Raw genomic sequence first — 57,502 nt, 5'->3', positions numbered from 1 at the left:
TAGGCAGAAACCAATCATTTATACAAACAGATGCTGCGGTAAACCCTGGAAATTCTGGTGGTGCTCTTGTGAATACTAATGGTGATTTAATAGGTATTAATACTGCTATAACCTCACAAACAGGCTCTTATGTTGGCTATTCTTTTGCAGTGCCAAGTAATATTGCTAAAAAAGTTGTGGATGATTTACTAGAGTATGGTAATGTTCAAAAAGGAATACTAGGCGTTTCAACCATTCCAAAAAATACTAGATATGCAGAGGAAATGGGCATTAATGAAATTGAAGGGGTATATGTAAATACTATTGAAGAAGATTCTGGAGCAGAACAAGCTGGTATTAAAGAAGGAGATATTATTAAAAAAGTTGATAACGTTAAGGTGACCAAATTTTCTGAATTAACAGGGTATCTAAATTCAAAAAGACCTAATGATGTTGTTGAAGTTACTGTGGATAGAGATGGTGATGTAATTAACGTTCCGGTTACCTTGATGAAAAATCAAACAACACAAGTTCCAAACATGGGTTTTGTAGTAAAAAATCTAAGTGACAACGATAAAAAGAACTATAAACTTAAAAACGGAGTAAAAATTACTGCAGTACCTGAACAATATTCTAGATACGGATTAGTAGGTAAAGTTATCGTTCAAGTTGACGAAGATGATATTGATGATATTACAGACGCCGACGAAGCATTTTCAAAAGTTTCTAAATATAGAAGAACAAGTATAACTTTAATAGATGAAGACGGTGAAAAGGAACGTCTTATATTTCAATAGTAAAAAGCCTCTTAAGAAAAACGCCCCTCTATGGGGCGTTTTTTATTGCCCAATACTTTTACGAAAACGATTGAAATAATTACTTTTGCGCGAAATTTTACTAACTAAACTATAAATGAGCACAAGTAAATCTTACGAAAAGGAGCTAGCATTCCAAGCCGATAGAAGAAAAGCTACCACAGAATTCATTAAAATCATAAGTGATTTATGGTATGATAAGTCTATTGAGGTGGTGCTTTTTAAGAATCAGGTTATCGATAAAAATGTAAGTGATATTATAAACTTGCACGAGTATGCTGGTCAATTTGTACAAAAACCTATTTCAATTTTTGATAGTGTTGAATTATTGCGTGCTATTAACGATATAAGTTTACCACCCGCCAAATTAGATATAGGTAAACTTACTTACGAATACCATTCTCAAGAAGAACATGCCGCCAATCCTAAAGCATTTATAATTGATAAATTAAAAGATGCCCAAAACACAAAAGAAATAAAACCAAAAGATGTTGTTCTATACGGGTTTGGTAGAATTGGAAGATTACTGGCTAGAGAATTAATGGCAAAAACAGGTAAAGGCAATCAATTACGTCTACGTGCCATTGTAACCAGAGGTGAACTTACCCCAGAAGTCTTAGAAAAACGTGCAGCACTATTACGAACAGATTCTGTACATGGAGAGTTTAGCGGAACTGTAGAAACAGATTTAGAACGACAGGCTCTTGTAATAAATGGCACTACCGTATATATAATTTCGGCTAATCAACCTGAAGATATAGATTATACCAAGTATGGTATTAGTAACGCCCTTGTAATAGATAACACAGGTGCATTTAGAGATAAAAAGGCATTAGCAAGACATTTAGAAGCCAAAGGAGCTAATAGAGTTTTACTTACTGCACCAGGTAAGGAAGTACCAAACATTGTACATGGAGTAAACCACGCTGAATATGACCCAGACAAAGTAAAAATTTTCTCAGCAGCTTCTTGTACAACAAATGCTATTACTCCAATTCTAAAGGTTATCGAAGATTCTTTAGGCATTGAAAGTGGTCACCTAGAAACCATTCATGCATATACAAATGACCAAAATTTGGTTGATAATATGCATAATAAATACCGTAGAGGTCGTGCAGCAGCTCTTAACATGGTAATTACAGAAACTGGTGCTGGTAAAGCGGTTTCAAAAGCACTGCCTGCACTAGAAGGTAAACTAACTTCTAATGCAATTAGAGTTCCTGTACCAAATGGTTCATTGGCTATTTTAAATTTAAGAATCAATAACAAGATTTCTAAAGAAGCGTTAAACACCATTCTTAAGAAATATGCTTTAGAAGGTAATTTAGTGGAACAAATAAAATATTCGTTAAGCAATGAACTTGTATCTTCTGACATTGTGGGCACCTCTGCACCGTCTATTTATGACAGTACGGCTACTATAGTTAGCCCAGATGGTATGAATGTTATATTATATGTATGGTATGATAATGAATACGGGTATTCTCATCAAGTTATTAGATTGGCAAAATATATTGCTAAGGTAAGACGCTATACCTATTATTAATAGGTTTAGTTTAAGGAATAGTAGTTTAATCATTTTTGGAAATATTAACTAAAGCACTACCTTGGTCGATTCTTAAGAATTATTGATTTATTGGTTTGATTATTATGCGAAGAATAGTAGTATGTCTAGCTCTTTTTAGTTACATAGGAATTGTTTCTGCACAAGAAGAAACAGAAATGCCAGATTTAACTAATGGTAATATTGATGAACAATTTCAATATTTACTTAAAGAAAGTGGTAATTATAATGCCAGAGGAATTCGGTACGAAGTTGTCAAAATAAACGACTTAACTAAGTTCAATACTAACTTAAAAGACACTATTAATTCAAGTAAGAAAACAATTGTAGAATTACGTAACACAATTGCTGAAAATACTGATGAGATTGCGGCTTTAAAATCACAATTAGGAGAAACTACAGAAAATTTAACAAAGGTTACAGAAGATAAAGATTCAGTTTCATTTTTCGGAAGTTCTGTTTCTAAAAAAGCCTATAAAGGTATAGTTTGGGGTATAATTGTTGTTTTGTTATTTCTGTTAGCTGTCTTTATATACAAGTTTAGAAATAGTAATCAATTAACGCAACACGCTAAATCTGCTTTGGCTAGTTTAGAAGAAGAGTTTGAGCAACACAGACGCAGAGCCTTAGAAAGAGAGCAAAAAATAAGCCGAAAATTACAAGACGAAATCAATAAAAGTCGAGGGAAATAAATTTTGATAAAAGTTTATAAAGCATCAATTGAATCAATTGATAAAATTGTACCTCTATTTGACGCCTACAGAGTTTTTTACGAACAGGATTCTAATTTAGAGTCCTGTCGTAATTTTATAACCAACCGTTTGCGCCAAAATGAAAGCGTTATTTTTTTGGCAGAAATCAATAAGGAAGTTGTTGGTTTTTGTCAATTGTATACCACATTTTCTTCAGTAAGTCTTGAACCCTTCTATATTTTAAACGATTTATATGTAGCTAAAGCTCATCGCAATAAAGGGGTTGCTCATAGTTTACTGCAAGCTGCAAAAGAATTATGTATAGCAAAAAATTATAAAGGTCTAGCATTAGAGACAGCATTAAATAATCCTGCGCAAAAGCTTTATGAAAAGTTAGAGTGGAAAAAAGACCTAGAATACCTGCATTATTTTTGGTCTAATTCAGATAACTAACTTTACAGTTCAATTATTATAGTAGATGCGGATTGATATTATCACAGTTTTACCAGAATTACTCAAAAGTCCTTTTGAAGCTTCAATACTTAAAAGAGCAATAGAAAAAGAACTTGTAGAAGTACATTTTCATAATATAAGAGATTACACAACAACTAAGTACAAACAAGTTGATGATTATCAATTTGGTGGTGGTGCAGGCATGGTTTTAATGATAGAGCCCATAGATAAATGTATTTCTAAATTAAAAGAGGAAAGAGACTACGATGAAGTAATTTACTTAACACCAGATGGTCAAACGCTTAATCAGTCTATTTCAAACGAAATTTCTTTGAAAGAAAACATTATTCTCCTATGCGGTCATTATAAAGGCGTTGACCAAAGAGTACGAGATTTGTTAATAACAAAAGAAATATCTATTGGAGATTATGTCTTATCAGGTGGTGAATTAGCCGCAGCTGTTCTAGCCGATTCCGTAATTAGGTTGTTACCCGGTGTTTTAAATGATGAAACCTCTGCCCTTACAGATACCTTTCAAGACAACTTATTAGCTCCTCCTGTATATACCAGACCAGCAGAATATAAAGGGCATAAAGTTCCCGAAATCTTGTTAAGTGGTAATTTTGGAAAAATTGAAGAATGGCGTGAAGCTGAGGCACTTAAGCGAACTGAAATTCGTAGACCAGACCTTTTAAAATAATTCTTTAAAAATAACGGCTAAACTATTGTTAGTTCTAAAATAAGAAGTACTTTTGCAGACCATTAGACCCAACCTCTGGCGAAAATCGTAAATGTTGCGTTTAAAAAATTCATAAAAACATTAAAATGGATTCTTTAATAAACTTTGTTGAAAACGAATTTGTAGCTAAAAAAGATTTTCCAAAATTCTCAGCTGGTGATACTATTACTGTGTATTACGAAATTAAAGAAGGTGAAAAAACACGTACGCAGTTCTTTAAAGGAGTAGTAATTCAAAGAAGAGGTAGCGGTGCTACTGAGACTTTTACCATTAGAAAAATGTCTGGTACTGTTGGGGTAGAACGTATATTCCCTTGTAATATGCCAGCTTTACAAAAGGTTGAAGTAAATAAGAGAGGTAAAGTTAGAAGATCAAGAATCTTTTACTTTAGAGGTCTTACTGGCAAAAAAGCTAGAATTAAAGAGATTCGTAAATAATTATTTACTTAAGAAAATAGATAAAAAGGCACTCTTAAAAGGGTGCCTTTTTTAATTAACAATTGTTGATAAGTTTGGTTTATAACATGTTGATTTTTAAAATCTTAAAAAATTGCTCGATTAATCAAATTATTATATTTTTAAGTATCAATTAGTGAAAACTAAGCGATAATAAAGTTCTTGAAAACGTTATGTGTTGATTTGTGAACCTAGTTCAAAATCAAATTTTGTGTCGATAAAACGAACAAAAACCTTTTGTGTGCGAATTACTGTCGTGTAGTAATTTTGACAACTGGCAAATAATAAATTTTGTTACAATTGTTACAGCGTGATTGTTTCAAGATAATTCAAGAGCTAGAACCAATTCTTGTTAAGTTTTAATAAATTGTTTTTATAATTGATTAAAATTCAATAAGATAAAGTTCTTCAAGCCATATTCTAACAGTAATGTAAGAATATGGCTTTTCTTTTTACTATTCTACATTTATGGTTAAAATCAATTTAGAACCGTTAGCTAAGTTGTATATTTGCTCCGCAAAAAAATAACCGTTCTTAATGGCAAAAATATCCTACACCAAAACCGATGAAGCTCCCGCTTTAGCAACCTATTCTTTTTTACCAATAGTCAAAGCATTTGCAAAAACCGCAGCAATAGAAATTGAAACCAAAGATATTTCTCTCGCGGGTAGAATAATTGCAACTTTTCCTGATTTCTTAACTGAAGACCAAAGAATTTCTGATGACTTAAAGGTTCTTGGTGAAATGGCAAAAACTCCAGAAGCCAATATTATTAAATTACCTAACATTAGCGCCTCTGTACCGCAACTTACAGAAGCTATTGAAGAATTACAACAAAAGGGATACGCATTACCAGATTACCCTGCAGAACCAAAAACAGATGCAGAAAAAGAAATTAAAGCCCGGTATGACAAAATTAAAGGTAGTGCTGTTAACCCCGTTCTAAGAGAAGGCAACTCTGACCGTAGAGCACCAAAACCCATAAAAAATTATGCTAAAAAGAATCCGCATAAAATGGGAGCTTGGTCCTCAGATTCACAAACACATGTAGCCACGATGAGTTCTGGTGATTTTCGTTCCAACGAAAAATCAGTTACGTTGTCGTCGCCAACTACAGTAGATATCGTTCAAATTAGCAACGGTCAAAAACATATTTTAAAAGCTGGATTATCACTTTTAGAAGGCGAAATTATTGATGCTACTGTAATGAAAAAAGAGGCCTTAGTAAGCTTCCTTGCTAAGGAAATTGCAGATGCTAAAGAAAAAGGATTATTACTTTCAGTGCATTTAAAAGCAACAATGATGAAAGTTTCTGATCCAATCATTTTTGGCCACGTGGTAGAAACCTATTTTAGAGAAGTATTTAATACTTATGGTGACTTTTTTAATGAAAATGGTATAAATCCAAGGAACGGTCTTGAAAGTTTGTTTGATAAACTTGAAGACCTACCAACAGAAAAAGCTAGCGCTGTAAAAAGTGCTATTGATAACGCCATAGCAAATGGACCTGCCTTAGCCATGGTGAACTCTGATAAAGGTATAACCAATTTACATGTGCCAAGTGATATTATCATTGATGCATCTATGCCCGCTATGATAAGAACTTCTGGCCAAATGTGGAATGCTGAAGGGCAAACTCAAGATACAAAAGCAATTATTCCAGATAGTAGTTATGCCGGCATATATCAAGCTACTATTGATTTCTGTAAAGAACACGGTGCTTTTGACCCAACTACAATGGGAACTGTTCCGAACGTAGGGTTAATGGCTCAAAAAGCTGAAGAATATGGTTCTCACGATAAGACTTTTGAAATTGCTGTTGAGGGTACTGTTCAGGTAATTAATTCAGAAAACGGAGAAGTTTTATTAGCTCACGATGTCGCTAAAGGTGATATTTGGAGAATGTGCCAAACTAAAGATGCTCCAATTAAAGATTGGATTAAACTTGCCGTTACCAGAGCCCGCGCTACAAATACTCCAGCAGTTTTTTGGTTAGATGAAAATCGAGCTCATGATGCTGAAATTATCAAAAAAGTTAATCAATATTTACCTTCTCACGATACTACAGGGTTAGATATTAGAATTTTAGCTCCAATTGAAGCCACTAAATTCACTTTAGAAAGAATCAAAGATGGTAAAGACACCATTTCTGTATCTGGTAATGTTTTAAGAGATTACCTCACCGATTTATTTCCAATTTTAGAAGTTGGTACCAGTGCAAAAATGCTTTCAATCGTGCCATTAATGAACGGTGGCGGTCTGTTTGAAACTGGTGCTGGTGGTTCTGCACCAAAGCACGTAGAACAATTCATGGAAGAAAATCACCTGCGATGGGATTCTCTTGGAGAATTTATGGCCCTTGAAGTTTCTTTGGAGCACTATGCCAATAACAACAACAATAAAAAGGCGCTTATACTTGCAGAAGCCCTAGGCGAGGCAACAGAGAAATTTTTAGATGAAAATCGTTCTCCATCTAGAAAAGTAAATGAAATTGATACTCGTGGTAGTCATTTCTATTTAGCTAATTATTGGGCCGAAGCCCTAGCTAACCAAACTAAAGATGCCGACTTAAAAGCAACTTTTACTGAGATTAGTGAACAAATAAAGCAAAAAGAAAGTGCCATTATAGAAGAACTAATTGCAGTGCAAGGAAAAACACAAGATATTGGAGGTTATTATTTACCAGATTTTGACAAAGCTACAGCTGCAATGAGACCTAGTGAGACTTTCAATACAATTCTTAATCAGTTAAACAGATAGTTTAAAAAACTGTTAACAGGTATGATTGCTTAACTACTTTGTATATCTTCAAAGCGGTTAAGTTGCTATGAAAAAAATTTGCTTTTTTTTCCTCTTTATACTTTTTTTTTCGTGTGAAGAGGTAATAGATGTAGAATTACCTACTTCTGAAACAAGGTTGGTGATTGATGCTATTATTGGTTATAATGATAATAATGGGGAACCTATTACCATTGGGCAAATCACCTTAACTCTCACAGCTCCCTTTTTAAATGCAGAAGTGCAACCTGCTAGAGATGCGCAGGTATTTATTACAAATGAAGATACTGGCAGCCGTATAGAATTGTTAGAAAGCGAACCTGGCATATTTAGAGACGGTTTCCCCAACTTAGAGTTTGGTGTAGATTACACCATAGAAGTAATTTATCAAAATAACGTTTACACGGCAACAGAACAATTGCAAAGAACAGGTGAAATCACCAGTTTGAGGCAAGATGACGGCTTTCTTTTAGACGAAGAGAAAGAAACTGAAATTGTTGTTTCGTTTAATGATGTACCCGATGAACGCAACTATTACTTATTTGCATTTGGTTTAGACAATTATCTAGTTTCAGATGATGAATTCTACCAAAATAGTAGCCTTACCTTTTCTTATTTTTATGAAGATTTAGAACCTAATGATGTAATCACAATTACCTTGTTAGGTATAGACCAACAATTTGCGAACTACGTTAATCTAGCTTTAGTACAAGCTGGTGAAGACGGCGGTGGGCCTTTTCAAGTACCTACTGCAACTGTAAAAGGAAATATAGTGAACACAACTGAACCAGATAATTTTCCGTTTGGCTATTTTGCCCTTGGAGAGTTTGACGTACAACTTTTTACAGTAGAATAACTTAAAACCAAACTAACATGCCTTATTCAAAGAAAATAAGTCTTTTATTGCTTCTAATTATATCTTCTCTGACTTATTCTCAAAGCAGATATACGTTAAGCGGTACAATAAGAGAAGCTTCTAGTAATGAAACCTTAATCGGCGTAACGGTTGCATTTCCAGAATTAAGAACTGGTACTACCACTAATGAATATGGTTTTTACTCTATTTCATTGCCTGAAGGCGAATATGAGGTAATTATTAGTTATTTAGGTTTTAAAGAAATTAAAAGGACCATAAATCTTAATCAAAATCAATCACTGAATATTGATTTAGCTGAACAAACGCAACAGCTAAATGAAGTTGTGGTTACTGAGAATGTAGAACGACTAGATATTAGAAAGCCTCAAATGAGTGTTGCCGGTTTACAAGTGAAAACCATAAAACAAATACCCGTTGTACTTGGTGAAGCCGATGTAATTAAATCTCTTTTACTTTTGCCTGGGGTAACCAATGCCGGTGAAGCTTCTTCTGGGTTTAACGTTAGAGGTGGTGCGGCAGACCAAAATTTAATTTTATTAGATGAAGCAATCATATTTAATTCATCGCACCTTTTTGGGTTCTTTTCGGTTTTTAATCCTGATGCCATAAAAGATGTAAAACTATTTAAAGGTGGTATTCCAGCTCGTTATGGCGGTAGAGTTTCTTCAGTTTTAGAAATATTTCAAAAAGAAGGTAACAGTAAAGAACTTAAAGTTAATGGTGGTGTTGGCGCAGTGGCAAGTAGACTATTGCTAGAAGGACCAATAATTAAAGACCGTACTGCTTTTTTAGTAGGTGGTAGAGCTTCATACGCGCATTTATTTTTACCATTGTTTGATATTGACAACAAAGCATATTTCTATGATTTAAACACTAAATTAAGTCATAAAATCAATGATAATAACAGTATTTTTCTTTCAGGATATTTTGGACGAGATTTATTTAGTATAAACGATAGTTTTGAAAATGTATATGGTAACGCCGTTGGTAACTTTAGATGGAATCATTTATTCTCTGAAAAGTTATTCTCAAATCTTTCATTAATATATTCTGATTATTTCTACGGGTTGGAACTCGACTTCGTAGGTTTCGAATGGGATTCTGGGATACAAAACTTTAATGTTAAATATGACCTTAAACATTATTTAAACAACAAGCTTCAAATTAACTATGGGCTCAATAACATTTATTATGTATTTAATCCCGGATTTATTCGCCCAAATAATCCAGAATCAGGAATTATTGCTGAACAACTCACTAAAAAATATGCCAATGAAAATGCGATATATATAGATGTTGAACAGCAAGTTAGTGAGCGTTTTAGTATTGAATATGGTCTTAGGGCCAGCCAATTTAATCGATTAGGGCAAGACGAATTTTTTCAATATGAGAATGATAACCCTGTAGAATTTGACCCTTTTACCTTAGTATACAAAGAAGCCACTCCTATAGATACTTTAACTCCAGGTCGTGGCGGAACTTTAAAGAAGTTTTTCAACCTTGAACCTAGGGTTTCTGCTTCCTATAATTTTAATAACCAAAGCTCGGTTAAAGCCAGCTTTACCAGACTAGCTCAATATTTACACTTACTATCCAACACCAGCTCTCCTACCCCTTTAGATGTTTGGACACCAAGCGGACCGTTTGTAGAGCCTCAGCTACTTAATCAATATGCGCTAGGTTATTTTAAGGATTTAAAAAATGGGGCATATTCCTTTGAAACCGAAATATTCTACAAAGACATTGACAATCGTATTGATTATATAGATGGTGCCAACCTTATTGCAAACAACGCTATTGAACAAGTTATTTTAAATGGCGAAGCAAGAGCATACGGATTAGAAATTTTATTACGCAAAAATGAAGGTAGATTTAATGGCTGGCTTTCTTACACCTTGTCTAAATCTGAACAACGGACACCAGGGAGAACAGCCACGGTCGATAATGGTAGGTCTAATTTAGAAACAGGCATCAATTTTGGCAATTGGTACAATACACCCTATGATAAAACACATGACCTCTCTTTATATGGTAATTACGACCTAAATGACAAATGGCGTTTTAATGCCAATTTTATATATCAAACCGGTCAACCAACCAACTATCCTGTTGGGCAATTTGAGTTCCAAGGACTTGTTGTTCCTTTTTATGGCCAAAGAAATCAAGAAAGATTACCTGCTTACCATCGTTTAGATATCTCAGCAACGTTAACCCCAAGAAAAAATAAAGAACGTAAACTGCAAGGTGAATGGGTTTTTAGTATTTATAACGCTTATAATAGAATGAACGCTGCATCTATTAATTTTAGAGAGAATAACGACACAGGCACTAACGAAGCCGTTAGAACATCAATTTTTGGAATTATTCCATCAGTAACCTATAACTTTAGTTTTTAGATGAAAAAGTTAGTTGTTTATTGCTGTTTTTGTTTACTATTCTTCTCTTGTGAAGATGTTATTGAAGTTGAAATTCCTGAAAAAGAAATAAGATTGATTGTTGACGGTATTATTAAAGTCGATTCTAGCAGTGAATTTGTCCCTGTTGAAATTAAAGTCTCAGAATCTAGTGAGTTTTTTGGTGAGAATACTCCAACACAGGTTGAAAATGCTGTTATATTCTACGGAAATCAAGACCCTAGAACTCCAGAATTAAGTCAACTATCTGCTTCTAATTTAGCAGAAAAAGAACCAGGTAGCGGTATTTACGTACCAGACCCCAACTTTTCATCAGACCAACGAATTCGAACTTCTTTTCTTCAGCCAGGTATGTTATTTGTATTATCTCTAGAATATAAAGGCCGCGCCTACGCTGCACAGTTCAATTACAGAACATCAGTACCAATAGATGAGTTTTCTCAAGGCTCCGAAACGCTATTTGATGAAGATGAAGTTGAATTGGAAATTACAATTACTGATGGTCCTCAATTTGATGAGTATTATGTTTTAGATTTTGGGGAGGGCGAATTTTTAACCTTATCTGACGAATTTTTTAATGGTCAAGAATTTAGCTTTTCTTACTTTTTAGACCAAGATAAAGAAGCTGGTGACCAAGTAGCTATAAATATTACCGGGGCTGATTTGGAGTACTACAATTTCACTAATTTAATAATTGAACAAACAGATAGTAATGGTGGTGTTTTTCAAACTCCGGCAACCACGGTTAGGGGTAATGTTTTTGATGTAACCGGCTTAGATAATATTATCATCACAGATAATGTAGAAAGACCTAATGAGTTTGCTTTGGGTTATTTTGCAGTGGTACAACAATTTAAAGATTCTCTTATTGTAGAATAATAGGTTATACCACTAAGTGCAGCAATAGAATAATAATTATTCCTGTTATACCTTGAATCAAGGTAGCCAAAGTGTGCCCTTTTAATGCGTTTTTAAGATGTAATCCAGAAAACTGAGAAACCACCCAAAAATAACTGTCATTTACATGAGAGACTGTCATTGCGCCAGCACCAATTGCCAATACAGCTAAAGCCTTTTGATTAATTTCTTCTAATCCAAAAACACCAAGTAACGGAGCTATAATTGCAGATGTAGTTATTATAGCAACAGTTGATGAACCTTGAGCAGTTTTTAGTATTGCCGCAATTACAAAACAAACTAATAATCCACCAAAACCAGTTGCTGAAGAAAGGTTTAAGGCTGAGGCAAAATCAAAACTTCGAATAACTTGTCCAAAAGCTCCGCCCGCTCCTGTAATTAATATGATTAAACCCGCTTGTTTGAGTGCATCCACCATCCACGGTTCTTTGTTCTCTTTACTAGTTCTAGCAGCAAAAAAGGCAAAAAATACTCCAATTAATAAAGCAATAACCGGACTACCTATAAACGCAATAATTTTAAATAAAACTGCTTCCCCTAAAGGCTTTGAAGGATAATCAGCAAATGACTTTAACGCAATTAAGACCACTGGAATTACTATTGGAAGAAACGCTTGTAGAACGGAAACTTTTGGAGCAATAACTTCTATAGTTGCTTTATTTTCTTCTTCTTTTAAATCAGATGTGATTTTTTTGCTTACCAATTTTGCCCAAAAATAGCCTGCTACAGACACAGGTAAAGCTACAACTAAGCCTAAAATTAGAACCATACCTAAATCCGCTCCCAAGATAGAAGCCGCTGCCAAAGGCCCAGGTGTTGGTGGTACAAAAACATGTGCGGAATATAATCCGGTTGCTAGCGCTATCGCAAAAAGTAAATATGGAGCTCCTGTCTTTTTTGAAAGTGCTTTGTTTAGAGATGAAAGTATTACAAAGCCAGAATCACAATAGACAGGTATTGAAATTACAAAACCCGCTAAATTCAAGGCTAAAGCAGAACGATTTAAACCAATTAGCTTCAAAATACTATCTGCCATTACCTTGGTACCTCCAGTTTTTTCCAAATAAATTCCAATGATTGTTCCAAAAGCAATCACTAATCCTATTCCAGAAAGTGTACTACCAAATCCACTTGTAATTGCTTCGGTAATCTCAAGAGGTTGTAACCCTAAACCAAATCCTGAAAAAATTGCAGCTAAAATCAATGAAATTACAGGATGCACTTTAAATTTGATGGTGGCTAATACTATAAAAATTACCACCAGAATAAGGACTATAAACTCCATCAAAATAAAATTAAATCGAATAAACCTAAATATAGGCCTTTCTGCTTATTTTACAGCTTATGAAGAGAACAGATAAAGAGTTATTGGCAAAAGGAATTAAATCGTTTCTAATAACAGCCTTGGTTATGTTTACAGCCCCAACTGTATTATATCAGGCATTTAAAAATCAGGATAATATACTTTTTTGGCCAGTGCTAGTTCTAGGAATTCTATTAGCAATATATGCGATATATCTTGGATTTAAATCTGTAAATCTGGTAATGGAAGCCGTGTTCGGAAAAAAGAATAAGTGAGTTTAATTTTTTGGTGGACGTTTCCATTTATTGCTTAAGGAAGCATAATCGTAATCTAAAACCGATTTTTGACGGTCTAGTTTTTCAGCAGCAAAAGCACGCTGTAAGATATCTTCTATCAAATAATCTTCATGCTCTTGTAGAGGGTTAAATTCTGTATCTAGTTTTATTTTAAATGCACGTGCAGTAGCACTATACCAAAATGCGCGCCAGCCACTCCGTAATTCTTTAATTAAATCGTAGGCTGTAGTACCAGTTTGTCTATGAATTAATTTAACTAGAATTTGACCTTCTGTTCTGGTAAGTTTTTTTAATTCCTCGGCGAACTCACCTTCTATATATTTCTCAACTTTTTTGGTATATCTTTTCTGATGTCTTCGCTTTTTAATCTTGGTTAAACTATCATTTAATTCCACTAATCTTTCAGCAGCAAGTTTTGCGTATGGATATACTTTAAGCGTTTTTCTTCGGAGAATATAATAACGTAAGCGTTCCTTTTTATCGGTAAATTCTAGCTTACCAAAAATGTATACTTCATCTAAATCAATAGCATTTCTTAAAATGGAATCTCCTTCTAGTCGAACATAATACTGGTAGATAGAATCGTATTCGCGCTGGTAAATAGTATCGTTATCCTCTACTTGCGCGGCTAATCCTAGACAGGTAAAGGATAAAAGCAACAAGAAAATCTTTCGCATACAGTTTTTCATAGCTAATGAGTAACAAAAGTAACGATAACCTTAAGCGAATGTTATTAAATAAGTGTGAATATTACTAAGTTTGGTAGCTAAAATTAAATTATGGCTACAGATAAAATTATTACAAAAAAGTCACTAGAGTTTTTTGAAAAATACTTAAATAATGCTTCACCTACTGGATACGAATGGGAAGGCCAAAAAATTTGGATGGAGTATTTAAAACCTTACGTAGACGAATTTATTACAGATACTTACGGTACTGCCGTAGCGGTTATTAATCCAGAGGCTGAATATAAAGTTGTTATAGAAGGCCACTCTGATGAAATTTCTTGGTATGTTAATTATATTACGGATAACGGGCTAATTTATGTGATTAGAAATGGTGGTAGTGACCATCAAATTGCTCCTTCTAAATGGGTTAATATTCACACTAAAAACGGTATTGTAAAAGGTGTTTTTGGTTGGCCAGCAATACATACTAGAAAAGACGGCAAAGAACAAGCTCCGAAACTAGATAATATATTTATTGATATAGGTGCTAAAGACAAAGAAGAGGTAGAAAAAATGGGGGTTCATGTAGGTTGTGTTATTACATACCCTGATGAATTCCACGTTCTTAACAAAGATAAATTTGTTTGTAGAGCTCTAGATAATAGAGCTGGCGGCTTTATGATTGCTGAAGTAGCAAGATTGTTACATGAAAATGGAAAAAAATTACCGTTTGGCTTGTACATCACCAATTCTGTTCAGGAAGAAATTGGACTACGTGGGGCAGAAATGATTACGCAACGAATTCAACCTAATGTAGCCATAGTAACTGATGTTACCCATGATACAACAACTCCTATGATTGAGAAAAAAACACAAGGAGAATGTGAGATTGGTAAAGGTCCTGTTATTGCGTATGCACCTGCTGTGCAACAAAAGTTACGAGACCTAATTTTAGACACCGCGACAGAGAAAAAGATACCTTTTCAACGTGCAGCAAATTCTAGGTATACTGGTACAGATACAGACGCCTTTGCTTATAGTAACGGTGGAGTAGCCTCCGCATTAATATCTTTACCGTTACGATATATGCACACTACAGTTGAAACCGTTCATAAAAAAGACGTTGAAAATGTAATTAGACTTATCTACGAAACATTATTAAATATTAAAGCTGGAGATACGTTCAGTTATTTTGATTAATAATTTGGAGGAATACGTAGATATTTTAGACAGTTATGGGGCGTATACAGGAAAAAAAGCCCTAAAAAAAGAAGCACATAAACATGGATGGTATCACCCTACTGTCCATGTTTGGTTTTTTACTGCAGACCGATTCTTATTAATACAAAAAAGGGCTGCTAGCAAAAAAACATTTCCTTCGTTGTGGGATGTTTCTGTAGCTGGCCATGTTTCCGCAGGTGAAAGTATTGCGAAGGCAGCACTCAGAGAAGTAGAAGAAGAAATTGGTTTAAAAATTACTGTAAATGATTTACAGTTTGTAGCAGTTTTTCAATCTATAAATCATCATCCTAACCACATTATTGATGCTGAATTTAATCATTGTTTTGTAGTCGAATTAAAAACATCTTTACAAAATCTTTCAAAACAAGATGAAGAAGTCGATGAACTTAAACTAATAAATATCAATAATTTAGAGTATAAAATAAGAACTAAAACTTTGATCGATTTTGTGAAAATCGAAGATGCGTATTGGTTTGCCTTATTTGATAAAATCGACGCTTTATTAAAATAATTCTAAAATAGCTTCAGGCTGTTCTAGTGAAAATTCTTTCTGTTCTCCAGACGTCATATTTTTAACAACAAAACTTCTATTTTCTAATTCCGAAGCACCTAATAAGATTGTAAAGGGCACATTACGTTTATCTGCGTATTTAAACTGCTTTGGTATTTTAGTGTTTGTAGGGTACAAATCTGCTCTAATGCCTAGCTTACGCAACTCCATAATCAAGGCTATAGCGGCTCTCCCCTCTTCTTTTCCAAAATTCAAACATAAAACATCAAGACTTTGCGCTATATTCTTTGGAAATAAATCGAGTTCTTCTAAAACCAAATAAATACGATCTAGACCAAAAGAAATTCCAACACCACTAACATCTTTTAACCCAAAAATACCCGTAAGATCATCATATCTACCTCCGCCACCTATAGAACCCATTTTTACACCTTCTGGAGCTGCTACCTCAAATATTGCCCCCGTATAATAATTTAATCCTCTAGCCAGGGTAACATCTATCTCTAATTGAGTAGTTTGTAAACCTAAGGTATTGGTTACAGACACTATCTCATGCAACTCTGCAACGCCTTGCATTCCTATCTCAGAATGAACTAACAAGTCTTTTAATTGTTCTAATTGCTCAAATGAATTGCCCTTCATAGTAAATAAAGGAGATGCTTTTTCTATTGCATTTGCTGAAATGCCTTTACTTACCATCTCTTCTTTTACTTTTACCTCTCCTATTTTGTCTAATTTATCTAGCGCAACGGTAAAATCTATCAATAAATCAGAGGCGCCAATAACTTCTGCAATACCTGATAACACTTTACGGTTATTTAGTTTAATGGTGCAGTTCTTTAATCCTAACTCAGTAAAAACAGCATCATATAACTGCACAAATTCTACTTCTTGTAAAAGCGAATTAGCTCCAACCACATCAGCATCACATTGATAAAATTCTCTAAATCTACCTTTTTGAGGTCTATCTGCCCTCCATACGGGTTGAATTTGATAGCGTTTAAAAGGAAAATCTATCTCATTTTGATGCATTACAACGTAACGAGCAAAAGGAACTGTTAAATCGTATTTTAAAGCCTTTTCAGAAATTTTAGGAGCTAATGAATTGGAATTTTTTGAACTATAAGTAACATCATCTACTTTAGAAATAAAGTCTCCAGAGTTTAATATTTTAAAAATTAGGCGGTCTCCTTCTTCACCGTACTTACCTAGTAAGGTATCAGAATTTTCAAAACTAGGCGTTTCAATAGGTTGAAAACCAAAAGATTTAAAATGCTTTTTTATGCTATTGATGATATAATTTCGTTTTTCAACTTCTGCCGGTGAAAAATCTCTTGTGCCTTTAGGTATTGAAGGTTTTTGAGCCATAATTTTTATTAAGGTGCAAATATACTGGGTTTAACTACCATGGTCAATAGCGCTATCTAGCTTATAATTTGGTCGAACCATTGGTACAACTCTCCTTTGGTAATTACTGCACCTTGTTCAATAAGCTTGAACTTATCTAAATTTTTATCTTCTGTATAGGCTTTAGATGCTGTTAGATATTCCACAAAATCTGATTGCCAATTTTTTTTGAACCATCCAAATCCCTCTTTTGTTCTAAGATCTATTTCTGGGTTCATTACTTTAACTGATAATAATTTCATTTCCTTATCTGTAAGCTCAAACAAGTGCATGTGATGTTCAGAAATATTCTCTAGATAAGAAACTTTTGAAAGCACACCCTCCCAAATTAAATCACTAAACACATCCATTTCTTGCTCTGCAACTTCTGGCTTTTCTTTTTTAAGCTTTTGCCACTCCTCCCCTGTAATAGATTGGGTTGCTAAAAAATTAATAAACTCTTTATGTAATGCTTCAAATTGCTCCTTAGATAATCTTCTATATTTCATTTTTATATATCTCTTGATAAAATGAACTACTATTTTTTTACAAAAATAAAGCCCCAACGGTTAAGTTAGGGCTAAATAAAAACACTTAAAATGAATTAGTCTAAGATATAGCGTACACCAATTTGTGCTCTCCAACGAGATAACGCACTGGTACTAGCTGTAAAGGTTGATGTATTTGAACTATCAAAGCTATAAATTGGTGCTTGAGAATAGTCTGGCACGTAATTATTAGGGTCAGGGTCAGCATCTTGAAAAGAAATACCAAGTACCTGATTGAAAGTTGGCACCTCTACAATACCCCAATCGGAACTAATTAGGTTACCTACATTAAGTACATCTAAACTTAATTGTAGTTTATTTTTATCGTTGATTTTAATGTCTTGTAGCACTTTTAAATCCCAACGGCCTCTCCAAGGTGCTAAAGCAGCATAGCGTTCTGCATAGCTACCACGATTATCACTTAAATAATCATCTTGTTGAATAAATTGTTCAAAAGCTTCAGCTTGGCCTGCTCCGCTAAATGTCATTTGACTTACTTCACTTGAGGTTGGTATGTATAGTAAATCATTAATACTAGAACCATCATTATTAGCGTCACCACCATAAACATAATTATATCGACCTCCTTGAGCGTATTCAAAGAATGTAGAAACGGTAGTACCAGTATTAAACTGCTTTGAGATTACACCAATAAAACGATGTGTATCTCCATATCTTGAATACGATAAAACATCTTGGTTGGCGTTACCTACTACTGCGTTGGCCACAAATGCATCACCCGTAATTTCTGCTTCAATTGAGTTTACTTCTTTTGAATTTAAATAGTTATACGCTAATTGAGCATATAATCCACTCTCCCAGTTTTTCTGTGCTTTGAATGATGCATTAAATATTCTTCCTTCGTCAGAATTTGTAAATACATATGCATTAGTAGGACCTCCAAATAATTGTGACTTATCACTATTTTGGTATACAGCTCTGGTGTCTCCAGGCGCAGCTAAGTTGCTAGTTGGTGTGTTTAGACCCCAGTTTTGAACGTGAGCAGCATTTAGGTCTTTGGTATACGATAAGTCTGTAGTTAAAACCAAACCATTGTCAAATGCTTTATCTAGGCCAATATTAGTTCTCCAAACTTGAGGAAACTTAAAGTCTGGGTCAACTGCTTGGTAAAAGAAAAAGTCTGTTCCTTGAACTTGGTTACCTAACCATACAAATGGAAAGCGGCCAGTAAATAATCCTGATCCTCCGCGAACTTGTAAACTTTGGTCTCCATTAACATCCCAGTTAAAACCTACTCTTGGTGATACTAAGAAGTCGTTATTAGGTAATTGTTCTGAATCTAATAAAGTTTCATTTCCTGTTTCTGGATCAAAGTAAATTATATCAGGGGCATATGTACCACCTTCTGCTAGGCTACCCCCTTTTCTTTCGATGTTTTCGCGTACTTTATCCCCTGTATCAAAATATAAAGGTTTATCAAAACGAACACCATAGGTTAGTTTAAAATTATCTGTTACATTCCATTCATCTTGTGCATAAAATGCTAACTGACCTACATTAGTTTCAGCTAACGCCCATCCGCCAGGAGTACCATCTTCAAACTGATTGTTATTATTTGCAATTGCGATAGCGTTATTAAATTGATTTTGATAAAAAGCTACTAGTGCAGCTTCGCCTGCAGCATCTAAATTTCTAAAATCGTTGATTGTACCTGATGGAAAAAATGTTCCCTGTGCGCCATAAGCCCCTAAATTAAAGGAGTTATCAAACTGAAACTTTTCATAAGAGAAACCAACTGTATAAGTATGATTACCCACAAAAAAGTTTAAGTTGTTTGTAATTTGAAATACTTTTTGGTCTAATCTATTGTTTACTGAAAAAGGTTCGTGACCTGCAATAATGTAGTTTGATGAACCCGTTTCATCTAAAATAGTAATTGATGGTGCTGGGGTTGATAATGCATCTCTAAAATCATCAAAATGCGTATACCCTACTTGAAGCTTATTTGTAGCATTATCAGCTAAAGTTGAGTTTAATTCTAACTGAATAGAATTTATGTTATTGTTAATTTCATAACCAGCATTTTGAAATTGTAAAGTTGCTGCATTCGGACCTCTGAAACCTAATGCTGATGGGTGAGCAGGCTTTTCTTTAGCCGCTCTTAAAAAGTTATAGATAACAGCCAAACGGTTTTTATCATTTATATTCCAATCTAACTTTAAAATACCTTTTGTTGATTCTTGGTCATAGTTGAAGTTTTCAAAGCTTCCAGGATTGTAAAATTCACCTCCGCCAATAGAAACTTGTCTAAGAATATTATCAACTAACTGTAAATCAGATGCAAGAACTCTAGACTCATTAATAGCCCCAGTTCCTCTGTTAGGCACAAAACCAGCAGTACCTAATTCTGTTAAATCATCTTTTTCAAAGTTGGCAAAAAAGAATAATTTGTTTTTAACAATTGGTCCGCCAACGCTAATACCATATTGCTTTTGCTCTAAACCAGTTTTAAAAACGTCTTCACCATTAATTTTACCACCTGTTAAATCATCATTTCTAAAGAAACCATATACCGTAGCGTAAAACTCATTAGTACCACTTTTGGTTACGGCATTTACAGTTGCACCTGTAAAACCAGATTGTGTAACATCGTAAGGTGCTAAAGAAACCTGAATTTGGTCTATTGCATCTAATGAAATAGGCTGAGAACTAGTTTGCCCACCTGGTGTTGGTGCGTCTAAGCCAAAAGGATTTGCAAAAAATGAACCATCTAAAGAAAAGTTATTGTACTGGTCATTTCTACCTCCAAAAGATAAACCACCATCGCCACTAGGTGAAGAAGCACTTGGCTCTAATCTAGTAAAATCACTTGCTGAACGAGAGATGGTTGGTAATCTGGTTAATTCTCTTCTACCAACATTGGTTTCTGAACCTGTTCTATCTTTACCAAAAGTACCAGACTGGTCAGAAACTAATACTACCTCCTCTAATTGTTGACTATCCAAAGTCATATTTACATTGAGGTTGTATGTTTTACCTAATGATAAATAAACACCATTTCTTGTCTCAGTTCTAAAACCAACATAAGAAATAGTTACTTCATATGGTCCTCCAACTCTTAAGTTTAATAAGTTATATCGTCCTTCTTCATTAGAAATAGCTCCGTAATTTGTGCCCGTTGGGGTATGTACTGCTACTACGTTAGCTCCTAATAAGGGTTCGCCTTGGTCATCTAAAACTGTACCGCGAATGTTAGATGTTGTTACCTGTGCTTTGGCTGAAAATGCGCCAAACATAACCAACAACACTAGTAGGTGAAATTTTTTCATAATGTGTTCGATGTTAAGAAATGTTCAATTTTCGGCAAACATAAAACAAAAAAAGAGCTATGCATGCATAGCTCTTCATAAGTTATTAACGAAAATTAACTTATTATTTTACCTCGGCAACTACTTCAAAAGGGAAATCAACAATAACCTCTCTATGAAGTCTAATTTGAGCGTTGTAAGGTCCTGTTCTTTTAACAGCTCCACCTTGAATAGAAACAAATTTTCTATCAATAGTTTCACCTGCTTTAGAAAGTGCTTCAACCAAATCTATGTTGGTAACTGAACCAAATAATTTATCACCAGCACCTGTTTTTGCAGGAATTTTAATCTCTAATTGCTTTAAGTTCTCAGCAACTTTCTGAGCTTCTTCTATTACTTGCTTCTCTTTGTGTGCGCGTTGCTTTAGATTTTCAGCTAAAACTTTTCTCGCTGAAGGAGTGGCCAATGCAGCCAAACCTTGAGGAATCAAATAATTTCTTCCATATCCAGGTTTTACAGTAACGATATCGTCTTTAAAACCTAAGTTTTGTACGTCTTTTCTTAATATAAGTTCCATCTCTTACTGTAAATTTTATTTTAACATATCTCCAACGTATGGCATAAGAGCTAAATGTCTTGCTCTCTTAATTGCCTGCGCCACCTTTCTTTGGTACTTTAAAGAGGTACCTGTTAATCTTCTTGGTAAAATTTTACCTTGTTCGTTTACCAACTTCATTAAGAAATCAGGGTCTTTATAATCTATATATTTGATACCTGATTTTTTAAAACGACAGTATTTTTCGTTTTTAGAGGTTTCAATATTTAATGGTGTTAAATATCTAATTTCTCCGTCTTTCTTAGCTTTTGCTTGTTGTTCAATAGATGCCATCTTAAAGTGCCTTTACATTTAACTTAGTTCTTCTTTTTTCTGCCCAAGCAACTGCGTGCTTATCTAGTTTAACGGTTAAGAATCTCATAACTCTCTCGTCTCTTCTAAAATCAACCTCAAAAGGCTCTATTACTTCACCTGGAGCAGTGAACTCAAATAAGTGGTAAAAACCACTTTTCTTGTGTTGAATTGGGTAAGCTAATTTTTTTAGCCCCCAGTCTTCTTTGGCTACCATCTTGGCACCATTGTTTTTTAAGAAATCTTCAAATTTCTTAACTGTCTCCTCTATCTGAGTATCAGACAGAACGGGATTCAAAATGAAAACAGTTTCGTAATGGTTCATAATATCATTAATTTTTAGGAGCGCAAAAGTAAACATTCTAAGTTACCTCCACAAGAAAAATCAATAATCTTCGTTTTTGATTTTAGAAGTTATTAACAATTAAAAATATAATCAATCCCTTATCGTGCATATCCCCACTTACACAACAGAAATTACAGTGTTTACATCTTTTGTTGCACTTAAACGTACTTTTTGTGTAATTTGCCGATGATTTAACCCCACAAATCACCATTATGAAACTTAAAAGTATTATTGTTGACGACTCATCGATGCAGCGTATGGCTGTAGCGAAGTTGGTGAACAATCATCCGAACTTAGCACTCATAGCCGAGTTTAGCAACGCAATTGAGGCCAAAAACGGCTTAAAAAACAACGACGTTGATTTAATCTTCCTAGATGTGGAGATGCCTATAATTAACGGCTTTGACTTATTAGAAGCCTTAGAAAATCCTCCTCAAGTTATTTTGATAACCGGTAAACCAGATTATGCTTTAAAAGCATTTGACTATGATGTAACCGATTATTTACATAAACCTATCACCCTTGCCCGCTTTGAAGCATCTGTAAAAAGAGCTGTAGCCAAATATGAGCAACTAAATAGAGTTGATGAAGATGAAGAACACATTTTTGTGAAAAGTAATCTTAAAAAACGTAAGGTTATTCTAAATGATATTAAATGGATTGAGGCGCTTGGGGACTACATTAAATTAGTTACGGATGAAGCTAATATTGTAATTCTTTCTACAATGAAGTCTTTTGAACAGCAGTTACCTGCTGACAAATTTTTGAGAATTCATAAGTCTTACATTGTAAACTTAGAAAAGATAGAGAAATTCAACAGTAAGAATGTTGAAGTGGGGGGAAGACAAATACCTTTAAGTAGAAATAAAAAGACAGAGCTTGCAGAAGCTTTAGCTAACGTTTAAATATGATCAACGTTATATACTAAACGTATATTTTTAAAAACACCAATGGCATCAAAAGAGTTTTGAACTTTCTTGATGCTTTTTTTTGCTTTTGAAACAGAATTTCCTGCTGGAATTTTAATAATTATATTATTTAAATAGTCTCTTTTTATTCTAGAAACAACAGGTGGCTCTGGGCCCAACACCCAACTACCAAACACAGTTCGTAAACTTTTAGCCAACCAAATTGCTCCTTCGTTTAAGCGATTGTAATCTTTAGATTTTAAGGTTATTTTTAAAATTCGAACTTTTGGCGGATACAAAAACTGTTCTCTTTCATAAAGTTGTTCATTAAACATTTCTTCAAAAGAATTTGTAGATACCTGTTGCAAAATTTTATGAAACGGATTATACGTTTGAATAAATACTTTACCTTGTTTTTCTGTTCTCCCTGCCCTACCCGCTACTTGTGTTAGTAATTGATAACTTTTCTCGTGGGCACGGTAATCTGGAAAGTTCAATAATGTATCTGCATTCATAATGCCTACCATACCCACATTTCTAAAATCTAGACCTTTGGTAATCATTTGTGTGCCTACCAAAATATCTATCTCATGGTTCTCAAAGGCTTTGATTATTTTCTGGTATCCATATTTACTCCTTGTGGTATCTAAATCCATTCGGCCTGTTTTGGCTTCTGGAAACAAATTTTGCAATTCTTGTTCAATTTGTTCAGTACCGAAACCTTGCGTTTCTAAAGTGTTGTTACCACAAGCTTTACAACTTACTCCTAATAGTTCATGATAGCCACAATAGTGGCATCTTAATTGTTTTTTATATTGATGATAGGTTAGACTTACATCGCAATTTGGACAGCGTTCTGAGTGACCGCAGGTTGTGCATTCAACAACTGGTGCAAAACCCCTTCTATTTTGAAAAAGAATTAGCTGTTCTTTTTCATTTAAAGCATTCCACATGTGTTCTAAAAGTAATTCTGAAAAATGACCTTTCATTTTCTTTTTACGGGTTGCTTCCTTAATATCAATCAACTCTATTTTTGGCATGAGCACGTTTCCGAAGCGCTCTGTCATTTTTGCAAGATGATATTTGCCGTCTTTGGCATTTTTATAACTTTCAATGCTTGGTGTTGCAGAACCTAACAAACATTGCGCTTTATGTAATTTGGCTAATACCAGTGCGGCATCTCTTGCATGATATCTAGGGGCTGGGTCAAATTGCTTAAAGGAGGACTCATGTTCTTCATCTACAATTAGTAATCCCAGATTAGAAAATGGCAAAAACAGTGAAGACCTGGCTCCTATTGTAATTTGAGCTTTTTGTTTTTGATGCAGTACGTTATTCCATACTTCAACTCTTTCATTAACCGAATATTTGGAGTGATAAACAGCAACTTTTTCTCCAAAATGTTCTTGCAACCTATTAATTAGCTGCGAGGTTAAGGCTATCTCTGGTAATAAATACAGTACCTGCTCTCCTCTATTGATAGCTTCTGCAATCAGCTCAAAATAGACCTCAGTCTTACCAGAAGAGGTTACTCCGTAAAGTAAAACGGGCTTATTAGCCTTAAAGCCTTCTTTTATTGTATTGAATGCTTGTAATTGATGCGCACTTAACTCAAATTCACGACTTTTAAAATTAATCTGATTAAAAACTACCCGGTCTGTTCTTATTTGAAGTTCTTCAAAAACATTTTTATCGATTAAAGATTTAATGATTGCGGAAGAACAGCCACTTTTTTGAACTAACTCTGAAACTTTTATAGCGTTACCTTTTCCTGCTTGTAATTGAAATAAATGTAAAACCGCTTCTCGTTGCTTAGGCGCTCTCGAAAGTTCGTCTAAAAAGTCTTGTAAGGCTTCATCAGAAGCGTATAAACTACTAAATTTAACATGGCGTATCATTTTAGGTTTGTATTCCTCATAAATACGCTCATGCACCTGAATTACGTTTTTAGCCAATAATGAATTAACGATAGGAAGCACTTGCTTTCTATCTGTAATTTGAATGATATCTTGTATACTTAGGCTATTTTGATTTTCTAGCGCTTCGTAAATTAAAAACTCGTTATCTGTAAGTTCAGATTCGTTAACAGCAATTTCACTATTCGGCATTATTATGGTTTCACTTTCTAGCAAAAACGCTTTGGGTAGGGCGGCTTTAACCACTTCACCAAAAGTGCACATATAATAATTTGCTAACCATTGCCAATGTTCAAGCTGAATAGTATTTATTAAAGGAGTTTCATCTAGAATTAATTCTATAGATTTTGCTTCGTAGGCAGTCGGCGGATTTGTATGAACTTGAATAGCTATAGCCGTATAAATCTTCTTTTTACCAAATGGAACGGCTATGCGCATTCCTGGTTTAATAAAATCTGCTTCTTCTTTTGAAATACTATATGTAAATAGTTTTTCTAACGGAATAGCTAGCGCTACATCAACAAAATATTCCATTTACTATGATGTAATTCTAATCCAAGTTTGAGTGCGATATAAAAGTGCTAGGTACCCTCTTACTTTTAAATGGTTTAAATTTTCTTTGGCTAACCAAATCTTACCTTTAAATTCTAATCCGTTTTCAGGGTCAAAGAGTTTACCCCCAGTATATTGCCCCTTATTATCTTCAACCATGTTTTTGATAACTATTAGGCCTAAAAAAGGTTTGTCTTTGTCTTCTCCTTTACATTTTACACAAACCTCATCTATTTTTTCTGGCTGAAGTACTTCAATTATTTTACCAAAGTACTTGTTGTCTTTTTCATAAATTTCAACAACCGCTTTTGGTTTTCCGGTTTTATCGTCTATTGTCTTCCATTTTCCTAAAACCGTTTGTCCAAAAGAATTGGTAATGGTGAAAATTGATACTATTAGAACTAATTTAAACATCTTCATTTTGTACTTTTTTTTTTACTCCTTTTCGCATTTGATGTAAGGTTGCATTTAATTCAAACCCTAATAATAAAATATTGGAGTTAAGCCAGATAAAAACCATGAGAATTAAAAGACCTCCTAAAGCTCCATAAAGTTCATTATAGCGCGCAAATTTATCAACATAGATACCAAACAAATAAGAGGTCAACATAAATAATAATGTTGTCATTAAAGCTCCTATAGAAAAGAATCGCACTTTTTTACCTTCTGCTGTTCCAAAATAATACAATATGGCCGTAGTAAAATAAGAAAGTACTACGTAAGATATTATGCGTGTTATTAATCCGCCTGTTTGGTCAAATTTTTCTGATTCATAACCAAAAGTCTTACCAAAATATTCACTGGTGATTTCTAAATAAAATTCAAAATATACAAAGGCAATAGCCGCTACGATTAGCAAAATAGACAAAATTAAACCCACCATTAAAGCATACGCGTATTGCTTAAAAAAATTACGTGTTAACTCAACATGATAAGAGTGTTCAAAACTGCTAAAAATAGAGTTTACTCCGTTTGCCACTAGAAATATGGATACAAGAAAAGAAGACGATAGCAATCCGCCTCTTTTTTGGTCTTTTATTTGTTGATAAACATCGCCAAAATAATCACTTGTTGCTGTAGGTAGAAACGACTCTAAAAAGGTTAGAAACTCGGTATCAAAATCTTGTATTTCTAACCTAATGTAGGGGACTAAAAACGGAATTAAGGTCAAAAGAAAAATTAGTAACGGAAATAAAGCCATAAACAAGCTAAATGCAATAGAACCAGCTCTACTAGATAACGCTCCTCTAACAATTCCCAGTATATAAATTTCTAACAAATCATATAATGAAAGACCTTCTAACCCCGGTAGTTTCACCTTGTCTAAAAAAGCAACAACTTGTTTTAAAATAGGAATCTTATCTAGTTTATGCCGAATATTTACTTCCATTAAACTGCTTTCAAGCTCAAATCCATGTTATATACAGAGTGTGTTAAAGCACCAGAGGAAATATAGTCTACACCGCATTCTGCATATTTTCTTATGGTTTCTTCGTTAATTCCACCAGATGATTCTGTTAAACATTGGTCTCCAATAAGGGCTACGGCTTTTTTGGTGTCTTCGTAGTTAAAATTGTCTAACAATATGCGATAAACCCCCTTAGCATCTAAAATTTCTTTTACCTCAATAAGGTTTCTCGCCTCTACAATAATCTTAAGGTCTTTTTGCTTTTCCTTTAAATATGTTTTGGTCTTGTTTATAGCTCTTGTTATACCCCCTGCAAAATCTATATGATTGTCTTTAAGCATTATCATATCATAAAGCGCAAATCTATGATTTTCACCACCACCTATTTTAACGGCCCATTTTTCTAATGCTCTTATGCCAGGTGTAGTTTTACGGGTATCTAGAACTTTGGTGTTTGTACCTTCTAACAATCCCATAAAATAATTTGTTTTGGTTGCAATAGCACTCATGCGTTGCATTGCATTTAAAACCAAACGTTCAGCTGTTAAAATACTTAAAGAAGAACCTTCAACATAAAATGCAATATCGCCATACTTAACATTTGAACCTTCTTCTATAAGCGTTTCTACTTTTAATTCTGGGTCTACATAGTTAAAGACCATTTTTGCAAAAGTAATACCCGCTATAATACCCTCATCTTTTACCAAAAGTTTGGCTTTACCTTGAGCGCTTTTTGGAATACAGGCTAAAGAAGAATGGTCACCGTCACCAACATCTTCTCTAATGGCGTTTGCAATAGTGAGTTGCAATTCTTTATCAAATTGTTCTTTAGAAATCATTAGAATTACTAGTTTCGACGAAATTACTAAAAATCAAATCCATCAATTCATTTCAAATACGCTAAAATGACTATTACTTTATTAGTTGTTGGTAAAACCGATGAAAACAATTTAGCCACATTAATTCAAAAATACGCTTCAAGATTACAACACTATGTAAAGTTTGTGTATACTGAATTACCAGATTTAAAAAACGCTAAAAACCTATCTGAAAACCAACAAAAAGATAAAGAAGGTATATTGATTTTAAAACATGTTGAAACAAGTGACTTTTTAGTACTTTTTGATGAGAATGGCAAACAATTTACTTCTAGAGGATTTGCTGAATTTCTTCAAAAAAAAATGAATTCTGGTCTTAAAAACTTAGTATTTGTAATTGGAGGGCCTTATGGCTTTGGAGAAAGGGTATTACAACGCGCAAACCAAAAAATAAGCTTATCTAAAATGACATTTTCTCACCAAATGGTACGCTTATTTACTGTGGAGCAGTTGTATCGGGGGTTTTCGATTTTACGGAATGAGCCTTACCATCACGATTAGTTTTTGGAGTTTTAATATGTAACTTCTCTAAAGAACGCTCTAACTTACCTATTAACACATCATGAGGCATGGGATAGTCTTCACTTTTCTCCAGCGAACCTTTCATCCTACTTTTAGCATCTGATAAGGAATCTAGTTCCTCACCAATAAATTTTACTATCTCTAATTGACGTTCAGGATTCTTTTCAATTTTTAAAACGTAGTTTAGGTCTTTAAGATTTTTTAGATGGGAATCTAAAACTTGATTCTGATGCCAAGCAATTTCTTTTAATTTTTTCTTTTGAGTTTGAATTCTTTTGATAATTGGATTAACTATAAAAAAGATTTCAAAAAGTACAATTAGTACAGAGAAAATGGCAAGTTCAACTTCTATAAGCATCATCCCTTTGATATCTGCTTCAGATTTTCGTTGAAACTGTATTACAATTTCATCCATGATATTAAAAAAACCATCTACTTGAAGGCGCAATTCATCAAAGTCTACCTCACTAACTTCATTAAAATCTCCTAAATAATCTTGAAACCAAACTACATAAGGCTTTAATCGTCTAAAATTGGCTTTTATCTCTTCTTCATCTAAGGGTTCTATTTGATAGTTTTCATTACCTTCTTGTAAGAAGGTATTCATCTGAACCAACTGACTTAAAGTAAGCTTTACTTCTGCATAATCACAGTTATGAAATCTGCAGGAGTATACTTCATTTAATAAACGTTGACTTAGGGCACGTTGCTTACCTGCCAAATTCACCACCAAGGCCGTTGAACGCTGTTGATTTAATGAATATTGAATAATGGATTGTATGGCTATCGTAAGTAGTATAATAGATACTACAAGCAGGTAATAAGCTCTAAAGCCTTTTTCAAAAAATTTTGGTTTTTTGATATTCATTAAAAAAGTAGATTTTCTGAATAAACAAAGAACGCTAGCAACTTAAAATTGTTGCTAGCGTTCTTAAATATTTTCTTACAAATATGTATACCGTTAACCTAGTTAGCCACTAATAAAGCACTCTAAACTTTATGGTATTTTCAATATTCTTTAAGGCTTGGGTTACTTCTTTATTGTAATCTTTATCAACATCAGTTATAACATACCCTACTTCAGGACTTGTAGATAAGTATTGCCCTGAAATATTTAAATCGTATTTGGCCAAACAATCGTTGATTTTAGCCATGATGCCAGGTACATTTTTATGAATATGTAAAAATCTGTGTTTGTTTTCTTGCTTTGGCAATCTGATATTTGGAAAATTTACAGCGTCAACCGTATTGCCAGAGTTAATGTAGTCCATAATTTTATTAGGTACAAAATCTGCTATATCTCTTTGCGCTTCTTGTGTACTGCCCCCAACATGTGGTGTTAGGATCACATTCTCTAATCCTTTTAGCTCAGTATAAAATTCGCCATTACTTCTAGGTTCCTCTGGATATACATCAACCGCAGCACCACCAAGTTTTTTTGATTTTAAGGCAGTAACTAATGCAGGAATGTCAACTACAAAACCTCTGGAAAGATTTATTAGCATTGCTCCATCTTTCATTTGGTTAAGCTCTCTTTCGCCAATAAAGTTTTTGTTGGCAGGGTTATCATCAATATGTAAAGTAACCACGTCAGAAATAGACAATAAGTCTTCTAGTCTACTACATTTTGTTGCATTGCCTAATGCCAGTTGGTCTGAAACATCATAATAGTAAACACGCATACCAATAGCTTCTGCCAAAACTGATAGCTGTTTACCAATATTACCATAACCAACAATACCTAAATTTTTACCTCTAACTTCACTTGAGTTTAAGGCTGTTTTAAACCATTTTCCTTCATGTATTTCTGAACTACGGGTAAAAACATTACGCATTAACATAATTATTTCTCCTATAGCCAATTCTACAACAGATCGTGTGTTACTGTATGGCGCATTAAAGACTACTACTCCTTTTTTCTGAGCTGCCTCTAATGCTATTTGGGTTGTGCCAATACAGAATGCTCCAACAGCCAATAATTTATCAGCTGCGTCTAAAACTTTTTCTGTTACTTGAGTTTTTGAACGAATTCCTAAAACGTGAATTCCTTTTATTTTTTCAATTAATTCTTCTTCTGGCAAACTGTGTTTAATAAGTTCTACAGAAAATCCTTCATTCGAAAGATTCTCTAATGCATCAGCGTGCACATTCTCAAGTAAAAGAATTTTAATTCTATTTTTTGGATAAGATATTTTTCTAGGCAAATCGTTCACAAATAAAAATTCATTAAGGTTAGGTGTAACATAGTCAGCATTAGTAGCTGCCTTTTCTCTATGTACATTTTCAGTATAGGCAAAAAATTTATCGGCTATTCCGGCTTCTCGCATTACATAATCGCTATAACCGTCTCCAATTACTTGCACTTCTCCATCTAAATCTAGATTTCGCAAACATTCAATTTTACCATTATGAGATGATAATACATTAGTTTCATCGAAACCTACAATATTACCCGCTTCATCAAATTTAAAATTATTGGCATAGACACGTTCTGCAGGAATATTGTATTCGGCAACAATAGGGTCAATAAACTCTTTAAAACCACAAGAAATCACATATATATCCTCTGCATATTCACTAAAGAAATCTTTATTTTCTTCTATGGATTTAGATATTTTTTTTCGCAACTCTGCTATTAACAAATCTAAGTCTTCCTTTTTTGCGTTGAGAAGTTTTATTCTTCGTTCTAAAGACTCTGTAAATGAAATATCGCCATCTATACCTAAATTGGTAATGTTTTGAATTTCATTTAATATCTCATGCCTTTTTGGATTGTTCTTTAGTGTCATTTCAGCCAAGACATCTAAAGCTTCTACCCTTGTTAGCGTGCTGTCAAAATCAAATACGTATTTACGACTGGTCACAACCATTTTTTCTAATTAAGTGGCTAAAGTAAAAATTAGTAGTCGCTGTTTATAGAAAAGCTTTCAATAGTAATTAACAGCTCACAATTTTGATGATTTCCGTTAAAAATATGTAGTAAAAGCCTAGATTTTTTACTAAAATGATAATCTCATTTTTAAAAACTAATCTTAAAACCATCTTCTCACAGCTTTTTTATATAATCTAAATTCTTTTCCAAACTTTTTTTCTAATAGTACTTCTTCAGGTAGAATTTGAAAGTGATTCATAAAATAAACAAATGCAGCAGCTAATATGGTATTAAAAGCGTTTTGTAATTGTAAACCTATTGCGATAAGAACTAGAAGCAATGCTAAGTACATTGGATTTCGAGAAAATTTGTACAAACCTGTAATTACCATTTTGTTAGCTTTATCAATATTTATAGGATCTACAGTGGTTTTGTTTTTTAAGAATTGAAGCACAGCTATACTTCCTAAAAGTACTCCAGCTCCACCTAAAATATAGGATAGAACTACCCTTCCAAAAAAATCAAACTGACCTACAGGTAAATATTTGGCTAACAAAAACATTAAAACCGAAAAAATTAGGAACACAACTACTGGTGGAATTTTAATTTTCATATAAACAAGTGCTATTTTCGTTTCAAACAAAGCTATGAAACTCGTTTTTGCTACGCATAATAAGAATAAGTTTAAAGAAGTAAGTGCCTTACTTTCGTCAAAATTTGAACTTCTTTCATTAACCGATATTAAATGCTTTGATGAAATTCCGGAAACAGGAACCACTTTACAAGAAAACGCCAAGCTAAAAACTGATTTTGTTAAAAAGAATTTCAACTTAGATTGCTTTTCAGATGATACCGGTCTTTTGGTTGATGCCTTAAATGGTGAGCCAGGTGTTTATTCTGCAAGATATGCTGGTGAAGATAAAAGTGATGAAGCCAACATAACTAAATTGCTTGCTAGTCTTGAACTGAATCCAAATCGAAATGCTCATTTTAAAACAGTAGTTTCTTTAAATATAAACAACCAGCAATACTACTTTAAAGGTATTGTTGAAGGTGTTATAACTACTAAGAAATCTGGTTCAAAAGGGTTTGGATACGACCCTATTTTTATACCAAATGGGTACAATAAAACTTTTGCTGAGTTGGCTTTATCGGTGAAAAATTCGATAAGTCATAGAGGGCAAGCAATTGCCAAACTTGTTGAATTTTTAAATACTAGCTCTTATACTAATAATTAAGTGTACCTTTGCGCCTTATTAATGCCGCCAGGATGGGCAAGGTGTTGTTGAGGGCTTTGGTTAAATAAAATTCGCTCGGTACAACACAACCTATTAGCGATTTTATTTTAACTTATGACATTTAATGAATTAGGATTGCAGCAGTCCTTACTTGATGCTGTGAATGATTTAGGCTTTGAAACACCTTCAGAAGTACAAGAAAAAGCCATTCCAATTTTACTTTCAAAAGAATCTGACTTTGTTGCCTTAGCGCAAACAGGTACTGGTAAAACCGCAGCTTTTGGTTTCCCCTTAATTCAAAAGATTGATACCCAAAGTAGAACTACTCAAGCTTTAATTCTTTCTCCTACCAGAGAGCTTTGTTTGCAGATTGCGAATGAAATGCAATTGTATTCTAAATATGAAAAAGGATTAAATATTGTAGCCATCTACGGTGGTGCAAGTATTACTGATCAGGCTAAACAAATTAAAAGAGGTGCCCAAATTGTAGTAGCTACTCCTGGTCGTATGAAAGATATGATTAGACGTAGAATGGTTGATATTACCAAAATTGATTATTGTGTTTTAGATGAAGCTGATGAAATGCTAAACATGGGCTTTTTTGAAGATATCAAAGATATTTTATCAAATACGCCCAAAGAAAAATCCACTTGGTTATTCTCGGCAACCATGCCTAAAGAGGTTTCCACCATTGCTAAAAAATTCATGCACAAACCCATTGAAATTACGGTAGGTGCTAAAAATGCTGGGGCTTCTACGGTTCAGCATGAATATTATGTGGTTGGCGGTAGAGATAGATATGCAGCCTTAAAACGCTTAGCAGATGCTAACCCTGGTATTTTCTCTGTAGTATTCTGTAGAACCAAAAGAGATACCCAAAAAATTGCTGAGAAGCTTATCGAAGATGGTTATAACGCTGGAGCATTACATGGCGATTTAAGCCAGAATCAACGTGACTTGGCAATGAATGCGTTTAGAAAAAAACAAATTCAAATGTTAGTAGCTACAGACGTAGCAGCACGTGGTATCGATGTTGATGATATAACACATGTTATTAATTATCAATTGCCAGATGAAATTGAAACGTACACTCACCGTAGTGGAAGAACGGGTAGAGCAGGAAAATCTGGCGTTTCTATGGTAATAGTAACACGTAGTGAGCTTCGAAAAATCAAAACCATTGAACGTATAATTAAGCAAGATTTCATAGAAAAACAGATTCCTTCTGGAATAGAAATCTGTGAAATTCAGTTATATCATCTTGCTAATAACATTAAAGAAACTACAATCAACGATGAGATTGAAGGTTATTTACCTGCCATTGGTGATGTATTGGAAGGTATAGACCGAGAAGAACTCATTAAAAAAGTATTCTCAGTAGAGTTTACAAGATTCTTTAACTACTACAATAAAGCCAAAGACCTGAACTCTGTTTCATCTAGAGAAGGCAATTCTAAAGGTGAAGTACCTTCAGAAGGTTCGGTTAGATACTTTATAAATGTAGGAGAAAGAGATGGTTATGATTGGATGACACTTAAAGACTTTTTAAGGGATACTTTAAAACTAGAAAAAGACGATATTTTTAGGGTAGATACTAAAGATTCTTTTTCATTCTTTAATACAGATGCCTCTTTTACACCATTGGTATTAGAAACTTTTACAGAGTTCAAGGTTAACGGTAGGTTTGTTAATGTTGAAGTTTCTAATAGTCCTGAAAAAAGAAATCGTAAAAAACGAAAAGGTGGTAGATCAAACTATGGATCAAGAGGTAGGTCTAATGATGGTTCTAGAGGCGGTAAAAAAGACTTTTCTAAAAAAGGAAGAAGCAATAGACGTAAAGGTTTTCATTAGTTAATGCCTTGCTAAAAAATTTGCATAGCTACTTAATATTTGTTGTTTTGTAACTTTAGTGCTACAACTAGATTCATGAAAAAATTCTTTTTGCTGTATCTCCTATTGCTAAGTGTTGTTATTTCTGCACAAGAAGAGGAGAATCCAATTTTACAAGAACTTACTGCAACGGTGATTAATGCACAAACAGATTTTCCCCTGCAGAGTGTTCATGTTATCAATTTAAATCAAGTAATTGGAACCATTACAGACCAAAAAGGTAACTTTTCTATACAAGCTGCTGTAAATGACACCTTATACCTTACTTACTTAGGTTTTAAGGCTCAGAAAGTAAGGGTTACTAATGATATGTTTTCAATTGCAGACACTAAAATTGCACTTACAGAATTAGCTTTTGCTCTAGAAGAAGTTGTGGTTACCCCTTATCAGCTAACAGGTTATTTAGAAATAGATGTTAAAAATTTACCGGTAAATAACGCTTATCAATACAGTATTTCTGGCCTAAATAAGAGTTATGAAGCAGGTAGTAAGAATCCTAGTGCTGTAACAAAAGTGCTTGGAGCTATTTTAAATCCTGCTGATTTGTTACGCAATTTGTTTGGTAAAAAACCCAAACAAATGCGTAAACTTCAAAAGATAAAGCAAGACGATAATATTAGAGACTTACTGGCCTCTAAATTTGATAGAGCTACTTTAACAGAATTACTTCAATTAGAAAAAGTTGATATTGAGGATATTTTAAATAACTGTAATTATTCTAAGTCTTTTATTCAAACCGCGAATGACCTTCAAATATTAGACGCTATAAGTAGTTGCTATGAAGACTACAAAGCTGTAAATAAAGGTAACGGCTCTTAAATAAATTTTTTCATTACACTTTCATTTTTTAGTTTTAGGCAAAATACCTGTTTATGCGCAAAATACTAATTGCCATGATGCTTTTTTCCCTTTTCTTTTCCTGTAAAAATGAAAAAAAGGAGATTAAAAATTCTGAAAAGCCTATTGCAAAAGTGACCTCAGAAGATTCTGCCAAGAACCCATTCTATTGGGAAGGTGCAAATATTTATTTTCTTTTAACAGATAGATTTAACAACGGTAACCCAAACAAAGATGTTAACTATTCTAGAACAGACTCTACTGCGGTACTGAGAGGTTTTGAAGGAGGTGATATTGCTGGTATAACTCAAAAAGTTAATCAAGGCTATTTTAACGACTTAGGTGTTAATGCCATTTGGTTGACACCCATTGTTGAACAAATACATGGCGCAACTAATGAAGGCACTGGTAACACTTATGGTTATCACGGCTATTGGGCAAAAGATTGGACAGCTATTGACCCTAATTTTGGAACCAAGGAAGATTTTAAAGAGTTAGTAAAAAGTGCACATGATAAGGGTATACGTATTGTATTAGATGTAGTATTAAACCATACAGGTCCAGTAACAGCTATTGACCCTGTTTGGCCAGCTGAGTGGGTTAGAACAGAGCCCGCTTGTGAATTTACTACCTATGAAAACACTACTGCTTGTACGTTAGTTAAAAACTTACCAGACATTTTAACAGAATCTAACCAAGCAGTAGAACTACCAGATGCCTTACTCGCTAAATGGAAAAAAGAAGGGCGTTTAAGCCAAGAGTTAGACGAATTACAACGCTTTTTTGACCGTACAGGTTACCCAAGAGCTCCGAGATTCTACATTATTAAGTGGCTAACAGATTATATTCACGAATTTGGTGTAGATGGTTTTAGAGTAGATACAGTAAAACACGTGAATGAAAATGCTTGGTCAGATTTACGAACCGAAGCTGATTACGCATTTGAGATTTGGAAGAAAAAAAATCCTTCAGAAATATTAGATGACAAACCATTTTATATGGTTGGCGAAGTTTATAATTACGGAATTTCTAATGGTAGATTTTTTGATTTTGGTGATAAAAAAGTCGATTACTACAATTATGGTTTTGACGGACTTATAAATTTTGAATTAAAGACTGATGCCAATAAAACCTACGAAGAGGTTTTTAGAAAATATAGTTTTCTGTTAGGTTCCAAATTATACGGTAAAAATGTATTGAATTATATGTCTTCGCATGACGATGGTCAACCTTTTGACCCTCAGCGTACAAAATTTAAAAAAACAGCTAACTTTCTACTACTTACACCCGGAGCATCTCAAATCTATTACGGAGATGAAACGTTACGACCGCTAGTGGTTGAAGGTGCCGAAGGAGATGCTAACCTAAGGTCGACTATGAACTGGGAGGCTTTAGATTCTGTATCTACCATTAAAACTGCTCACAAGCACTGGCAAAAATTAGGTCAATTCAGGGCAAAACACCCTGCTGTTGGTGCCGGTATACACAAAAAATTAGCTAATACCCCTTATGTTTTCTCTAGAACTTTTACAGATGGTGAGTTTAGAGATAAGATTGTAATTGGTTTAGATTTACCTAAAGGAAAAAAATCGCTTTGGGTTAAAGGATTTTTTGGTGACGGCACTACGTTGTATGATACCTATTCTAATACCGAGGTAGTTGTTAAAAACGGAAGAGTTGCACTAGATAATGAATTTGATACAGCACTTTTAGAACTTAAAGAATAATTAATGAAAAATTTAAAACTAATTTTTGGGGTCATATTTTGTATTGCTTTGCTTAATACATCTTGCAACTCTACTGCAAAAAAGGAAGAACAAAATAACGAGTCCAATTCAACGAATGTAACAGCTACTACCAGTACAGTAGATTCAGAAGTAACCAATGAGAAGGAACTCGCCTACAGCTGTCCTATGGATTGTGAAGATGGCAAAACCTATGCAAAAGAAGGTAAATGTCCTGTTTGCAAAATGGATTTAGCCTTGCATGACTCTAAAACTGATGATGAGCATAAAGAAAAATTATGCCAGTGTAAAGAAGGAGAATGTAAATGCGTAGAGGGGGAATGTAAATGTGGAACCCCAGGATACGACCACTTCGGAAATAAAATTTAATAAAAAAGCCTGCTCAAATGAGCAGGCTTTTTTATGCTTCAAGTTGTGCTTTTAAATCGCTGAGTCCTTCTTCAAAATCTTTTCCTATCATTTTATCCATACTCATAAAAAGCATCATAATACTCATAGGAAATTTATTGTTTCCTTTAAATCCCCAAACAACTTCAGTACCCCCATTTACTTCATCCACGTAAAAAAATGCGTCAGAAGTAGACTTAAATGGTTTTAAAAAACGTAATTCAGTTTCAATACGTTCGCCTTCAACAATCTTTGTTATTTCTTGCTCGCCCTCTCCTACTTCTTTATTACCATTCCAATAACTTGTAGCGCCTACTTCACCATCAATACCGGTGAACTTCTTTTTCATATTAGGGTCTCTTTTACCCCATGGTGACCAGGTATCTTGATTTTTGAGTGATTTTAAATAGGAGAAAACTTCGTCTTTTGGCTTGTTTATAACAATAGAACGAGAAACTTCATAAGTCTTAGGTGCAATAATTCCTAGAATAATTATTAACCCTAAAATTGCGAGAATAATGTATAGAAAAATCATTTTAATTGGTTGGTTTTGAGTTCATTTAAATGTACAAAAAAGATTAATCGGCTAAATATCTTTTGATAATACCATCTACATCTTTAATCGATTTTTTTGTCCAATCCATCCTAATATGTAATTCTTCTTCTTTGGTTAGCTGCCATGGTAACTTACTGTTTCGTAGCTTGTTGGCTAAATGCCGTAGCGTTAAAGCTACAGAAACAGAGATGTTTAAACTTTCTGAAAAACCAACCATAGGTATGTATAAGCTACTATCTGAAGCTTCCAAAACTTCTTTACTAAGGCCTTTCCACTCTGTTCCAAAAAATAAAGCAGTTTTTCCGCTGAATTCAAAATTATCAATAGTTACAGATTGGTCATGCGGGGTTGTGGCTACTATTTGATAGCCCTGCCGCTTTAATTCATGCAAGCAATCAAGATTAGAATTGTATCTATTTACATCTACCCATTGTTGGGCACCCATGGCTATATTTTTATCTAAACGCTGACCAAATCGTTCTTCAACTACATGTAAAGATTGTATGCCAAAAGCATCACAACTACGAACCACTGCACTGGTATTATGTAGTTGAAATACATCTTCTAAAGCAACAGTAAGGTAATTTGTTCGGTTAGCCAAAACTTCTAAAAAACGTGCTTTGCGCTCAGGAGTAAGAAATTCTTCTAAATATGTAAAAAGCTCATTGTTAAACATGGCTAGTAAGATAAGTAAAATGCTATTTTTGATACAAATGCTATTAGAATTCTTCTAATTATGAAAAAAATTAGCGTGCTAACGGGTGCTGGAATGAGTGCCGAAAGCGGATTAAAAACCTTTAGAGATGAAAATGGTCTTTGGGAGGGCCATGATGTAATGCAAGTTGCTTCTCCTCAAGGTTTTGCTCGTGACCCTGAACTTGTTTTGGAATTTTACAACCAACGTAGAAGACAATTACTAGAGGTTAAACCCAATGATGGCCATAAAGCATTACTACAATTAGAAGAAAAATTTCATGTGGATATTATTACCCAAAACGTAGACAATTTACATGAACAAGCGGGTAGTTCTAATGTACTTCATTTGCATGGTGAATTGTTTAAAGTTCGTAGTACCAAAAATGAAAACCTGATTTTAGATTGGAAAAAAGATTTGAATCTAGGAGATACTGATGAAGAGGGAAACCAGTTACGCCCGCATATTGTATGGTTTGGAGAAATGGTTCCTATGCTAGAACCAGCTATTGAAATAACGTTACAAGCAGATATTTTAATTATTATTGGTACGTCTATGCAAGTGTACCCAGCTTCTAGTCTAGTGAACTATGTACAACCGGGAACGCCAATTTATTTTATTGACCCAAAACCAACAGTCAATAAAAATGATTTTACTAGCCTAGAAATTATCGCAGAAACTGCTGCTGTAGGAAGCCCAAAACTGGTAGAAAAATTACTTAATAATTAGCTCTAGCGGCTTTTGCCCAAATAACTAAAGTTTCTACTTGTTCTTTTGAAAGTTGAGCATCTTTATGGGTATATGTATACTCTTTTAAAGGCATTTTACCTTCTTCCACCTCTTCTATTATCTCTTCTAATTTATGGTCCTTTTTCTTTATTGAATAATTCGTCCATTCTGAAAAATTCAACTCTTCTTTACCATGCTCAATATGGTCTTGAATCCAAAATGATAAAGGTGCAATTGACCCGTACCACGGATAGTCTGTATGGGCAGAATGACAATCGTAGCAAGTGCTTTTTAAAATTACTTCAACTTCTTTTGTCACCATTGTTTCTGACTCAAAAGCTGATACATAATTAACATCTTCAGAAATATTCTTTTCAGGATTAAAAAATTGAATGATAATAATACCAATCAAAAGCAGTAATCCTACAATTTTAAGTATTTTCATTTTTAGAACAGATTAGAAACTAAAAATAGTCTTTTATGACTAAACAAGAGTTCTCAAAACACCTAAGTCAAGGTAGAATTTTTATGAATGAACGAGACCGGCTGGTAACCGTTGTTCTTAATAATCCTAACTTAACTTGCCATCTTTTAGATTTGGTTTTAGCTGAAGATAAAACTGAATATTGGCATTGTAGCTGGGTCTTTGATAATGTTATGAGAAAAAACCTTATTCTACTGCTACCCTGTTTAGATACCTTTAGTAACAACTTAAAAAGCCTAACCTCAGAATCGGTTTTGCGGCCAATGGCTCATATTTGCGAACTGTTGACGCTTGGGTATTTTAAACATAAAAACCCTGAACTTAGAGCTCATCTTACCAATAATCATTTAGAAAAAATTACCGAAAGTTGTTTTGATTGGCTAATTGGCAATCATAAGGTAGCAACAAAAGTTTTTGCCATGACAAGTTTATTTTATTTGGGGGAAAAATATGACTGGATTAGACCTGAATTAAAATCGGTTTTAGAACAGCAAATTCATGATGGCTCAGCTGGTTTTAAAAGTAGAGGTTCAAAAACCTTAGAAAAGCTAAAAAAGTTAGGGTATTGACTATCTTTGCAACTTTCCGAAAATAAAGACCAATGTTACTAACTACACTTAACGCAATTTCACCTATTGATGGCCGCTACCGCTCAAAAACTGAAAGCCTAGGAAAATACTTTTCTGAAGAAGCTTTAATAAAATATAGAGTTCAGGTAGAGATTGAATATTTTATCTCATTATGTGAGTTACCCCTGCCGCAACTAGAAAGTTTTGAAGCTAAATATTTTGATAGCTTACGAGACATTTATCTAAATTTTTCTAGTGATGACGCTCAAGAAATAAAAGAGATAGAAAAAACTACCAACCATGATGTTAAGGCTGTTGAATATTTTATCAAAAGTAAATTTGACGAGTTAAAGCTCGAAGAATATAAGGAGTTTATTCATTTTGGATTAACATCACAAGACATTAACAACACCGCGATTCCTTTAAGTTTAAAGGAAGCCATGAATGATGTTTATGTACCGGTATATTTTAAACTTTTTGAACGTTTAAAAGGTTTGGCTTTAGAATGGAAAAAAGTACCCATGTTGGCTAGAACACATGGGCAACCTGCATCACCTACTCGATTAGGAAAAGAAATTGAAGTCTTTGTAGAGCGTCTTAAGCAACAATTTGATTTATTGAATGATATACCTTCTGCTGCAAAATTTGGTGGTGCTACAGGCAATTATAATGCGCATTTTGTGGCATACCCAGATGTAGATTGGAGAACTTTTGGTAAACAATTTGTTCAAGAAAAACTAGGTTTACACCACTCCTTTCCTACAACTCAAATTGAGCACTACGACCACATGGCTGCGCTATTTGATGGATTAAAAAGAATTAACACCATTTTCATAGACTTAAATAGAGATTTTTGGACATACATCTCTATGGATTACTTTAAACAGAAAATTAAAGAAGGAGAAGTAGGCTCTTCAGCTATGCCGCATAAAGTAAATCCTATTGATTTTGAAAATTCTGAAGGAAATTTAGGTATTGCCAATGCCATTTTTGAACACTTATCTTCTAAGTTACCTGTTTCGCGTTTGCAAAGAGATTTAACAGATAGTACTGTTTTACGAAATGTTGGTGTACCATTTGCACACACCCTAATTGCTTTTAAATCTACCTTAAAAGGATTAGACAAGTTAGTTTTGAATCAGGTTAAATTTGATGCCGACCTTGAGGCTAATTGGGCTGTAGTGGCTGAAGCCATTCAAACTATTTTACGTAGAGAAGCGTATCCAAATCCGTATGAAGCCTTAAAAGGTCTTACACGTACAAACACAAAAATAACTAAACAAACTATAGCTGATTTTATTGAAACTCTTGATGTATCCAATGCTATAAAAGAAGAATTAAAACAAATTACACCAGCTAATTACACTGGAATTTAGATTTGTTTTGAGGTTTTTGCAGACTTTTCTAAGCATTCTTATTGTACTTTGTTTTGTTTAGGGTTGCTTTTCAAAACATTGCACTGGCAATTTGGAGAGTATATAAATGGTCGAATCTTATTAATAATAGGAAGCGTTTTATTTTTGTTAATACTGCTTACTAATACTAAAAAAAGCCCTAAGTTTTACCTTAGGGCTAGTTGTACTAAATCAAAACTAAATAATCTTATTTTTCTACCTGAACTTCGTGTGGGTAAGGTATTTCTATACCAGCTTCGTCTAGAGCCAGTTTACAACCTTCGTAAGTAGCAAAGTACACGTCCCAGTAATCTTCTGGCTTACAAAATGGTCTTACCGCAAAGTTCACAGAACTATCTGCTAATTCTAAAACGTTCACAGAAGGTGCTGGGTCTTTTAAAACTTTCTCTTGAGAGGTTAAAACGTTCATTAAAACTTCCTTAGTTTTCTTAATATCTTCTTCATAAGCAACACCTATAACAGTATCTACACGTATCTTACCTTCAGCAGTATAGTTAACTATATTACCGTTTGCCATAGCACCATTAGGTACAATTGCTAATTTATTTTCTGGAGTTATAAGTTTTGTAGTAAAAATTTCAATTTCTTTTACAGCTCCTAAAACACCTTGTGCTTCAATTAAATCACCAATTTTGTACGGTTTAAAAATCATGATTAACACGCCTCCTGCAAAATTAGACAAAGACCCTTGTAGCGCTAACCCAACTGCTAAACCAGCCGCTGCTAAAATTGCAGCAAAACTTGTAGTCTCTACACCTAATTTGCCAATTACAGCTAAAATCAATAGTATTTTAAGTGCCCAAGAAATTAAGTTTAAAAGAAAGCGTTGTAACGACTCGTCGTAGTTACTCTTGCTCATTACTTTTTTCGCCAACTTCACAATTCTTTTGATAATCCAAGAACCAATGATGTAGATGAGAATTGCACCAAGCACTTTAGGGCCATATTCTGTTATGAATTCAATGCCTTTGTCAATCCATTTTTCTGCGTTTTCCATAAGTATTCTGTTTTTAGGTTTTTATTTTAGTTGTTTACGTTATTTATGAAACACAAAATAGGAATAAGTCACTTTTTAGCATAAAAAATCCCGTTACGATTAGGTAACGGGATAATTATTTAAAGTTTGAACTATGTTAGCCTTTTAAAAGCTGACCTATTTCTTCTAAGCCTTCGCCCTTATAATCAGACTGTTCTAAAGCCTGCATTAAATGCATAATATGTGCGGGATTCATATTCTTACCCAACACGCGAATTAGGGCAAAACCTTGGTCTTTATTATCTCCAAAAATGATAACCTCATCAATGGCATCGTCTTCTCCTAAATATTTTACAACACCTTTACCATAAGTAGAATTGATTTTCATTAATTCTACAAAGTCTTCATTTTTAAGAATTTCTCTAACCTTATTTCTTTCAACTTTATACTCATCTGCATTTTCTCCTGTTTTTCTAAACGCAAGTAAATTCAATTTTCGTAAAGATTCTACAGCGGTTTTTTGGTCGTTAGTAAGTTCTGCCTCTTCTAATTTTAAGATACTTGCAGGTACATCAACTATTAGAAAATTTGGATTTTCTTGATTGTCAACATAATACTCTTGCAAACTCTGTTGAGATGCACAAGAACTAAGTAAAACCAAAATACCTAATGCAAAAATTTTGGCTATATTTTTCATGTTATTCTAATTTATCTATAATTATTTCTTTGACTTTTCAGCCTGTTCTAATTCTTTAGGCAGGTTCATTTTGTTTACTAATGCACCTATCTTATCTAATTCTATTTTACCAGACATGGTAACTAAAACTGAGTTGAAATCATGACCATTGCTTTCATCACTCTTAACAAACATTAATAGTTCGTTTACAATTTCGTCATTCTTTGTGCTTTTTACATAAAAGTCTACTTTATTATCTTTTTCTTTCACCTGCATTAAAAGCTCCATATTAGACTTACGCAAATACTTTTTAACTGTACTAGCCATATCTTCTGAGGCGGAAGAATTAGCGGTCATAAAAACTTTGATTTCATCTATATTTTGGGCCATTTCTATAAATTCTTGAGCTTCCTTATCGTTGCTATCATTAGAGAACTTAGCCACCATACCTAATAAACTTTTATTTATGACAATAGAACCTACATGGTCTGAGTCTATGTATTTATCAAAGTCTGATTGTGCTGTTAGCGCAAATGGAAATACCACTGCTACTATTAAAATGATTATTTTTTTCATGATTGATGATTTAATTGTTTTTGATTGATTTTTAAATAGAACGGTTAAGTAAATACCTAACCGTTCTTCGTACTATATTATCCTTTTTTACCTGCTTCATTTAATTCTTCTGGCAGATTCATTTTTTTAGTAAGGGAACTAATTTTGTTTAAGTCAATGTTACCTGTTAAGGTTAGTAAGACGGTTTCTACGTTTCTGTCGTCTATTTTTACCTTGTTAATATCTGTCATAAACATTAACAACTCGCTTACATGGTCACTATCTCTACCCTCTTTAATGTAGAACTTTACATTAGCGTCTTTATCTTTTATACGCATTAACTCTGTAAGTTTAGTGGAACCCAAGTATTTGTCTACAGTAGCTTTCATTTCTGCGCCAATCTTAGGGTCTTCTGTGGTAAATACTTTTAAACTACTTAGACTGGTGGCAATATCCATAAAGTCTTTAGCGTCTTTATCGTCAATGTCAACATCCATTTTAGCTAATAGCTCAAAAGCCTTTTGTGACACTACTACAGATGTAACCTCATCATATTCTTCGAACTTATCAAAGATTGATTGTGAAAAGCCAAAAAGTGGGGTTAAGGCTAAAACAAAGTATACTATTCTCTTTTTCATTGTTGTAAATTAATTTTCGTTATAAAGTTTTTGTTTTGCGATTTCCAATTCATTTAAGTAACCCATCTTTTGAGTACCCTTATTGAAATTTTCCGCTAAGAGGTTTAAAGCCTCTTTGGTTTCTTGGTAGGCAATCTCTGCCTGCCTTTGCTCCCAGTATTGATTACCGAAATAAATACCAAAGAATAAAATAGTTGCCGCTGCAATTGATAACCATCTAAAATTTAATTTTCTACTAGGTTTTAATGGTTCTTTTGTGGGGTAACTTTCTTCTTTAGCAATAGAAAAGTAGGTAAACATTGAACGGTATTGCTCTAAATGTGCTGCCACATCTTCTTGGGCAAAATACGCTCGTAGTTCTGATTCTTCGGCAACAGTTGTAGTTGCTTCAAAATACTTTTCTAATACGTTTTCTATGTACTTATGCGATGCCATAGTTATGTTTTTCTATTAATTTTTCTCTCACAGTTTTTCTAGCTCTTGATAATGTTACGCGAATGGCTGTTGGTTTCATACCTAACATTTCTGCAATTTCATCGTAATCATAATCTTCAATATCTCTAAGCTGTAACACCATTTTTTGTTGCTCTGGTAACTCATCCATTATTTTTTCAACCCAACTAACACTATCTCTGGTTTCTATGCTTCGTTGTATTGCCGAATTTTCATCTTTATAATTACTGTGAACTAATTTTAAATTACCTGCCTGTTTTGATTTTAATCGGTCTAGGCAAAAATTCTTTGTCATAGTCATTGCAAAGGCTTCAACACTTCTATATTTAGAAATAGAATCGCTTTTAGACCAAAGCTTCATAATTATCTCTTGCACTGCGTCTTCAGCTTCTTCTCTAGAAACCAAAAGCCGTTTGGCCATTCTATACAGTTTATCTCTAAACGGCATTACAAGATCTATAAACTCTTTTTGTTGCATTTTTTGATTGATTGATAAACGCTATATGTTGGTTTATATAAGGAAGACGATAAACTTCATATTTTGTTACAAGACTTTTTAATTTTATTTAGAATGTAAGTATTTTAGGGTTTTTTAAACTAAAGTTGTTAATTAGAAGATTCTAATTAAGACTTGGAACAGTTCTTGAATTCACTTTTTAAAATTACGCTATGAAAAAAAGTTTCTCCCTATTTTTATTAGGGTTATTGTTATTTGCATGTACTAATGATGATAATTCCGATGATATCACTACTGATGACAATCCTATTGCCACAACTGATGACGTAGAGGTACAAAGTTTTATGTGGCAAGCTATGAACCTATGGTACTTTTGGCAGCAAGATGTGCCAGATTTAGCCGACAACAGATTTTCTTCTGACCCAGAATTTACTGCCTTTTTAGCTGAAACTCCAGACCCTAATGATTTGATGGAGCGCTTATTGTTTAATGAAGATAGATTTACCTTTTGGAATGAAGATTATACTACGCTCGTTAATAACTTAAGTGGAATTTCTAAAAGTAATGGTCTAGAATTTGGCTTAGCACGTTATGGTGACGGTAATGCAATTTTTGGCTATGTTACGTATACTGTTCTAGGTTCTGATGCGGAAGCAAAACCAATTAGAAGAGGTAACTTATTTACTCGTGTAGATGGTATTTTACTGAATGATGTCAACTATATAGACCTACTATTTGGTGATAATGATACGTATACCTTAGGTTTAGCCCGTATTGAAAATAATACCATTGTAGAAACGGGTTCTGAAGTAACGCTTACCAAGCAAGAAAATTTAGTTGAAAACCCTATTCTACTTTCTAAAACCTTAGATGTAAATGGAATTAAAGTGGGTTATTTAGTATACAATGGCTTTACCAATGAATTTGATAGTCAATTAAATGATGTTTTTGGTGAGTTTGTTGCCGATGGAGTTACAGAGTTAGTATTAGACTTTAGATATAACCCTGGAGGTTCTGTAAACTCTTCTCGCTTATTGTCTAGTATGGTTTATGGTACTAACACTAACGACCTTTATATTAGGCAACGATGGAATGATAAGTTAATGCAGATTTTTGACCCAGAAAATTTAGAAGATTATTTTGCAAACACTGTTGGTGGTGCGCCATTAAATACATTAAATCTTTCTAAAGTTTACGTATTAACAACAGGTAGAACGGCTTCTGCCAGTGAGTTGGTAATAAATGGACTTACCCCATATGTTGATGTAGTTCAAATTGGTGGAGTAACAAGTGGAAAAAATGAATTTTCTATTACCATGGTTGATGATCCAGACCGTGAGGGTGCACCTTTTATTTATTCTGCTTCGAGAGAAAATCAAATAAATCCAAATAATAGTTGGGCTTTACAACCCTTGGTTGGTAGAAACGAAAATGCCGCAGGTTTTTCAGATTATACAAGTGGTTTAGTACCAGACATACCGTTAGAAGAAGATTTAGCAGACTTAGGCACATTAGGTGAGCCAGATGAGCCATTATTAGCTAGAGCATTGCAAGAAATTTCTGGTAGCGTATCTAAACAAAGTTTTGATGTATTAATGCCAGCAAAACCGTTTACCAGTTCAAAAATGTTTACGCCTTTAAAGGATAATATGTATCTAGATAAGGAGATTAAGTTAAACTTTAATAAATAAAACAAAAAGCCCGGTTAACTTAACCGGGCTTTTTTTATGCAGCCTTTAATTCTTTTTCAATAGCTAAATAACCTGAAAGTAAATCTTCACTATTGTAAAGCGGAACTATATGTATTTTACACAAGTATTGGTCTCCGTTTTTTTTGTAATTGAGAATGGTTTCCTCAATATAGTCGTTACCTCCTAATTGTTGTTTAATTGCTTTTCTTGTTTTTTTGGAAGTTTTCTCCCCTTGAAGAAAAGTTGGCTTTTTACCTAGCGCATAGGATTTTGGATAACCAGTCATCTCTGTAAACCCTTTACTCACCCATTCTATTTGCTGGGTTGGATTTGTGTACACCAAGGCATCGTATTGTTGCTCCTCTAAAAGGTTTAGAACATTTTGATTGAGATTGTATTCTAATAATGTATTTAGTTGCCTAATGTCGTAAGCTATTTTACTTTGTTGAATTAGTTTATCAAAATGAACTGCATATATATCCCAGCAATTTAATGGCATAACTATTCCTTTACTTTCTCTCATAATAGTAATTTAAAAATCAAACGCATCATTAAAGTAAACAGCTGCAGGTACAATATTCACCTCTAATGACGCTTCTAGTGTGTACGTAGATAAATCATAAACCTCTAATGAACCATTACTAGCAAAATCTTTTGCATCAACACCATATAATTTGCCATTATGTACCGTCATATCATAAAACGAAACACCCGTAAACTCTGGTGTTGTAGGCAATTGGGTTGCTGAAGTGGTCAATGTATAAACTGCCCCATCTAAAAGATAATATAGTTTATCACCATCAACGGATAGATAATTTGGATGCATGGTAGTTTCAAACGTAAGTGTTGACGTAACCGTATTATCTAGAGTATTTATAATATCTAATTGCCCCGATGTTTCATTCCCTGTCCATGCAGGATTTCCTCCAGACAACACAAATAGGTTCTCTTCAACTAAATGCATGGAGTTTGGCCTGTCCGCGACTGTTATAGTTGTTTCAACGGTGTTTGATGTAGCATCTATTACTGATATGATGTTGTTTTGATTAAAACCCCCTTGGTGGGCAACATAAATAGTATTGTCTGTAGAAACAATCCATTCAGGACCTTCGCTTACAGGTATTGTTGATTCCACAGTATAACTTTCTAGATTTAGAACCGCGATAAAATCATCATCAGAATTTGTACCATCTGCCCAATTAGTTACATAACCCTTACCATTGGCTATAGCCATGTATCTTGGATTCAGAAAGTCATCTTTAGATGGGCCGCCGATAGTAGCTATAGATTCAAATGTGTATCTGTTTACCACTTCTATTTTTTGTGAATTGTTAATTACAATAAAAGCTTTATCATCTAAGAAAGTGATACTCTGTGCGGTATCGCCAAGGGGTGCATCATTTACTTCCGAAAATATTGAATTGCTCACACTTGATAAATCATCGGTTACAAAAGAAACCGAAGCGTTTCCACCAAAGAAACTACCTTCATGAACTACAAAAATTCCGTTTTCATATGCAAAAGAATCGTTATCTGTAATAGTTATAGCAACACTTGTTGTGCCGGTTAAAAACTCTTGAGTACCCTGAGCTGAAAGCAAAGTTATTACAATATCTTCAGAAGTTTCAACCTCATCATCTTCTACTATAGTTAGGCTTTCTGTAATAGTTTTGGTACCTGCTGGGATTGTTATACTACCACTCAAAGATTCAAAATCTTCACCTGCTGTTGCCGAGCCAGATACTTCGTAAATTATTTCTAGAGCCTCTGTAAAAGTTTCAGAAGTAGTAAAAGTTACCGTAATGCTACCTGCGTCTTCAAGATAAGTGTTGGCGTCTACCGATATTTGAATAGTTGGGTTAAAATTGTTAACATCATCATCACTACTGCAAGAGCTTAAACTTAATCCTATAACTAAAGCTAATAACGCTACTATTTGGTTTAATTTCATTCTAAAAATTTAATTGTATTTGTGTTTGAATATTTCTGTTAGGCATAGGCCTAAAGGCAATATTTTCATAATAGGTGTTAAAAACATTGTTTAGGGTTAATCCAAGTTTTAGCTGTTGACGCGGTCTAATTTTAAATTGATAATGTACCCCAAGGTTTGCTACTTGGTAACTACCTAGGTCACCACCAATAATTTGTACCGAACCATTATATAGATGCTGGTAAAAAAAACCAAGTGTATTATAATTGTACGCAATGCTACCATTGATTCTATGAAACGGAACATAGATTAATTGTTCATTTGTAGCCTTATCTTCAGAAACTGTGTAGGCATAATTTGACTGAAAGGCTAAATAGTGTTTAGTTAAAAAATTGTATTGGTAACTTAGCTCAGCTTCTACTCCGTAAACACGCACATTATCAATGTTTGATGGCGACCAAATTCCTTCATTATTAGGAACCCATCGTATCATATCTTTAGAATCAATATAATACCCATTTAAATTGAGACTAATTTTTTTAAAAGAAAACTGATTGCCTAAATCTATTTGATACGAATTTTCTGTTCGTAAATCTAGATTTCCACCCGGTTGCCAGTACAAATCATTAAAAGTTGGCATTCTAAAATTACGAGAGGCATTAAGTTGTAGTTTGTACCAGCTGCTGGCATCATAACTACCATGCCAAGCAAATAAAACCGGACTCATAAAATCTGAAGATATATCTTGGCGAACACTTAAATTATGACGAAACTTTTTAGAAAACTTATGTTTTAAAATCCCTGCTATGGCAACGTCATTACGTCTTGGTGTACCAATATTATCGCCCGCTCCACTATAATTTGCATATTCAACAAAGGTGTTGATGTCAAAAGACTTGGAAAGTGATAAATCTACCGAGTACCTTGCCAACATCGTAGTTACCCTACTAGAAGTAAAGTTGTCTGCATTTTTATTTTCAAAATATTTAAAACGCTCATGTAAGTGTGCAACTTTTAATTTAGTAATTAATTTTTCTCCAAAATGCCCCCACTCCACCTGTGTTCTAAAATTCTCATCTTCAAATTTACTTCTACCCGGTGCTAGCAGCGTTCCCGACAAATTTCTATCTCCAATAAATGTCTGATGAAATAATTTGATTACATGATTGTTGGCTAAAGAAATACCAGAATTAAAGTTGAGATTTAAGTGATTAAATTCTCCATTGGTATTTTGCTCATTAGTTTCTAAATACTTAAAATCATTATCAGAACTGTTGTAATTAATACCAAAATTTGAAGACCATTTACCCGTAGCAAAACTGTTATGGTAATTAATGCTTTGCGTATTAAAACTACCATAACCTAAAACCACTCTATTTTCAAAATGATTTGTAAATGCTAAATCATTGTTCAAATGAATAGAGCCCCCAATAGCCCCAGTGCCATATTGAACGCTACCACCACCACTGCGTATACTAACAGAACTGTAATTAAAAGGGTTTATGGTATTAAAATCTAATTGTCCGGTTAATTGTGAGTTAATAGTGATGCCATTCCAAACCACTGCGGTATGCGAAGCGCTTGTACCTCTAAAAGCGGGAGAGGAAACCATTCCATAACCATTTTCTTTAAAATAAATATGGCTATTAAAGTGTAATAAAGAAGTTAAAAGCGTACCGTTATTTAAAATGGTAGAATCGTTAAGTACATTTACTTTATGGCCGTCTGCATATTTTTTTAACTTTAAATCAGCCACAACCACTTCATCTAAAACTTGGGTAGGTAAATCTTGAGCAAAAGAAAAGACACTAAAAAGTAATAGGCATAATAGATGCCAAGAAAATCTCATAATCTAAACTTTTATCCCGAAAGCTTACTAATTTATTTTGCTGAACTAACAGCCAAAATTAAGGCAGGTCTCCTGGCTCGTTCTCCTTAATTTGCCTTCCCATCGTAAATAACAGTGGCTTTGTAGTAATTAAGGTCTTTAAAAAAAGGTGCCAATTTAAGTTGGCAAGAACTTACAGTTGCGGGAACAGCTTTGGTTTTGCACCAAATTCCCTTTTAATTCTTCGGATACGCTCCTCAGAAACCATAATTTTTTACGAAAGTAATCAAATTAAGTGGAAGTAGTACTTTTGAGAAATGAAAGGAAGAATACTCTTTTACCTGTTTTTGCTAACGTTGGGCCTTGCTTGTAAGCAAAAACGCACCCAAAACATACCTTTAGAAAAAACACCCTCTCAGATAGAAAATATTACCTATGCTAAAGGTTTTACTATTGAAAATCATGATGATATAAAAATTATAAAAGTTAGAGCTCCATGGCCAGAAGCTAAAAAAACCTTTACCTACGCCGTTATACCAAGAGAAAAAATTAGTACCCTTACCTACCCTAAAGATTATTTTGATGCAGTAGTACTAACGCCAATAAATTCTCTAATAGTTACATCTACTACCCATATACCGGCTTTGGAAGAATTAAACAGTCTAGATAAACTAATTGGGTTTCCACAAACAAATTATATTTCTTCAAAAAAGGCAAGAACGTTTATCAATAATGGTCAAATACAGGAACTGGGGCAAAATGAACGGTTGAATACCGAAATTACCTTAAGTCTTAAACCAGAAATTATAGTTGGGTTTGCCATTGATAACTCAAATAGCCCTTATGAAACTTTTCAAAATGCCGGAATACCTGTTGTTTTTAATGGTGATTGGGTGGAACAGACTCCTTTAGGAAAGGCAGAATGGATAAAGTTTTTTGGTGCCCTCTTAGACAAAGAAAAAGAAGCTGACAGTATTTTTAAAAACATTGAAACCAATTATAAAGCGGTAAAAGATTTAGCTAAAAAAGGTAAAAAAACACCTTCTGTTATTAGTGGTGCACTATATAAAGACGTTTGGTATGCTCCTGCTGGAGATAGTTGGGCCGCTCAATTTTTTAATGATGCAAATGCAAATTATATGTATGCTGATACTAAAGGCACTGGTAGTCTTTCGTTAAGTATAGAAAATGTCTTAGCTAAAGGTGCAACTGCCAATTATTGGATAGGAACAGCTCAATTTGAAAGCTATGACCAAATGAATAATTCGAATACCCATTATTCAAAATTCGAAGCATTTAAAAACAAAAAATTGTACAGTTTTGCGAACACCACAGGAGAAACCGGAGGTATACTCTATTATGAACTAGGCCCACAAAGACCTGATTTGGTTCTTAAAGACTTGGTAAAAATTCTACACCCACAGGTATTACCAAACTATTCACCATACTTTTTTACACCTTTGCAGTAAATGCGAAAAGAACGTTCATATAAATTCTCATTCCTACTACTCTTAGTTTTAGTAATCGCTGCCTTTGTATTAAATCTATCATTAGGTTCTGTGGCTATACCTTTTTCTGAAACAATTGCCATTCTATTAGGAGATACAACTGTAGATGAATCAAAATCATACATTATTTTAAACTACCGTCTTGCCAAAGCTGTAACCGCAATTTTAGTTGGTGGTGGTTTAGCTGTTAGTGGTTTATTAATGCAAACCCTATTTCGTAATCCGTTAGCGGGTCCGTTTGTATTAGGTATTAGTTCAGGTGCAAGTTTAGGAGCCGCACTGTTACTTTTAGGTGCTTCGGTTTTAGGCGGAATACTATATTTTGACACTTCACTAGTAATTGCAGCCAGCCTTGGTAGCTTTTTAGTGTTATTAGTAGTAATGGTAGTAGCAAATAAGGTAAGAGACACCATGACATTATTAATTATTGGTTTAATGTTTGGTAGCATAACCGCTGCAATTGTTAGTGTTTTGGCCTATTTTTCTGATGCTGAGAGCTTACAACGATTTATATTTTGGTCTTATGGTAGTGTAAGTAGTCTTTCATGGAAACAAATTTTGCTTCTTTTAGCTATTGTGATATTAGGTTTGGTACTAAGTCTATTTAGCGTTAAAAGCTTAAATGCATTTTTACTTGGAGAAAATTATGCCGAAAGCTTAGGCGTGTCTATCAAAAAATCAAAATACCTTATAATTTTAGCTACTGGATTATTAGCAGGAAGTATCACGGCATTTGCTGGACCAATTGCCTTTGTTGGATTAGCCGTACCACACCTAACCAGGCAACTTATTTCCAGCACCAATCATAGTATTGTACTACCAGCAGTATTTATCTATGGCGCTATTCTAATGCTTCTCTGTGATACCATAGCGCAATTACCTAACTCTGCCACTGTTTTACCTATTAATGCTATTACATCTCTATTTGGAGCACCTATAGTAATTTGGCTCTTAGTTCGTAAAAGAAAAATTCTATTTTAAACTATGCTTAAGGTTTCTAATTTAGCGGTTGGTTATCAAAAAAATGCAATTGTAAGAGATATTTCATTCGAGCTACAGCCTAATGAACTTTGTGCTGTTGTAGGTGTTAATGGTATTGGTAAATCTACACTATTGCGAACTCTAGGAAGACTTCAACCAAAGATTAATGGTACTATTTACTTGGATAAAACTAATTTATCCACAATAAAAAATTTAGACCTTGCTAAACTGCAATCAATGGTTTTAACGGAGCCTATTGCTACTAAAAATCTCACTGTTTTTGAGATAATTGCTTTAGGAAGACAACCGTATACCAACTGGTTGGGTGCTCTTAATACTACTGACAAAAAAATAATTGAAACCTGCCTGCAGTCTTTTTCTTTACACAGTTTAAAACAAAAAAAGTGCTTTGAGTTAAGTGATGGTCAATTACAACGCGTTTTAATTGCCAGAGCAGTAGTACAAGATACCCCGTTAATTTTGTTAGATGAACCCACAACTCATTTAGATATTTCGCATAAGGTGGAGATTCTAATGCTACTAAAAACACTTGCTAAATCAAATAACAAAACTCTACTTTTTACTACACACGAAGTTGACTTAGCTATTCAGCTATGCGATAAAATTTTGATATTAGACGGAAAAACCAATCCGTTTGGGGAGCCTTGTAAATTAATTGAAAACGGTTGTTTTGACAAGCTTTTTCCTACCGATTTGATTCGTTTTGATGCCAATTCTGGTACATTTAAAATTAAACAATAATCAACTTTTCTTGTTAAAAAAGCATTTATAAACCCTTCTTATGAAGTCTAATTTACTGCAAGTAAAGAAGTATCTTTACCCATAGAATAAACTATATGAGTACCGAAGTATTAACACTAATAATTGCTGCTGTTGCTTTAATAGCCGGACTTTTTCTTGGAATGTATATTCAAAAATTAAAGACAAAGTCTAATGAAAGTGTTTGGCAAGAACGCGAAAATCAATTGAAAAACACTATAGCTGAGCTTAATGCAAAACTAGTTCATGAGAATACAGAGAAGCGCCAATTGCAAAGCGAAAAAGAACAACAGGGCAATCAGTTAGTTAGATATGAAGCTGAAATCGAAAATTTACACCGAATAAATGTTGAACAAAAAGCTGAGGTTGAGCAACTTCAAGAAAAGTTCACTAAAGACTTTGAAAACTTAGCCAACAAAATTTTAGACGAAAAGAGTACCAAGTTTACAGAGCAAAATCAAAAAAATATCAAGCTAATTTTAAATCCGTTACAAGAAAAAATTCAACTTTTTGAAAAAAAGGTAGAAGAAACGCAAAAAGAGAATATTAGTATTCATTCTGCCTTAAAAGAACAGTTGCTAAACCTTCAAAACCAAAACCTTAAAATAACACAAGAGGCAGAAAACCTAACCAAAGCATTAAAGGGTGACAGCAAAATGCAAGGTAACTGGGGAGAACTAGTTTTAGAACGCGTACTAGAAAAATCTGGCTTAGAAAAAGACAGAGAATACTCAGTACAACAAAGCTTTAAAAGAGAAGACGGCACTAGAGTATTACCAGATGTTATCATCAATTTACCTGATGGTAAGAAAATGATAGTAGATTCAAAAGTTTCGCTAACAGATTATGAGCGCTTTACTAATGCTGATGAGGCAGAAAAGCCTCGTTATTTAAAGGATCACATTAATTCTATTCGTAAACATGTAGACCAACTATCCGCAAAAAAATATGAAGATTTGTATGAGATGGAAAGCCCAGATTTTGTGCTTATGTTCGTTCCTATTGAGCCTGCATTTGCCATAGCTATTAATGAGGATAATTCTATTTACAATAAAGCTTTTGAACAAAACATTGTTATTGTAACACCTTCGACCTTATTGGCCACATTACGAACCATTGATACCATGTGGAACAATGAGAAACAGCAACGAAACGCCATTGAGATTGCCAGACAAGCTGGCGCACTTTACGATAAATTTGAAGGTTTTGTGGGTGATTTAACTAAAGTTGGCAAAAAAATGGATGAAGCCAAAAACGAGTATCGTGGTGCCATGAATAAGCTTGTAGAAGGTAGAGGAAATATTATCACCAGTATTCAAAAGCTAAAGAAAATGGGTGCTAAGGCTAAAAAATCGTTACCTGAACCTATTCTTAAGCGGGCATTAGAAGATGACGACAATGAATTTTCAGATGAACAACCTAAACTCAACTTAAAATGAGAAAAATATTAGTAATTTTTATTTCTGTTCTTGTGGTAGGCTTATTGGGCTACTTTGCATTTATTTATTATGTGCCATTTAGTGAAGGATATCGTTCAGGAGAATTGATAAAATTTAGTAGAAAAGGTGTTATGGTCAAAACTTGGGAAGGAGAAATTAGCCAAGGTATATCTGGGGCTCAAATATTTCAATTCTCAGTACAAGATTCAGAAAAAGAAGTAATTCAACAACTAATCGATTTGCAAGGCAAATATGTAAAAGTTGCTTATAAAGAGCGATATGCCACCTTTTTCTGGTTAGGGGACACCAAATATTTTATTGAAGAAGTCACGGAAGAAGATTCTCCACATTTTGGAAATTAATATGAAACAATTCAAAAAATCAAAAGAGTCTCGTGTTGCTATAACAGAACTAATGCTTCCGCAACATTCAAACTTTGGTGGTAAAGTTCATGGTGGACATATTTTAAATTTAATGGACCAGATTGCTTTTGCCTGTGCAAGTAAACACTCACAAAGCTATTGTGTAACAGCCTCTGTAAATAGAGTTGATTTTCTTAATCCTATTGAAGTAGGCGAACTGGTTACCTTAAAAGCATCTGTTAACTATACAGGACGAACATCAATGGTTATAGGGGTTCGTGTAGAGTCAGAAAATATAAAAACTGGCCAGATTAAACACTGCAATTCTTCTTATTTTACCATGGTTGCCAAAGATGAAAACGGTAAAAACAAACCTGTTCCAGGACTTCTCATTAAAAATAATGAAGGATTAAGACGGTTTGCTAGAAGCGTTGAACGTAAAATGGCAGTATACAAAAGAGACTCTAAATATGATGGTACGAGCAGACAAAACGAGGCGTACTTATCTTTTTTAGAGGGCGAAAATGTAAAGTTAGATTTGGACTAGATTTTTTATAAGAAAGAAGCTGCTTCATCATCTAAAAACCAAATCAAGTCTTTCGATTTGGGGCTTACCAAAGCTGCCGGATAGTTCTTAAAGCCATCAACCTGATTATGAATTTCTTTGACCTTTTCGGCCTTTGCTTTTCCGGTTACTAGAAAAATAACCTGTTTTGCGGCATTAATTACCTTCCCATTTATAGTTATTCTTTTTTGACCCGTTTCTGGGTGTTCTGCTACCACGCAATGGTCATTAGCGTCCCACAATTCAATTTGATGAGGAAAAATTGAAGCCGTATGACCATCATCTCCCATACCTAAAATAATAAGGTCAAATTGAGGAACTTCTTCTACCCTATCTAAATTTATTTCGAGGAGATTGGCATAACGCATTACTTCCCTTTCTGGTGAAGCTTCGCCTAAAACACGATGTATATTTTCTTCGGGCACATCAATTTTAGAAAACAAATGTTCTACCGTCATTTTGTAATTACTCTGGTCATCTGTCGAAGGTACACATCGCTCATCTCCCCAATAAAAGTGAACCTTTTGCCAGTCTACAGTATCACCATACTCCTCTGCTAAAACATCAAAAACTATTTTTGGTGTACTACCACCAGACAAAGCAACATGATAAACATCTGAGTTATTTATTTGCTCGGTAAAAAACTTTGAGAACTGTTTTGCTACTTCGATTTTATTTTCAAAAACCTCTACTCTCATTATTGTTTTAGTTCTTTATTTTTCAAAATGGCTTATTAGTAAGTATAAAATCTTACTACTTTTAAGGTAGTAGGTTATACTTTGCAATTTCATCTTTATACTTTATTCTTTAAAACTAACAAAGCACACAATACCCTGGTTCATCTGTTAATTCTGGCCCTGGGTTTCTCCAAAAACCAACGCCCTCAATTAAATCATCTGCATT

General features: G+C 33.9%; 59 protein-coding genes and 1 riboswitch (2 of these 60 only partly in view). Of the genes, 30 read left to right on the top strand and 29 right to left on the bottom strand.

Going from position 1 to position 57,502, the window contains the following annotated elements; all coding sequences use genetic code 11:
* The 10 genes from H5V42_RS00820 to H5V42_RS00775 form a co-directional block, all read left to right on the top strand.
* On the top strand, positions 1 to 776 hold the 3' portion of the coding sequence (locus H5V42_RS00820) for a S1C family serine protease (RefSeq protein WP_185781217.1). 616 nt of this gene lie to the left of the window's left edge; the window shows 776 of its 1,392 coding nt (coding positions 617-1,392); its start codon lies off the left edge, out of view; it ends in the stop codon at positions 774 to 776.
* Positions 777 to 891: 115 nt separating this feature from the next.
* Positions 892 to 2,340 (top strand): glyceraldehyde-3-phosphate dehydrogenase, encoded by a 1,449-nt coding sequence (locus H5V42_RS00815; protein ID WP_185781216.1) that lies wholly within the window; start codon positions 892 to 894, stop codon positions 2,338 to 2,340.
* A gap of 104 nt (positions 2,341 to 2,444) precedes the next feature.
* Complete coding sequence (locus H5V42_RS00810) at positions 2,445 to 3,050, top strand: tRNA (guanine-N1)-methyltransferase (protein ID WP_185781215.1); 606 nt, start codon at positions 2,445 to 2,447, stop codon at positions 3,048 to 3,050.
* Positions 3,051 to 3,053: 3 nt separating this feature from the next.
* The gene (locus tag H5V42_RS00805) at positions 3,054 to 3,503 is read left to right on the top strand and encodes a GNAT family N-acetyltransferase (RefSeq protein ID WP_185781214.1); all 450 of its coding nucleotides are present in this window, start codon (positions 3,054 to 3,056) and stop codon (positions 3,501 to 3,503) included.
* A 25-nt stretch (positions 3,504 to 3,528) separates the two neighbouring features.
* Positions 3,529 to 4,203, top strand: a complete 675-nt coding sequence (trmD, locus tag H5V42_RS00800; RefSeq protein WP_185781213.1) for a tRNA (guanosine(37)-N1)-methyltransferase TrmD — start codon at positions 3,529 to 3,531, stop codon at positions 4,201 to 4,203.
* Positions 4,204 to 4,328: 125 nt separating this feature from the next.
* Positions 4,329 to 4,679, top strand: coding sequence for a 50S ribosomal protein L19 (rplS, locus tag H5V42_RS00795; RefSeq protein WP_185781212.1), 351 nt, complete (start codon positions 4,329 to 4,331; stop codon positions 4,677 to 4,679).
* A gap of 555 nt (positions 4,680 to 5,234) precedes the next feature.
* Positions 5,235 to 7,457 (top strand): NADP-dependent isocitrate dehydrogenase, encoded by a 2,223-nt coding sequence (locus H5V42_RS00790; protein WP_185781211.1) that lies wholly within the window; start codon positions 5,235 to 5,237, stop codon positions 7,455 to 7,457.
* 67 nt (positions 7,458 to 7,524) lie between these two features.
* A complete protein-coding gene (locus tag H5V42_RS00785; RefSeq protein WP_185781210.1) occupies positions 7,525 to 8,331 on the top strand; it encodes a DUF4249 family protein in 807 nt (268 codons plus the stop codon).
* A gap of 17 nt (positions 8,332 to 8,348) precedes the next feature.
* Positions 8,349 to 10,748, top strand: coding sequence for a TonB-dependent receptor (locus H5V42_RS00780; RefSeq protein ID WP_185781209.1), 2,400 nt, complete (start codon positions 8,349 to 8,351; stop codon positions 10,746 to 10,748).
* Positions 10,749 to 11,645 carry a DUF4249 family protein gene (locus H5V42_RS00775; RefSeq protein ID WP_185781208.1) on the top strand — a complete coding sequence of 299 codons (897 nt, stop codon included), beginning with the start codon at positions 10,749 to 10,751 and terminating at the stop codon, positions 11,643 to 11,645.
* 4 nt (positions 11,646 to 11,649) lie between these two features.
* On the opposite strand, the gene H5V42_RS00770 is transcribed toward H5V42_RS00775, so the two are convergent.
* Entirely contained in the window at positions 11,650 to 12,969 is a 1,320-nt protein-coding gene (locus tag H5V42_RS00770) for a GntP family permease (protein WP_185781207.1), read from the bottom strand.
* Positions 12,970 to 13,028: 59 nt separating this feature from the next.
* Here H5V42_RS00770 and H5V42_RS00765 point away from each other — a divergent pair, with 59 nt between their 5' ends.
* Entirely contained in the window at positions 13,029 to 13,262 is a 234-nt protein-coding gene (locus tag H5V42_RS00765) for a DUF6095 family protein (protein ID WP_185781206.1), read from the top strand.
* 2 nt (positions 13,263 to 13,264) lie between these two features.
* On the opposite strand, the gene H5V42_RS00760 is transcribed toward H5V42_RS00765, so the two are convergent.
* Positions 13,265 to 13,960 carry a DUF4294 domain-containing protein gene (locus tag H5V42_RS00760; RefSeq protein ID WP_185781205.1) on the bottom strand — a complete coding sequence of 232 codons (696 nt, stop codon included), beginning with the start codon at positions 13,958 to 13,960 and terminating at the stop codon, positions 13,265 to 13,267.
* Positions 13,961 to 14,062: 102 nt separating this feature from the next.
* On the opposite strand from H5V42_RS00760, the gene H5V42_RS00755 reads away from it, so the two are divergent.
* A complete protein-coding gene (locus H5V42_RS00755) occupies positions 14,063 to 15,151 on the top strand; it encodes a M42 family metallopeptidase (protein ID WP_185781204.1) in 1,089 nt (362 codons plus the stop codon).
* On the top strand, positions 15,144 to 15,704 hold the full coding sequence (locus H5V42_RS00750; RefSeq protein WP_229665650.1) for an NUDIX hydrolase: 561 nt from the start codon (positions 15,144 to 15,146) through the stop codon (positions 15,702 to 15,704). The genes H5V42_RS00755 and H5V42_RS00750 overlap by 8 nt, the downstream gene beginning before the upstream one ends.
* Here H5V42_RS00750 and hisS read toward each other — a convergent pair.
* The 6 genes from hisS to rpsF form a co-directional block, all read right to left on the bottom strand.
* Positions 15,696 to 17,072, bottom strand: a complete 1,377-nt coding sequence (hisS, locus tag H5V42_RS00745; RefSeq protein WP_185781203.1) for a histidine--tRNA ligase — start codon at positions 17,070 to 17,072, stop codon at positions 15,696 to 15,698. The two genes, H5V42_RS00750 and hisS, sit on opposite strands and share 9 nt — an antisense overlap.
* A gap of 56 nt (positions 17,073 to 17,128) precedes the next feature.
* On the bottom strand, positions 17,129 to 17,599 hold the full coding sequence (locus H5V42_RS00740; RefSeq protein ID WP_185781202.1) for a DUF6495 family protein: 471 nt from the start codon (positions 17,597 to 17,599) through the stop codon (positions 17,129 to 17,131).
* A gap of 95 nt (positions 17,600 to 17,694) precedes the next feature.
* A complete protein-coding gene (locus H5V42_RS00735; RefSeq protein WP_185781201.1) occupies positions 17,695 to 20,928 on the bottom strand; it encodes a TonB-dependent receptor in 3,234 nt (1,077 codons plus the stop codon).
* 103 nt (positions 20,929 to 21,031) lie between these two features.
* Positions 21,032 to 21,484: a 50S ribosomal protein L9 gene (gene rplI, locus H5V42_RS00730; RefSeq protein ID WP_185781200.1), complete on the bottom strand. Its 453-nt coding sequence runs from the start codon at positions 21,482 to 21,484 to the stop codon at positions 21,032 to 21,034.
* 15 nt (positions 21,485 to 21,499) lie between these two features.
* Positions 21,500 to 21,796 (bottom strand): 30S ribosomal protein S18, encoded by a 297-nt coding sequence (rpsR, locus tag H5V42_RS00725; protein ID WP_185781199.1) that lies wholly within the window; start codon positions 21,794 to 21,796, stop codon positions 21,500 to 21,502.
* 1 nt (position 21,797) lies between these two features.
* Positions 21,798 to 22,139 (bottom strand): 30S ribosomal protein S6, encoded by a 342-nt coding sequence (gene rpsF / locus H5V42_RS00720; protein WP_185781198.1) that lies wholly within the window; start codon positions 22,137 to 22,139, stop codon positions 21,798 to 21,800.
* Positions 22,140 to 22,372: 233 nt separating this feature from the next.
* Here rpsF and H5V42_RS00715 point away from each other — a divergent pair, with 233 nt between their 5' ends.
* Entirely contained in the window at positions 22,373 to 23,065 is a 693-nt protein-coding gene (locus tag H5V42_RS00715) for a LytR/AlgR family response regulator transcription factor (RefSeq protein ID WP_185781197.1), read from the top strand.
* On the opposite strand, the gene priA is transcribed toward H5V42_RS00715, so the two are convergent.
* From priA to nadC, 4 genes are read right to left on the bottom strand one after another with little or no spacing between them, the layout of a single operon-like run.
* Positions 23,062 to 25,518: a replication restart helicase PriA gene (gene priA, locus H5V42_RS00710; protein WP_185781196.1), complete on the bottom strand. Its 2,457-nt coding sequence runs from the start codon at positions 25,516 to 25,518 to the stop codon at positions 23,062 to 23,064. The genes H5V42_RS00715 and priA overlap by 4 nt on opposite strands.
* Before the next feature lie 3 nt (positions 25,519 to 25,521).
* A complete protein-coding gene (locus tag H5V42_RS00705) occupies positions 25,522 to 25,956 on the bottom strand; it encodes a DUF2147 domain-containing protein (RefSeq protein WP_185781195.1) in 435 nt (144 codons plus the stop codon).
* Positions 25,943 to 26,926: a YihY/virulence factor BrkB family protein gene (locus H5V42_RS00700; protein ID WP_185781194.1), complete on the bottom strand. Its 984-nt coding sequence runs from the start codon at positions 26,924 to 26,926 to the stop codon at positions 25,943 to 25,945. The genes H5V42_RS00705 and H5V42_RS00700 overlap by 14 nt, the downstream gene beginning before the upstream one ends.
* Complete coding sequence (gene nadC, locus H5V42_RS00695; RefSeq protein ID WP_185781193.1) at positions 26,926 to 27,783, bottom strand: carboxylating nicotinate-nucleotide diphosphorylase; 858 nt, start codon at positions 27,781 to 27,783, stop codon at positions 26,926 to 26,928. The genes H5V42_RS00700 and nadC overlap by 1 nt, the downstream gene beginning before the upstream one ends.
* Before the next feature lie 66 nt (positions 27,784 to 27,849).
* Here nadC and rlmH point away from each other — a divergent pair, with 66 nt between their 5' ends.
* Entirely contained in the window at positions 27,850 to 28,323 is a 474-nt protein-coding gene (gene rlmH / locus H5V42_RS00690) for a 23S rRNA (pseudouridine(1915)-N(3))-methyltransferase RlmH (RefSeq protein ID WP_185781192.1), read from the top strand.
* Here rlmH and H5V42_RS00685 read toward each other — a convergent pair.
* The 3 genes from H5V42_RS00685 to H5V42_RS00675 all read right to left on the bottom strand — a co-directional run bounded on the left by H5V42_RS00685 (position 28,259) and on the right by H5V42_RS00675 (position 31,829).
* Entirely contained in the window at positions 28,259 to 29,212 is a 954-nt protein-coding gene (locus tag H5V42_RS00685) for a type IV pili methyl-accepting chemotaxis transducer N-terminal domain-containing protein (RefSeq protein WP_185781191.1), read from the bottom strand. The two genes, rlmH and H5V42_RS00685, sit on opposite strands and share 65 nt — an antisense overlap.
* A gap of 109 nt (positions 29,213 to 29,321) precedes the next feature.
* Positions 29,322 to 31,214: a phosphoglycerate dehydrogenase gene (gene serA, locus H5V42_RS00680; RefSeq protein WP_185781190.1), complete on the bottom strand. Its 1,893-nt coding sequence runs from the start codon at positions 31,212 to 31,214 to the stop codon at positions 29,322 to 29,324.
* 162 nt (positions 31,215 to 31,376) lie between these two features.
* On the bottom strand, positions 31,377 to 31,829 hold the full coding sequence (locus H5V42_RS00675) for a methyltransferase family protein (RefSeq protein WP_185781189.1): 453 nt from the start codon (positions 31,827 to 31,829) through the stop codon (positions 31,377 to 31,379).
* Positions 31,830 to 31,863: 34 nt separating this feature from the next.
* Here H5V42_RS00675 and H5V42_RS00670 point away from each other — a divergent pair, with 34 nt between their 5' ends.
* The 5 genes from H5V42_RS00670 (at position 31,864) to H5V42_RS00650 (ending at position 37,295) form a co-directional block, all read left to right on the top strand.
* Complete coding sequence (locus H5V42_RS00670; protein WP_185781188.1) at positions 31,864 to 32,454, top strand: non-canonical purine NTP diphosphatase; 591 nt, start codon at positions 31,864 to 31,866, stop codon at positions 32,452 to 32,454.
* A 114-nt stretch (positions 32,455 to 32,568) separates the two neighbouring features.
* Positions 32,569 to 34,305, top strand: a complete 1,737-nt coding sequence (locus H5V42_RS00665; protein WP_185781187.1) for a DEAD/DEAH box helicase — start codon at positions 32,569 to 32,571, stop codon at positions 34,303 to 34,305.
* A gap of 75 nt (positions 34,306 to 34,380) precedes the next feature.
* The gene (locus H5V42_RS00660) at positions 34,381 to 35,163 is read left to right on the top strand and encodes a carboxypeptidase-like regulatory domain-containing protein (protein WP_185781186.1); all 783 of its coding nucleotides are present in this window, start codon (positions 34,381 to 34,383) and stop codon (positions 35,161 to 35,163) included.
* A gap of 53 nt (positions 35,164 to 35,216) precedes the next feature.
* Positions 35,217 to 36,908, top strand: a complete 1,692-nt coding sequence (locus H5V42_RS00655; RefSeq protein ID WP_185781185.1) for an alpha-amylase family glycosyl hydrolase — start codon at positions 35,217 to 35,219, stop codon at positions 36,906 to 36,908.
* A gap of 48 nt (positions 36,909 to 36,956) precedes the next feature.
* Entirely contained in the window at positions 36,957 to 37,295 is a 339-nt protein-coding gene (locus tag H5V42_RS00650; RefSeq protein WP_185781184.1) for a heavy metal-binding domain-containing protein, read from the top strand.
* Between the two features lie 31 nt (positions 37,296 to 37,326).
* Here the strand turns inward: H5V42_RS00650 and H5V42_RS00645 are convergent, their stop codons facing one another.
* Entirely contained in the window at positions 37,327 to 37,848 is a 522-nt protein-coding gene (locus H5V42_RS00645) for an SRPBCC family protein (RefSeq protein WP_185781183.1), read from the bottom strand.
* Positions 37,849 to 37,891: 43 nt separating this feature from the next.
* Entirely contained in the window at positions 37,892 to 38,545 is a 654-nt protein-coding gene (locus H5V42_RS00640) for a TrmH family RNA methyltransferase (protein WP_185781182.1), read from the bottom strand.
* Positions 38,546 to 38,605: 60 nt separating this feature from the next.
* On the opposite strand from H5V42_RS00640, the gene H5V42_RS00635 reads away from it, so the two are divergent.
* Positions 38,606 to 39,292, top strand: coding sequence for an SIR2 family NAD-dependent protein deacylase (locus H5V42_RS00635; protein WP_185781181.1), 687 nt, complete (start codon positions 38,606 to 38,608; stop codon positions 39,290 to 39,292).
* Here the strand turns inward: H5V42_RS00635 and H5V42_RS00630 are convergent.
* Positions 39,282 to 39,737, bottom strand: coding sequence for a heme-binding domain-containing protein (locus tag H5V42_RS00630; RefSeq protein ID WP_185781180.1), 456 nt, complete (start codon positions 39,735 to 39,737; stop codon positions 39,282 to 39,284). The two genes, H5V42_RS00635 and H5V42_RS00630, sit on opposite strands and share 11 nt — an antisense overlap.
* Positions 39,738 to 39,772: 35 nt before the next feature.
* On the opposite strand from H5V42_RS00630, the gene H5V42_RS00625 reads away from it, so the two are divergent.
* Entirely contained in the window at positions 39,773 to 40,345 is a 573-nt protein-coding gene (locus H5V42_RS00625) for an adenylosuccinate lyase (protein ID WP_185781179.1), read from the top strand.
* A gap of 32 nt (positions 40,346 to 40,377) precedes the next feature.
* Entirely contained in the window at positions 40,378 to 41,721 is a 1,344-nt protein-coding gene (purB, locus tag H5V42_RS00620; RefSeq protein ID WP_185781178.1) for an adenylosuccinate lyase, read from the top strand.
* 226 nt (positions 41,722 to 41,947) lie between these two features.
* On the opposite strand, the gene H5V42_RS00615 is transcribed toward purB, so the two are convergent.
* From H5V42_RS00615 to H5V42_RS00590, 6 genes are all read right to left on the bottom strand, one after another.
* Positions 41,948 to 42,757, bottom strand: a complete 810-nt coding sequence (locus tag H5V42_RS00615; protein ID WP_185781177.1) for a mechanosensitive ion channel family protein — start codon at positions 42,755 to 42,757, stop codon at positions 41,948 to 41,950.
* Positions 42,758 to 42,893: 136 nt separating this feature from the next.
* Positions 42,894 to 43,433: a DUF4252 domain-containing protein gene (locus H5V42_RS00610; protein ID WP_185781176.1), complete on the bottom strand. Its 540-nt coding sequence runs from the start codon at positions 43,431 to 43,433 to the stop codon at positions 42,894 to 42,896.
* Positions 43,434 to 43,454: 21 nt separating this feature from the next.
* A complete protein-coding gene (locus H5V42_RS00605) occupies positions 43,455 to 43,988 on the bottom strand; it encodes a DUF4252 domain-containing protein (protein WP_185781175.1) in 534 nt (177 codons plus the stop codon).
* Positions 43,989 to 44,065: 77 nt separating this feature from the next.
* The gene (locus H5V42_RS00600; protein ID WP_185781174.1) at positions 44,066 to 44,605 is read right to left on the bottom strand and encodes a DUF4252 domain-containing protein; all 540 of its coding nucleotides are present in this window, start codon (positions 44,603 to 44,605) and stop codon (positions 44,066 to 44,068) included.
* 9 nt (positions 44,606 to 44,614) lie between these two features.
* On the bottom strand, positions 44,615 to 45,040 hold the full coding sequence (locus tag H5V42_RS00595; RefSeq protein WP_185781173.1) for a hypothetical protein: 426 nt from the start codon (positions 45,038 to 45,040) through the stop codon (positions 44,615 to 44,617).
* On the bottom strand, positions 45,027 to 45,536 hold the full coding sequence (locus H5V42_RS00590) for an RNA polymerase sigma factor (protein WP_185781172.1): 510 nt from the start codon (positions 45,534 to 45,536) through the stop codon (positions 45,027 to 45,029). Before H5V42_RS00590 ends, H5V42_RS00595 begins: the two co-directional genes overlap by 14 nt.
* Before the next feature lie 191 nt (positions 45,537 to 45,727).
* On the opposite strand from H5V42_RS00590, the gene H5V42_RS00585 reads away from it, so the two are divergent.
* Positions 45,728 to 47,206 carry a S41 family peptidase gene (locus tag H5V42_RS00585; RefSeq protein ID WP_185781171.1) on the top strand — a complete coding sequence of 493 codons (1,479 nt, stop codon included), beginning with the start codon at positions 45,728 to 45,730 and terminating at the stop codon, positions 47,204 to 47,206.
* A gap of 34 nt (positions 47,207 to 47,240) precedes the next feature.
* Here the strand turns inward: H5V42_RS00585 and H5V42_RS00580 are convergent, their stop codons facing one another.
* Genes H5V42_RS00580 through H5V42_RS00570 form a run of 3 tightly spaced genes read right to left on the bottom strand, consistent with a single transcriptional unit; the run spans position 47,241 to position 50,985 of the window.
* The gene (locus H5V42_RS00580) at positions 47,241 to 47,729 is read right to left on the bottom strand and encodes a PAS domain-containing protein (RefSeq protein ID WP_185781170.1); all 489 of its coding nucleotides are present in this window, start codon (positions 47,727 to 47,729) and stop codon (positions 47,241 to 47,243) included.
* A gap of 9 nt (positions 47,730 to 47,738) precedes the next feature.
* Positions 47,739 to 49,157, bottom strand: a complete 1,419-nt coding sequence (locus tag H5V42_RS00575) for a DUF5074 domain-containing protein (protein WP_185781169.1) — start codon at positions 49,155 to 49,157, stop codon at positions 47,739 to 47,741.
* A 1-nt stretch (position 49,158) separates the two neighbouring features.
* Complete coding sequence (locus H5V42_RS00570) at positions 49,159 to 50,985, bottom strand: TonB-dependent receptor plug domain-containing protein (RefSeq protein WP_185781168.1); 1,827 nt, start codon at positions 50,983 to 50,985, stop codon at positions 49,159 to 49,161.
* A 45-nt stretch (positions 50,986 to 51,030) separates the two neighbouring features.
* A riboswitch (cobalamin riboswitch) is annotated at positions 51,031 to 51,248 on the bottom strand.
* Positions 51,249 to 51,281: 33 nt separating this feature from the next.
* Between H5V42_RS00570 and H5V42_RS00565 the strand changes: the two genes are divergently transcribed.
* From H5V42_RS00565 to H5V42_RS00540, 6 genes are all read left to right on the top strand, one after another.
* On the top strand, positions 51,282 to 52,433 hold the full coding sequence (locus tag H5V42_RS00565; protein WP_185781167.1) for an ABC transporter substrate-binding protein: 1,152 nt from the start codon (positions 51,282 to 51,284) through the stop codon (positions 52,431 to 52,433).
* Positions 52,434 to 53,453 carry an iron ABC transporter permease gene (locus tag H5V42_RS00560; RefSeq protein WP_185781166.1) on the top strand — a complete coding sequence of 340 codons (1,020 nt, stop codon included), beginning with the start codon at positions 52,434 to 52,436 and terminating at the stop codon, positions 53,451 to 53,453.
* A 3-nt stretch (positions 53,454 to 53,456) separates the two neighbouring features.
* Entirely contained in the window at positions 53,457 to 54,215 is a 759-nt protein-coding gene (locus H5V42_RS00555; protein ID WP_185781165.1) for an ABC transporter ATP-binding protein, read from the top strand.
* Between the two features lie 95 nt (positions 54,216 to 54,310).
* Positions 54,311 to 55,672 (top strand): DNA recombination protein RmuC, encoded by a 1,362-nt coding sequence (gene rmuC, locus H5V42_RS00550; RefSeq protein ID WP_185781164.1) that lies wholly within the window; start codon positions 54,311 to 54,313, stop codon positions 55,670 to 55,672.
* Positions 55,669 to 56,034 carry a 6-phosphogluconate dehydrogenase gene (locus H5V42_RS00545; protein WP_185781163.1) on the top strand — a complete coding sequence of 122 codons (366 nt, stop codon included), beginning with the start codon at positions 55,669 to 55,671 and terminating at the stop codon, positions 56,032 to 56,034. The genes rmuC and H5V42_RS00545 overlap by 4 nt, the downstream gene beginning before the upstream one ends.
* Before the next feature lies 1 nt (position 56,035).
* A complete protein-coding gene (locus tag H5V42_RS00540; protein ID WP_185781162.1) occupies positions 56,036 to 56,581 on the top strand; it encodes an acyl-CoA thioesterase in 546 nt (181 codons plus the stop codon).
* Between the two features lie 5 nt (positions 56,582 to 56,586).
* On the opposite strand, the gene pgl is transcribed toward H5V42_RS00540, so the two are convergent.
* The gene (gene pgl / locus H5V42_RS00535; RefSeq protein ID WP_185781161.1) at positions 56,587 to 57,297 is read right to left on the bottom strand and encodes a 6-phosphogluconolactonase; all 711 of its coding nucleotides are present in this window, start codon (positions 57,295 to 57,297) and stop codon (positions 56,587 to 56,589) included.
* Between the two features lie 115 nt (positions 57,298 to 57,412).
* Positions 57,413 to 57,502, bottom strand: the 3' end of a protein-coding gene (gene zwf, locus H5V42_RS00530; protein ID WP_185781160.1) for a glucose-6-phosphate dehydrogenase. 1,446 nt of this gene lie beyond the right edge of the window; 90 of the gene's 1,536 nt are visible here — the last part of the coding sequence; its start codon lies off the right edge, out of view; the stop codon is at positions 57,413 to 57,415.

Origin of the sequence: Croceivirga lutea (assembly GCF_014235875.1) — a bacterium.
Classification (GTDB): Bacteria; Bacteroidota; Bacteroidia; order Flavobacteriales; family Flavobacteriaceae; genus Croceivirga; species Croceivirga lutea.
This window is presented reverse-complemented; position numbering and strand designations above follow the sequence as displayed.

Bases quoted from the DNA above. Each gene is read 5' to 3' on its own strand.
- H5V42_RS00670 (WP_185781188.1), top strand. From the start codon at position 31,864: ATGAAACTCGTTTTTGCTACGCATAATAAGAATAAGTTTAAAGAAGTA.
- H5V42_RS00645 (WP_185781183.1), bottom strand. From the start codon at position 37,848: ATGATTTTTCTATACATTATTCTCGCAATTTTAGGGTTAATAATTATT.
- H5V42_RS00740 (WP_185781202.1), bottom strand. From the start codon at position 17,599: ATGAAATATAGAAGATTATCTAAGGAGCAATTTGAAGCATTACATAAA.
- H5V42_RS00775 (WP_185781208.1), top strand. From the start codon at position 10,749: ATGAAAAAGTTAGTTGTTTATTGCTGTTTTTGTTTACTATTCTTCTCT.
- rpsF (WP_185781198.1), bottom strand. From the start codon at position 22,139: ATGAACCATTACGAAACTGTTTTCATTTTGAATCCCGTTCTGTCTGAT.
- H5V42_RS00675 (WP_185781189.1), bottom strand. From the start codon at position 31,829: ATGAAAATTAAAATTCCACCAGTAGTTGTGTTCCTAATTTTTTCGGTT.
- purB (WP_185781178.1), top strand. From the start codon at position 40,378: ATGTTACTAACTACACTTAACGCAATTTCACCTATTGATGGCCGCTAC.
- H5V42_RS00630 (WP_185781180.1), bottom strand. From the start codon at position 39,737: ATGAAAATACTTAAAATTGTAGGATTACTGCTTTTGATTGGTATTATT.
- H5V42_RS00635 (WP_185781181.1), top strand. From the start codon at position 38,606: ATGAAAAAAATTAGCGTGCTAACGGGTGCTGGAATGAGTGCCGAAAGC.
- rmuC (WP_185781164.1), top strand. From the start codon at position 54,311: ATGAGTACCGAAGTATTAACACTAATAATTGCTGCTGTTGCTTTAATA.
- H5V42_RS00610 (WP_185781176.1), bottom strand. From the start codon at position 43,433: ATGAAAAATATAGCCAAAATTTTTGCATTAGGTATTTTGGTTTTACTT.
- H5V42_RS00590 (WP_185781172.1), bottom strand. From the start codon at position 45,536: ATGCAACAAAAAGAGTTTATAGATCTTGTAATGCCGTTTAGAGATAAA.
- H5V42_RS00575 (WP_185781169.1), bottom strand. From the start codon at position 49,157: ATGAAATTAAACCAAATAGTAGCGTTATTAGCTTTAGTTATAGGATTA.
- rlmH (WP_185781192.1), top strand. From the start codon at position 27,850: ATGACTATTACTTTATTAGTTGTTGGTAAAACCGATGAAAACAATTTA.
- H5V42_RS00640 (WP_185781182.1), bottom strand. From the start codon at position 38,545: ATGTTTAACAATGAGCTTTTTACATATTTAGAAGAATTTCTTACTCCT.
- H5V42_RS00685 (WP_185781191.1), bottom strand. From the start codon at position 29,212: ATGAATATCAAAAAACCAAAATTTTTTGAAAAAGGCTTTAGAGCTTAT.
- H5V42_RS00810 (WP_185781215.1), top strand. From the start codon at position 2,445: ATGCGAAGAATAGTAGTATGTCTAGCTCTTTTTAGTTACATAGGAATT.
- H5V42_RS00595 (WP_185781173.1), bottom strand. From the start codon at position 45,040: ATGGCATCGCATAAGTACATAGAAAACGTATTAGAAAAGTATTTTGAA.
- H5V42_RS00560 (WP_185781166.1), top strand. From the start codon at position 52,434: ATGCGAAAAGAACGTTCATATAAATTCTCATTCCTACTACTCTTAGTT.
- rplI (WP_185781200.1), bottom strand. From the start codon at position 21,484: ATGGAACTTATATTAAGAAAAGACGTACAAAACTTAGGTTTTAAAGAC.
- H5V42_RS00700 (WP_185781194.1), bottom strand. From the start codon at position 26,926: ATGGAAGTAAATATTCGGCATAAACTAGATAAGATTCCTATTTTAAAA.
- H5V42_RS00765 (WP_185781206.1), top strand. From the start codon at position 13,029: ATGAAGAGAACAGATAAAGAGTTATTGGCAAAAGGAATTAAATCGTTT.
- H5V42_RS00755 (WP_185781204.1), top strand. From the start codon at position 14,063: ATGGCTACAGATAAAATTATTACAAAAAAGTCACTAGAGTTTTTTGAA.
- H5V42_RS00815 (WP_185781216.1), top strand. From the start codon at position 892: ATGAGCACAAGTAAATCTTACGAAAAGGAGCTAGCATTCCAAGCCGAT.
- trmD (WP_185781213.1), top strand. From the start codon at position 3,529: ATGCGGATTGATATTATCACAGTTTTACCAGAATTACTCAAAAGTCCT.
- H5V42_RS00540 (WP_185781162.1), top strand. From the start codon at position 56,036: ATGAAACAATTCAAAAAATCAAAAGAGTCTCGTGTTGCTATAACAGAA.
- H5V42_RS00715 (WP_185781197.1), top strand. From the start codon at position 22,373: ATGAAACTTAAAAGTATTATTGTTGACGACTCATCGATGCAGCGTATG.
- H5V42_RS00655 (WP_185781185.1), top strand. From the start codon at position 35,217: ATGCGCAAAATACTAATTGCCATGATGCTTTTTTCCCTTTTCTTTTCC.
- H5V42_RS00735 (WP_185781201.1), bottom strand. From the start codon at position 20,928: ATGAAAAAATTTCACCTACTAGTGTTGTTGGTTATGTTTGGCGCATTT.
- H5V42_RS00705 (WP_185781195.1), bottom strand. From the start codon at position 25,956: ATGAAGATGTTTAAATTAGTTCTAATAGTATCAATTTTCACCATTACC.
- H5V42_RS00600 (WP_185781174.1), bottom strand. From the start codon at position 44,605: ATGAAAAAGAGAATAGTATACTTTGTTTTAGCCTTAACCCCACTTTTT.
- H5V42_RS00545 (WP_185781163.1), top strand. From the start codon at position 55,669: ATGAGAAAAATATTAGTAATTTTTATTTCTGTTCTTGTGGTAGGCTTA.
- H5V42_RS00585 (WP_185781171.1), top strand. From the start codon at position 45,728: ATGAAAAAAAGTTTCTCCCTATTTTTATTAGGGTTATTGTTATTTGCA.
- hisS (WP_185781203.1), bottom strand. From the start codon at position 17,072: ATGGCTCAAAAACCTTCAATACCTAAAGGCACAAGAGATTTTTCACCG.
- H5V42_RS00785 (WP_185781210.1), top strand. From the start codon at position 7,525: ATGAAAAAAATTTGCTTTTTTTTCCTCTTTATACTTTTTTTTTCGTGT.
- priA (WP_185781196.1), bottom strand. From the start codon at position 25,518: ATGGAATATTTTGTTGATGTAGCGCTAGCTATTCCGTTAGAAAAACTA.
- H5V42_RS00605 (WP_185781175.1), bottom strand. From the start codon at position 43,988: ATGAAAAAAATAATCATTTTAATAGTAGCAGTGGTATTTCCATTTGCG.
- nadC (WP_185781193.1), bottom strand. From the start codon at position 27,783: ATGATTTCTAAAGAACAATTTGATAAAGAATTGCAACTCACTATTGCA.
- H5V42_RS00625 (WP_185781179.1), top strand. From the start codon at position 39,773: ATGACTAAACAAGAGTTCTCAAAACACCTAAGTCAAGGTAGAATTTTT.
- H5V42_RS00565 (WP_185781167.1), top strand. From the start codon at position 51,282: ATGAAAGGAAGAATACTCTTTTACCTGTTTTTGCTAACGTTGGGCCTT.
- serA (WP_185781190.1), bottom strand. From the start codon at position 31,214: ATGGTTGTGACCAGTCGTAAATACGTATTTGATTTTGACAGCACGCTA.
- H5V42_RS00580 (WP_185781170.1), bottom strand. From the start codon at position 47,729: ATGAGAGAAAGTAAAGGAATAGTTATGCCATTAAATTGCTGGGATATA.
- H5V42_RS00665 (WP_185781187.1), top strand. From the start codon at position 32,569: ATGACATTTAATGAATTAGGATTGCAGCAGTCCTTACTTGATGCTGTG.
- H5V42_RS00570 (WP_185781168.1), bottom strand. From the start codon at position 50,985: ATGAGATTTTCTTGGCATCTATTATGCCTATTACTTTTTAGTGTCTTT.
- H5V42_RS00770 (WP_185781207.1), bottom strand. From the start codon at position 12,969: ATGGAGTTTATAGTCCTTATTCTGGTGGTAATTTTTATAGTATTAGCC.
- rplS (WP_185781212.1), top strand. From the start codon at position 4,329: ATGGATTCTTTAATAAACTTTGTTGAAAACGAATTTGTAGCTAAAAAA.
- H5V42_RS00555 (WP_185781165.1), top strand. From the start codon at position 53,457: ATGCTTAAGGTTTCTAATTTAGCGGTTGGTTATCAAAAAAATGCAATT.
- H5V42_RS00660 (WP_185781186.1), top strand. From the start codon at position 34,381: ATGAAAAAATTCTTTTTGCTGTATCTCCTATTGCTAAGTGTTGTTATT.
- pgl (WP_185781161.1), bottom strand. From the start codon at position 57,297: ATGAGAGTAGAGGTTTTTGAAAATAAAATCGAAGTAGCAAAACAGTTC.
- rpsR (WP_185781199.1), bottom strand. From the start codon at position 21,796: ATGGCATCTATTGAACAACAAGCAAAAGCTAAGAAAGACGGAGAAATT.
- H5V42_RS00615 (WP_185781177.1), bottom strand. From the start codon at position 42,757: ATGGAAAACGCAGAAAAATGGATTGACAAAGGCATTGAATTCATAACA.
- H5V42_RS00780 (WP_185781209.1), top strand. From the start codon at position 8,349: ATGCCTTATTCAAAGAAAATAAGTCTTTTATTGCTTCTAATTATATCT.
- H5V42_RS00790 (WP_185781211.1), top strand. From the start codon at position 5,235: ATGGCAAAAATATCCTACACCAAAACCGATGAAGCTCCCGCTTTAGCA.
- H5V42_RS00760 (WP_185781205.1), bottom strand. From the start codon at position 13,960: ATGCGAAAGATTTTCTTGTTGCTTTTATCCTTTACCTGTCTAGGATTA.